Raw genomic sequence first — 55,902 nt, forward strand, 5'->3', positions numbered from 1 at the left:
TCGTCCAGGGCGCCGTCTGGAACATCGACTCCTTCGACCAGTGGGGCGTCGAACTCGGCAAGGTCCTCGCCAAACGCGTCGAACCCGCCCTCACCGAGGGTGCCGACGTCCCCGGCCTGGACGAGTCGTCGAAGGCGCTCGTCGCCACCTACCGGGAGCTGCGCGGCCGGAAGTGACCGCGCGGAAACGATGAAGGGTGCCCCCGGCGGGGGGCACCCTTCTGTGCGTCGTACGAGCCGTGCGACCCGTCAGGGAGAAGCCGGCGGGTACAGCGACCGCGGCAGCTGCGAGGCCGCCGCCGAGTCCAGCAGCCACAGCGTCCGGGAGCGCCCCTGCGCGCCCGCGGCCGGGGCCTGTATCTCGCCCGCGCCCGACAGGGCCATCGCGGCGGCGTTCGCCTTGTCCTCGCCGGCCGCCAGCAGCCACACCTCGCGGGCCGAACGGATCGCGGGCAGGGTGAGGGTGATCCGGGTGGGCGGCGGCTTGGGCGCACCGTGCACGCCGACCACCGTCCGCTCGGTCTCCCGCACCGCGGGCAGCTCCGGGAAGAGCGACGCCACGTGCGTGTCCGGGCCGACGCCCAGCATCAGCACGTCGAATGCCGGTACGGCACCGTGGTTCTCCGGGGCCGCGGCCCGCGCCAGCTCCTCCGCGTAGCCTGCCGCCGCAGCGTCCGCGTCGTTCCCGTACGGACCGTCGGACGCGGGCATGGCGTGCACGCGCTCCGGGTCCAGCGGCACGGAGTCCAGGAGGGCCTCGCGCGCCTGGGTGATGTTGCGGTCCGGGTCGCCCTCGGGCAGGAACCGCTCGTCGCCCCACCACAGGTCGAGGTGGGCCCAGTCGATCGCGTCCCGGGCGGGCGCGGTGGCCAGCGCGGCCAGCAGGCCGTTGCCGTTGCGCCCGCCGGTGAGGACGACCGAGGCGGAGCCGCGCGAGGCCTGGGCGTCCACGATCTTCGTGATCAGCCGGGCCGCGGCGGCCTGCGCCATCAGCTCCTTGTCACGGTGGACGACCAGCTGCGGAGTGCTCACTTGGTGGCCGCCTTCCTCGACGCGGCCTTCTTCACCGCCGTCTTCCTGGCCGGAGCCTCGGCCGCCGCCTTCTCGGCCGGCTCGGGGGAGGACGCCCCGGGCGCCGTCTCCTCAGGGGCCGACTCCGCGGCCGTCTCCGGCTCCTTCACCGGTTCCGGCTCCGTCTCCGCCTCGGGAGCGGGCGCCGCCGACGCCTTCCCGGCGGCCCGCACCGGGGACTCGACCTCGGGGTTGACCCCGGCGGCGGGCCCGGCGGCCCGTCCACCGGCGAGCCGCTCCACGCCGTACCGCAGCGCGGACGCGTACGTGTCGTCCGGGTCGAGGCGCCGCAGCTCCTCGGCGATCAGCTCGGACGTCTCACGGCGCTTGAGGGCGACCGCCCGGTCGGGCTGGCCCTCGATCGACAGCGTCGCGAGGGAGCCGTCCGCGCGGTTCAGCGTGATCGGGCCGCGCGAGGTGGTCAGCCGTACGGAGGTCAGTCCGGGACCGGCGGACCACGTACGCTGCACCGGCACGTCCAGCCGGTCCGCGAGCCACATGGCGAGCAGCTCGCAGCTCGGGTTGTGCTCCTCGCCCTCGACCTCGACCGCCTCCACCTCGCAGGTGACCTGGTCCAGGGCCGCCGCCAGCATCGAACGCCAGGGCGTGATGCGGGTCCACGACAGGTCCGTGTCACCGGGGGTGTAGGTCTCGGCGCGGGCGGTGAGCTCGCGCACCGGGTGCTCGGCGGCGTACGTGTCGGTGACCCGGCGCTGGCCGAGGGCACCGAGCGGGTCCTTCGCCGGGTCGAGCGGCGCGTCCACCGGCCACCAGACGACCACGGGGGCGTCGGGCAGCAGCAGCGGCAGCACCACCGACTGGGCGTGGTCGGACACCTCGCCGTACAGCCGCAGCAGGACCGTCTCGCCGGTGCCCGCGTCGGCGCCCACGCGGATCTCCGCGTCCAGCCGGGACTGCGTGCGCTCCCGGGAGGACCGGGAGACCCGCTTGATCACCACGAGCGTGCGCGAGGGGTGCTCGCGCGAGGCGTCCTCGGCGGCCTTGAGGGCGTCGTAGGCGTTCTCCTCGTCGGTGACGATGACAAGGGTGAGCACCATGCCGACGGCGGGCGTGCCGATGGCACGACGGCCCTGGACCAGCGCCTTGTTGACCTTGCCGGCCGTGGTGTCCGTGAGGTCGATCTTCATGGCCGGCGCCAGCTCCGTCCGTCTCGTTCGAGCATTTCGTCCGCCTCGGCGGGGCCCCACGTGCCCGCCGGGTACTGGGCGGGTCTGCCGTGCTTGTCCCAGTACTCCTCGATCGGGTCGAGGATCTTCCAGGACAGCTCGACCTCCTCGGTGCGCGGGAAGAGGTTCGAGTCGCCGAGCAGGACGTCGAGGATGAGCCGCTCGTACGCCTCCGGGCTGGACTCCGTGAACGACTCGCCGTACGCGAAGTCCATGGAGACGTCCCGGATCTCCATCGAGGTGCCGGGCACCTTGGAGCCGAACCGGACCGTGACGCCCTCGTCGGGCTGGACCCGGATGACGATGGCGTTGGAGCCGAGCTCCTCGGTGGCCGTCGTGTCGAAGGGCGAGTGCGGGGCGCGCTGGAAGACCACCGCGATCTCCGTCACCCGGCGGCCGAGCCGCTTGCCGGTGCGCAGGTAGAAGGGGACGCCCGCCCAGCGGCGGTTGTCGATCTCCACCTTGATCGCGGCGTAGGTGTCGGTCTTCGACGCCTGGTCGATGCCCTCTTCCTCCAGGTAGCCGATGACCTTGGCACCGCCCTGCCAGCCGGCCGCGTACTGCGCGGCGACGGTGTCCCGGCCCAGGTCCTTGGGCAGCCTGACGGCCTCCAGGACCTTGGTCTTCTCGGCGGCGAGGGCGTCCGCGTCGAAGGAGGAGGGCTCCTCCATGGCCGTGAGGGCCAGGAGCTGGAGGAGGTGGTTCTGGATCACGTCACGGGCGGCGCCGATGCCGTCGTAGTAGCCGGCGCGGCCGCCGATGCCGATGTCCTCGGCCATCGTGATCTGGACGTGGTCCACGTACGACCGGTTCCATATCGGCTCGAACATCTGGTTGGCGAAGCGCAGCGCCAGGATGTTCTGGACGGTCTCCTTGCCCAGGTAGTGGTCGATGCGGAAGACCTGGTCCGGGGCGAAGACCTCGTGCACGAGGCCGTTCAGCTCCTCGGCCGACCTCAGGTCGTGGCCGAAGGGCTTCTCGATGACGGCGCGGCGCCAGGACTCCGGGGTCTGGTCGGCCAGGCCGTGCTTCTTCAGCTGCTGGATGACCACCGGGAACGCGGACGGCGGCACGGACAGGTAGAAGGCGAAGTTGCCGCCCGTGCCCTGCTTCTCGTCCAGGTCCTGGATGGTGTCGCGGAGCCGGACGAACGCGTCGTCGTCGTCGAAGGTGCCCTGGACGAACCGCATGCCCTGGACCAGCTGCTGCCAGACCTCCTCGCGGAACGGGGTGCGCGCGTGCTCCTTGACGGCGTCGTGGACCTCCTGCGCGAAGTCCTCGTCCTCCCACTCGCGGCGGGCGAAGCCGACGAGCGAGAAGCCCGGCGGCAGCAGTCCGCGGTTGGCGAGGTCGTACACGGCAGGCATGAGCTTCTTACGTGACAGGTCGCCAGTGACGCCGAAGATGACCAGGCCCGACGGCCCCGCGATACGCGGGAGCCGTCGGTCCGCGGCGTCACGCAGCGGATTGCTGCTCGACAAGGTTCTCAGCCCTCCGAGGGAGCGAGGCGCTCAAGCTCCGCCTGGGTCGACGAGAGCAGGTCGTTCCAGGAGGCCTCGAACTTCTCGACGCCCTCCTTCTCCAGCAGGTCGACGACCTCGTCGTACGAGATGCCGATCTTCTCAAGCGCGTCCAGGTCGGCACGGGCCTGCTCGTAGGTGCCGGCGATGGTGTTGCCGCGGATCTCGCCGCTCTCCTCGGTGGCGAAGAGGGTGGCCTCCGGCATGGTGTTCACCGTGTTCGGCGCGACCAGCTCGTCGACGTAGAGCGTCTTCTTGTACGCGGGGTCCTTCACACCGGTGGAGGCCCACAGCGGACGCTGCTTGTTGGCGCCCGCCTTCTCCAGCGCCTGCCAGCGGTCGGAGGAGAAGACCTCCTCGTACGCCTGGTAGGCGAGGCGCGCGTTGGCGAGACCGGCCTTGCCGCGCAGGGCCTTGGCCTCGTCGGTGCCCTGGGCGTCGATCCGCTTGTCGATCTCGGTGTCCACGCGGGAAACGAAGAAGGACGCCACGGAGTGGATCCCGGAGAGGTCCAGGCCGCGCTCCTTGGCCTTCTCCAGGCCCTCCAGGAACGCCTCCATCACCTTGCGGTAGCGGTCCAGCGAGAAGATCAGCGTCACGTTGACGCTGATGCCCAGGCCGATGACCTCGGCGATCGCCGGAAGACCCGCCTCGGTGGCCGGGATCTTGATGAGCGTGTTGGGGCGGTCCACCAGCCAGGCGAGCTGCTTGGCCTCGGCGACGGTCGCCTTGGTGTCGTGCGCCAGACGCGGGTCGACCTCGATGGAGACCCGGCCGTCCTGGCCGTTCGTCGAGTCGAAGAGCGGGCGCATGATGTCGGCGGCGTCGCGGACGTCCGCCGTGGTGATCATGCGAATGGCCTCTTCGACGGTGACCTTGCGGAAGGCCAGGTCGGAGAGCTGCTGGTCGTAACCGTGGCCCTCGGAGATCGCCTTCTGGAAGATCGACGGGTTGGTCGTGACGCCCACGACGTGCTGCTGGTCGATCAGCTCGGCGAGGTTGCCGGACGTGATCCGCTTGCGCGACAGGTCGTCCAGCCAGATCGCCACGCCTTCTTCGGAGAGGCGCTTGAGTGCGTCTGTCATGGAAATTACATCTCCTACGTGTCGTATATGAGCGTCAGCGCTGGGCGGCCGCGAGAGATTCCCGGGCGGCGGCGGCCACGTTGTCGGCGGTGAAACCGAACTCGCGGAACAGCACCTTCGCGTCGGCAGAAGCGCCGAAGTGCTCCAGCGACACGATGCGGCCGGCGTCACCGACGTACTTGTGCCAGGTCAGCGCGATGCCGGCCTCGACCGCGACGCGCGCCTTGACGGACGGCGGCAGAACGCTGTCCCGGTACCCCTGGTCCTGCTCCTCGAACCACTCCACGGACGGCATGGAGACCACGCGCGTGGGCACGCCGTCGGCCTGGAGCTGCTCGCGCGCCTCGACGGCGAGCTGCACCTCGGAACCGGTGGCGATGAGCACGACCTGCGGCTCGCCGCCTTCGGCCTCGAACAGCACGTAACCGCCGCGCGCGGCGTTCTCGTTGGGCTCGTAGGTCGGCAGGCCCTGGCGGGACAGCGCCAGGCCGTGCGGGGCGCCCTTGCCGAACTCCTTGGTCCAGCGCTTGAGGATCTCGCGCCAGGCGATGGCGGTCTCGTTGGCGTCGGCCGGGCGGACCACGTTCAGGCCCGGGATGGCGCGCAGCGAGGCGAGGTGCTCGACCGGCTGGTGGGTCGGGCCGTCCTCGCCGAGGCCGATGGAGTCGTGCGTCCACACGTACGTCACCGGCAGGTGCATCAGGGCGGACAGCCGGACGGCGTTGCGCATGTAGTCGGAGAACACCAGGAAGGTGCCGCCGTAGATGCGGGTGTTGCCGTGCAGCGCGATGCCGTTCATGGCGGCGGCCATGGCGTGCTCGCGGATGCCGAAGTGGACCGTACGGCCGTACGGGTCCGCCTCCGGCAGCGGGTTGCCCTCCGGCAGGAAGGAGCTCGTCTTGTCGATCGTGGTGTTGTTGGAGCCGGCCAGGTCGGCCGAGCCGCCCCACAGCTCCGGGATCACCGCGCCGAGCGCCTGGAGGACCTTGCCGGACGCGGCGCGGGTGGCGACGCCCTTGCCAGCCTCGAAGACCGGAAGCTTCTCCTCCCAGCCCGCGGGCAGCTCGCCCTTGGCGATCCGGTCGAACTCGGCGGCGCGCTCCGGGCTGGCCTCACGCCACTCCTGCACCTTCTTGTCCCACGCGGCGCGCTCCTCACGGCCGCGCTCGGCCAGGGCACGGGTGTGGGCGATGACCTCGTCGGCGACCTCGAAGTGCTTCTCCGGGTCGAAGCCGAGCACGCGCTTGGTGGCCGCGACCTCGTCCTCGCCCAGCGCCGAGCCGTGCGCGGCCTCGGTGTTCTGCGCGTTCGGGGCGGGCCAGGCGATGATCGTGCGCATCGCGATGAAGGACGGGCGGTCCGTCACCGCCTTGGCGGCCTCGATCGCCTGGTACAGGGCGTGGACGTCGATGTCGCCGCTCTCGGCGGGCTCGACGCGCTGGACGTGCCAGCCGTACGCCTCGTACCGCTTGATCGTGTCCTCGGAGATCGCGGTCTCCGTGTCACCCTCGATCGAGATGTGGTTGTCGTCCCACAGCATGATCAGGTTGCCGAGCTTCTGGTGCCCGGCCAGCGAGGACGCCTCGGCGGAGATGCCCTCCTGGAGGCAGCCGTCACCGGCGATCACGAAGACGTGGTGGTCGAAGGGGGACTCGCCCTGAGGGGTCTCCGGGTCGAACAGACCGCGCTCGTAGCGGGCGGCCATCGCCATGCCCACCGCGTTGGCGACACCCTGGCCCAGCGGGCCGGTGGTGGTCTCGACGCCCTTGGTGTGCCCGTACTCCGGGTGACCCGGCGTCTTCGAGCCGTGGGTGCGGAAGGCCTGCAGGTCCTCCAGCTCCAGACCGAAACCGCCCAGGTACAGCTGGACGTAGAGGGTCAGGGAGGAGTGGCCCGCGGACAGCACGAACCGGTCACGGCCGGTCCAGTCCGGGTCGGCCGGGTCGTGCCGCATCACCTTCTGGAACAGGGTGTATGCGGCGGGCGCGAGGCTCATCGCCGTACCCGGATGGCCGTTGCCCACCTTCTGTACGGCATCGGCGGCCAGGACACGAGCGGTGTCGACGGCACGCTGGTCCAGCTCGGTCCACGTGAGGTCTGAAGTGGTCGGCTTGGTGCTCACCCTGAGTCAGGGCTCCTCTCCACAGGTTGAATGCCGGTGTTCTCGGCGGCACCGGCCGATGTTGAGCCTACCCCCGCCGGAACGTGCATCTTTTCGAGTCAATCCAGACTTCATCCCAAGCTGCCGTGACTGTCCTCCATACGCCTCCCGAACAGGCGCTTCCGTATGCCGGAGCCCGGAATACCGCATTCGACTTCTGAATACGCATCCGGTCGCCGAGCCGCTCAATCGAGTGCTCGAACGAGCGGGATGCGGCTCGTCGCGCACACTGTCTCCGGCACCGGATTCGGCACCGCATTCACCACCGGACATGTCACCGCATTCGTCCCCGCTGCGCCCTTCGCGCGGCACCTCCCAACACGACCCCACCCCTCTGAAGGGCTCGCTCTGGGCAACGTCTACAGTGGCGTGGTACGCGCGAGCCTTTACCGGGAGTTCACAACCGGGGCTCGCTGGGAGTCTCTGTCAGGGGTGTGCGTGACGGCCGTCGAATCCCGTCCACCGGGTGCGCTTGGGGCTAGCAGCACTGGCAACCGGGGCCAGCGGCCGTTCGGGGCCCGCGTCATGGCCTTCGTGGCCCTCACCAAGCCGCGGATCATCGAGCTTCTGCTGATCACCACCGTTCCGGTGATGTTCCTGGCGGAACAAGGTGTCCCGGATCTGTGGCTGGTGCTCAATACATGCATCGGCGGATACCTCTCCGCGGGCGGCGCCAACGCGCTCAACATGTACATCGACCGGGACATCGACGCGCTGATGGAACGCACCGCGCGGCGGCCGCTCGTCACCGGCATGGTCAGCCCGCGCGAGGGCCTGGTCTTCGGCCTCACCCTCGCGGTGGTCTCCACCCTCTGGTTCGGCCTGCTCGTCAACTGGCTGTCCGCGTGGCTCTCGCTCGGCGCGCTCCTCTTCTACGTGGTCGTCTACACGATGATCCTCAAGCGGCGCACCGCGCAGAACATCGTGTGGGGCGGCATCGCGGGCTGCATGCCGGTGCTGATCGGCTGGTCCTCCGTCACCGACTCGATGTCGTGGGCCGCCGTCATCCTCTTCCTGGTCATCTTCTTCTGGACGCCGCCGCACTACTGGCCGCTGTCGATGAAGGTGAAGGACGACTACGCGCGCGTGGGCGTGCCGATGCTCCCGGTCATCGCCGGCAACAAGGCGGTGGCCCGCCAGATCGTCGTCTACAGCTGGGTGATGGTGGCCGTCTCGCTGCTGCTGCAGCCCCTCGGCTACACGGGCTGGTTCTACACCGCGGTCGCGCTGGCGGCGGGCGGCTGGTGGCTGTGGGAGGCGCACGCGCTGCAGAGCCGCGCCAAGGGCGGCGTCACGGGCGGCAAGCTCAAGGAGATGCGCCTGTTCCACTGGTCCATCACGTACGTGTCGCTGCTCTTCGTGGCGGTGGCGGTGGATCCGTTCCTGCGCTGAACCCCGGTCCGAGACGGGCGGGGTGCGTGGTGAAAGCCACGCACCCCGCCCGTCTTCATGGGCCGTACCCGTGGGTAGCATCCTGCCCATGGCAGACACCCAGCAGGTCGACGAGACCACCGACGCGGCCCCGGACGCCAAGGCCGGGCGCAGGGCGGCCAGGCTCGCCAAGCAGATCTCCGCGTTCGCGAAGGCGCACGGCGGGGCCGAGGGGCATGTCGAGTACCTCGGGGAGCGCGGCGCCCGCATCGTGCTCGTCGGCGGGGACGGCGAGTGGGGCGACCTCGCGGCCCCCGCCCACGCGCTCGCCGAGGAGGCCGTGCGCAGGGCCGGGATCACCGTGCACGAGACCTTCGACGGCGACTTCGCGGCCCGGCTGCGCACCGGCCCCTACGAGTGGTCGCGGATGGCGGGCATCCAGGTGGGCGGTCCCCGCAACGGCTGACGGCCGGCGGCCGACGGCTGTCGGTCGTGCGTACGGCGCAGGGGACAGCAACACCTGGTGCCGGTTCACCCGTTAGGACGTGTGGAGACACGGTCCAGTCGCGGGAGAGCCCGGATGATCGAAACGCCGTCCCTGGTGGACCAGTACTGCCACGGAGTGCTGCGCACGGAGCTGGGCCTCGGCACCTTCGAGGCCCAGCTGACCCGCAGCGAGGGTCCGCCCGCGCCCGGAACCACCTTCTTCGACACCCAGACCGGCTTCGCGGTGCGCCGCTGGTGCCCGCCCCTGCTCGGCCTGGAACCGCACTGCCCGCCCGCCCGGTATCTCGCCCGCCGTCGCGAGCTGGGCGTTCCGGAGGCCGGCCGCAGACTGCTGCGCGGCAGCGGCATCACGGCCTACCTCGTCGACACCGGGCTGCCCGGCGACGTCACGGGCCCCCGCGAGCTGGCCGCCGCGGGCGCGGCCGAGGCCCACGAGATCGTCCGCCTGGAGCTCCTCGCCGAGCAGGTCGCCGACACCTCCGGCACGGTCGGTTCCTTCCTCGCCAACCTCGCCGAGGCGGTGCACGGCGCGGCCGTGCACGCGGTCGCCTTCACCTCGGTGGCGGGCGTACGGCACGGCCTGGCGCTCGCGCCCGAGCCGCCCGGGGCCGGGGAGGTGCGGGGCGCCGCCGGGCGCTGGCTCGCGGACCGGCCGGTCGGCGGCACGCTCACGGACCCGGTGCTGCTCCGCCAGCTGCTGTGGATCGCCGTGGCCTCGGGCCGGCCCCTCCAGCTCCACGCGGGCCTGGGCGAGCCCGGCCTGCGCGTGGACCGTACGGACCCGGTCCTGCTCACCGACTTCGCGCGGGCCACGGCGGGGCTCGGCACCGATCTGGTGCTGCTGCACGGCTACCCGTACCACCGGCACGCGGCCCACCTCGCCGGGGTCTTCCCGCACGTGTACGCCGATCTGGGCGCTGGGCTCGGCCGTACGGGAGCCCGGGCGTCCGCCGTCCTCGCCGAAGTTCTGGAACTGGCCCCCTTCGGCAAGCTGATCTTCTCCAGCGGCGCCCGGAACCTGCCCGAGCTGCACGTGGTGGGCGCGCGGCTGTTCCGGGAGGCGCTGGCGCGGGTGCTGGGGACCTGGGTCGCCGACGGTGCGTGGTCGCTGACGGACGCGCAGCGGGTGGCCGGGCTGATCGCCTCGGAGAACGCGCGGCGGGTGTACGGGCTGAAATGAGAGGGCCCCCGCGCGCGGGGGCCCTCGGAGACTCAGGGGTGCTTCACGCGCGCGTGACGACCTTCTCCGCCGCGGGCTCGGTCGGGACCGGCGTGGTCTCCGGCCGCTCGCGCAGTGACAGCAGCACCATCAGGGTGGCGATCCACACCAGGCAGGAGCCGAGCATGTGGGCGCCGACCAGGATCTCGGGGAGATCGGTGAAGTACTGGACGTAGCCGATGACGCCCTGGGCGAGCAGGACGAGGAACAGATCCCGGGTCCGTGCCAGCGGGGCCCTCGGGGCGTCGACCGCCTTGAGGACGAACCACAGGGCGAACGTCAGCGTCACCACGATCCAGGCGAGGACGGCGTGCAGCTTGCTGACCGCCTCCCAGTCCACCGGCATGCGGGGCACGTCGCTGGAGTCGCCGGCGTGCGGACCGGCGCCCGTGACGACGGTGCCGACCGCGATCAGCAGGACGGTCGCCACGACCAGGACCCAGACGAGCTGCTGCACCGCCTTGCCGACCAGCGGGCGCGGCGCGCCGCTGCCCTCGCGGGTGCGCTGCCACATCAGGGTGGCCACGGCGATGAGCGCGGTGGAGAGCAGGAAGTGCGCGGCGACCGTGTACGGGTTCAGGCCGACGAGGACGACGATGCCGCCCAGGATCGCGTTGCCCATCACGACCCAGAACTGCGCCCAGCCGAGCCGTGTCAGGTCGCGCCGCCACGGCTTCTGCGAGCGCGCGGCGATGATCGCCCAGCCGACGGCGGCGCACAGGACGTACGTGAGCAGGCGGTTGCCGAACTCGATGGCGCCGTGCAGGCCCATCTCGCTGGTGCTGGTGAGCGAGTCCTCGGTGCACTTCGGCCAGGTGGGGCAGCCGAGCCCGGAGCCGGTGAGCCGCACGGCGCCGCCGGTGACCACGATGACCACCGACATGACGAGCGCGGTGAGGGCCGCGCGCCGGACCGTCTCCGGAGTGGGGGTCCAGCGTGCGGCGATGTGGGCGAGGGGGTTGCGGAGGGCAGCCGTCGCGTCGGTGCGAGTCTCGTTTGGCACGGGCACCATGGTAGGCGCACGCTTGTGCACGGATTCACGAGGGGGCCGGGTCCCGGCCACTTCCGCGGCCGGGCCGGGGCGGCTACTCCCAGCGGAAGAACCGGGCCGCCGCGCCGAGCCCGAGGACCGCCCACACGGCGAGGATCCCGAGGTCGACCCACGGCACCCCGGCGCCGTGCTGGAGGACGTCCCGCAGCCCCTCCGACAGGGCCGAGATCGGCAGCAGTCCGAGCACGGCCTGCGCGGCGTCCGGGAACCTGTCCAGCGGCACGATCACCCCGCCGCCCACGAGCAGCAGCAGGAAGACCAGGTTCGCGGCGGCCAGCGTGGCCTCCGCCTTCAGGGTGCCCGCCATCAGCAGGCCGAGCCCGGAGAACGCGGCCGTGCCGAGGACCAGCAGGAGGAGGACGGCGAAGGGGTTGCCGTGCGGGGACCAGCCGAGGGCGAAGGCGATCACCGTGACGAGGACGACCTGGAGGATCTCCGTGACCAGCACGGATATCGTCTTCGCGGTCATCAGGCCCCAGCGGGGCAGCGGCGAGGCGGCGAGGCGCTTGAGGACGCCGTAGCGGCGCTCGAAGCCCGTGGCGATCGCCTGGCCCGTGAACGCCGTCGACATCACCGCGAGCGCGAGGACGCCCGGGGCGAGGAAGTCCACGGCCCTGTCCTCGCCCGTGTCCACGATGTCCACCGTGCCGAAGAGCACCAGCAGCAGCGTCGGGATGACGACGGTGAGGAGCAGCTGCTCCCCGTTGCGCAGGAGCATCCGCGTCTCCAGCGCCGCCTGTGCCGCGATCATGCGGGGGAGGGGGGCCGCGCCCGGCCGGGGCGTGTACGTGCCGGTCGAGGTCATGAACGCAGCTCCTTGCCGGTGAGCTCCAGGAAGACGTCCTCGAGCGTGTGCCGCTCCACCGCGATCCCGTCCGGCATCACCCCGTGCTGGGCGCACCAGGTGGTGACGGTCGCGAGGAGCTGGGGGTCGATCCTGCCGCTCACCCGGTAGACGCCGGGTGCCGGCTCGGCGGCCGTGCTGTCGGCGGGCAGCGCCTTCAGCAGGGAGCTCACGTCCAGGCCAGGGCGGCCGGTGAAGCGCAGGGTGTTCTCGGCGCCGCCGCGGCACAGTTCCTCGGGCGAGCCCTGGGCGACGACCCGGCCCGCGTCGATGATCGCGACATCGTCGGCGAGCTGCTCGGCCTCGTCCATGTGGTGGGTGGTGAGGAGGACCGACACGCCGTCCGCGCGCAGCTCGCGCACGAGGTCCCAGGTGGCCCGGCGCGCCTGCGGGTCCAGGCCCGCGGTCGGCTCGTCCAGGAAGACCAGCTCCGGCCGGCCCACCACGGCCATCGCGAGGGCGAGCCGCTGCTGCTGGCCGCCGGAGAGGCGGCGGTAGCTCGTGCGGCCGCAGGAGCCGAGGCCGAGCCGTTCGATCAGCGCGTCCACATCCAGTGGGTGCGCGTGGAGTCTCGCCATGTGGCGGAGCATCTCGTCGGCGCGGGCTCCGGAGTAGACGCCGCCGGACTGGAGCATCACGCCGATCCGCGGGCGCAGCTCACGGGCCTGGCGCACCGGGTCGAGACCCAGCACGCGCACCGTGCCGGAGTCCGGTTCCCGGTAGCCCTCGCAGGTCTCGACCGTGGTGGTCTTGCCCGCTCCGTTGGGACCGAGGACGGCGGTGACACCCGCCCGGGCCACCAGGTCGAGGCCGTCCACCGCGGTCTTGCCGCCGTACCGCTTCACCAGGGCCTGTACCTGGACCACGGGCTCACTTCGCATGGGTGCCAAGTCTAGGGACGCGGCGGAGGCGCCGGCCGGGCGGGTGCGGTGACGTCCCCCTCACGGGGGCGGTGCAGGGCCAGCCACGCCTGCGCGTAGGCGACCGCGTCGGCCACCGGGAACAGCCGCGCCTCCGCCGCGCCCACCCGCCCCCGGGCGACCGGCCGGTCCCGTTCGAAGTCGTGTCCCAGCTCGTCGAACCGCTCGGAGGTGATCGACACCTCCGTCACCCGCTGCCAGCCGCCGCCGGGCGCCGGGCGGCCCACCTCGACCAGTGGCGCCGGGAGCCGGTACTCGGCCAGGTGGAAGGCGGTGCACGAGTCGTAACCCGCGCCGAGCAGCAGGACCCGCGCGCCCCGTTCCTCCAGGCGGGCGAGGGGGCTCCGCTCGCCCAGCCGGCAGTCGGGCGCGTGGCCCTTGAGGACCGCCGCGGCGTCCGGTCCGAGCGCGGCGAAGGAGGTCTCGGGGTGGGCGCTGCGCAGGGCGCCCGGCCAGTTCCGCACCGTCTCCGGGACGACGCCGACCCCGCGCGAGGGCGAGACGAGCGGGTCGTACGCGGGCATCGTCGCCCGGATGGTCTCCCACCACTCCTCGGGCACCGGCGGGTCGCCCCACAGCGCCGGGTCGGAGAGGTCGCCGGTCTGCGTGGGGACCACGAGGGTGCCGTCCGGGCCCAGGGCGTCCAGCAGGGCCTGGACGACGGTCACCGGACCGCCGTTCACCCAGCCGAGCGCGCTGAGGGACGAGTGGACCAGGAGGAGCTCACCGGGACGGACGCCGAGCGTGCGCAGGTGCGCGGCGAGTGCGTCACGGGTGACGAGAGGGCCGGTGGGAGGGGATGTCGGCATGTTCACGGAGTCTCCCGGACCGAGCACCGGCGCACCACCGCCTTGATCGAGCGGTGATCGTTTCCGCAGGTCACCTTAGGTATGCCTAAGTGATGTAGCGCACCGTGGGGCGGGCGGGACGCGGCTTGCCCGGTCCTGAAGAATTACGCAACAATGGCGTTGTGAAAAACGTCGGCGAGACCCGGGAGACCCCCGCGGGGGCCCCTCAGGAGGAGTTCGCGACCGGTGAGCGCTCGACGCGCAACCGGGTCGCGCGGTCCATCCTGGACCACGGGCCGTCGACCGTCGCCGAGCTCGCCGGACGCCTCGGACTCACCCAGGCGGCCGTCCGGCGCCACCTCGACGCACTGGTCGCCGACAATGTCGTGCAGCCCCGTGAGCAGCGGGTCTACGGCGCGCGGACGCGCGGCCGGCCGGCCAAGGTGTTCGCCCTGACCGACTGCGGCCGGGACGCCTTCGACCAGTCGTACGACAAGCTCGCCATGGACGCGCTGCGCTGGATCGCCGAGCACGGGGGCGGGGACGAGGCGGTCGTCGCCTTCGCCCGCGCGCGGATCGCCGCCCAGGCGCGCGCGTACCGCGCGGCGATCGAGGGGGCCGCCCCCGAGGAGCGCACGGAAGCCCTGGCCAAGGCCCTGAGCGCGGACGGGTACGCTGCTATGGCGCGCAGCGCGCCGCCCCCGCACCGGGGCGAGCAGCTCTGCCAGCACCACTGCCCGGTCGCCCACGTCGCCGAACAGTTCCCGCAGCTCTGCGAGGCGGAGACCGAGGTCTTCTCCCAGTTGCTCGGGACGCATGTCCAGCGGCTGGCGACGATCGCGCACGGCGACGGTGTCTGCACGACGTTCATCCCCAAGGCGCCGCCGCAGGACGCGGGGGCGCCGCACACCGCCGGGAGGGCCGCGCCGGCCCCCACGGCGCCGAAGACTTCCAAGACCACCCACAACGCATCTGCAAGCACGGCCGGGAGGAACCCCGCATGACTCTCCCCACGGAGACTGCCCACCCTGAGCTCGAGGGCCTGGGCAAGTACGAATACGGCTGGGCCGACTCCGACGTGGCCGGCGCCGCAGCGAAGCGCGGTCTGAGCGAGGCGGTCGTCCGCGACATCTCGGACAAGAAGTCCGAGCCGGAGTGGATGACCAAGCTCCGCCTCAAGGGTCTGAAGCTCTTCGAGAAGAAGCCCATGCCGAACTGGGGCTCCGACCTGTCGGGCATCGACTTCGACAACATCAAGTACTTCGTGCGGTCCACGGAGAAGCAGGCCCAGTCATGGGAGGACCTGCCCGAGGACATCAAGAACACGTACGACAAGCTCGGCATCCCGGAGGCGGAGAAGCAGCGCCTCGTCGCCGGTGTCGCCGCGCAGTACGAGTCCGAGGTCGTCTACCACCAGATCCGCGAGGACCTGGAGGAGCAGGGCGTCATCTTCCTCGACACCGACACCGCGCTGAAGGAGCACCCGGAGCTCTTCAAGGAGTACTTCGGCACGGTCATCCCGGCCGGTGACAACAAGTTCGCCGCGCTGAACACCGCCGTGTGGTCCGGCGGCTCCTTCATCTACGTGCCGAAGAACGTGCACGTGGAGATCCCGCTCCAGGCCTACTTCCGGATCAACACCGAGAACATGGGCCAGTTCGAGCGGACCCTGATCATCGTCGACGAGGGTGCCTACGTGCACTACGTCGAGGGCTGCACCGCGCCGATCTACAAGTCGGACTCGCTGCACTCCGCCGTGGTCGAGATCATCGTCAAGAAGAACGCCCGCTGCCGTTACACGACCATCCAGAACTGGTCGAACAACGTCTACAACCTGGTCACCAAGCGCGCCGTGGCGTACGAGGGCGCGACCATGGAGTGGATCGACGGCAACATCGGCTCCAAGGTGACGATGAAGTACCCGGCCGTCTACCTGATGGGCGAGCACGCCAAGGGCGAGACCCTGTCCATCGCCTTCGCGGGCGAGGGCCAGCACCAGGACGCGGGCGCCAAGATGGTCCACATGGCCCCGAACACCTCCTCGAACATCGTCTCCAAGTCGGTGGCCCGCGGCGGTGGCCGCACCTCCTACCGCGGCCTGATCGAGATCGGTGAGGGCGCCCCCGGCGCCAAGTCGAACGTGCTGTGCGACGCGCTGCTCGTCGACACCATCTCCCGCTCGGACACCTACCCCTACGTGGACGTCCGCGAGGACGACGTGTCCATGGGCCACGAGGCGACCGTCTCCAAGGTCTCCGAGGACCAGCTCTTCTACCTGATGAGCCGCGGCCTCTCCGAGGACGAGGCGATGGCGATGATCGTGCGCGGCTTCGTCGAGCCGATCGCCAAGGAGCTGCCCATGGAGTACGCGCTGGAGCTCAACCGGCTGATCGAGCTGCAGATGGAGGGCGCGGTCGGCTGACGACCGCGGCCCCCTCCAGGCAGCGACGGCCCGCCCCCGGGCAGATGCGGGCGGGCCGCCCGATCACAATTGATCTGACGTAGGAAGAGAGCAGAACGACAGCCATGGCCGAGGCCCAGAATCTTCCGGTGGGGAGCACCACCGCCGGCGCCATCGCGGTAGCGGCGGAGGCCGACTCCACCGTCGCCACGCGCATGAGCGCGCCCCCGTCCTTCGACGTGGCGGACTTCCCGGTCCCGAACGGCCGCGAGGAGGAGTGGCGGTTCACCCCGCTGGAGCGCCTGCGCGGTCTGCACGACGGCACCGCCGTCGCCACCGGTACCGGTGTGAAGGTCGACGTCCAGGCCCCCGAGGGCGTCACCGTCGAGACCGTCGGCCGCGACGACGCGCGGCTCGGCCGGGCGGGCACCCCGGTGGACCGGATCGCCGCCCAGGCGTACTCCGCCTTCGAGCAGGCCTCGGTCGTGACCGTCCCCAAGGAGACCGCGCTCACCGAGCCGATCCGCATCGCCGTGCACGGCGAGGGCGGCACCGCCTTCGGCCACACGGTCGTCGAGCTCGGCGCCTTCGCCGAGGCCGTGGTCGTCATCGACCACACCGGTGACGCCGTGCTCGCCGCCAACGTCGACTACGTCCTCGGTGACGGCGCCAAGCTGACCGTCGTCTCCGTCCAGGACTGGGACGACAAGGCCGTGCACGTCGCCCAGCACAACGCGGTCGTCGGCCGCGACGCCTCCTTCAAGTCGGTCGTCGTGACCTTCGGCGGTGACGTCGTCCGCCTGCACCCGCGCGTGAACTACGCGGGCACCGGCGGCGAGGCCGAGCTGTTCGGCCTGTACTTCACCGACAAGGGCCAGCACCAGGAGCACCGCCTCCTGGTCGACCACAACGAGCCCCACTGCAAGTCGAACGTCGTCTACAAGGGCGCGCTCCAGGGCGACGACGCGCACGCCGTGTGGATCGGCGACGTCCTCATCGAGGCCAGGGCCGAGGGCACCGACACCTACGAGATGAACCGCAACCTCGTCCTCACGGACGGCGCGCGGGTCGACTCGGTGCCGAACCTGGAGATCGAGACCGGCGAGATCGTCGGCGCCGGCCACGCGTCCGCCACCGGCCGCTTCGACGACGAGCAGCTGTTCTACCTGATGGCCCGCGGCATCCCGGAGTACGAGGCGCGCCGCCTGGTGGTCCGCGGCTTCTTCGCCGAGCTGGTCCAGCAGATCGGTGTCGCGGACATCGAGGAGCGCCTGCTCGCGAAGATCGACGAGGAGCTGGAGGCTTCGGTCGCATGACCGCATTCGTACGCGCGTGCGCGGTGAGCGAGCTGGAGGAGGACACCCCCAAGCGGGTGGAACTCGACGGCACGCCGGTCGCGGTCGTCCGTACCGAGGGCGAGGTGTTCGCGATCAACGACATCTGCTCGCACGCGAACGTCTCGCTCTCCGAGGGCGAGGTGGACAACTGCCAGATCGAGTGCTGGCTGCACGGCTCCGCCTTCGACCTCCGCACCGGCAAGCCGTCCGGCCTTCCCGCGACGCGCCCCGTCCCCGTATACCCCGTAAAGATCGAAGGGGACGACGTGCTCGTCTCCCTCACCCAGGAGTCCTGAGGCACCCATGGCTACGCTTGAAATCCGAGACCTGCACGTCACCGTCGAGGCCGACAACGCCACGAAGGAGATCCTCAAGGGCGTCGACCTCACCGTGAAGCAGGGCGAGACGCACGCCATCATGGGCCCCAACGGCTCGGGCAAGTCGACCCTCGCCTACTCCCTCGCGGGTCACCCGAAGTACACGATCACCGGCGGCACCGTCACCCTCGACGGCGAGGACGTCATCGAGATGTCCGTCGACGAGCGCGCCCGCGCCGGCCTGTTCCTCGCCATGCAGTACCCGGTCGAGGTCCCCGGCGTCTCGGTCTCCAACTTCCTGCGCACCTCCGCCACCGCCATCCGCGGCGAGGCCCCCAAGCTGCGCACCTGGGTGAAGGAGGTCAAGGAGGCCATGGAGCGCCTCAACATGGACCCCTCCTTCGCCGAGCGCAACGTGAACGAGGGCTTCTCCGGCGGTGAGAAGAAGCGCCACGAGATCCTCCAGCTGGAGCTGCTCAAGCCGAAGGTCGCGATCCTCGACGAGACCGACTCCGGCCTGGACGTCGACGCGCTCCGCGTGGTCTCCGAGGGCGTCAACCGCGTCCGCGAGACGGGCGAGGTCGGCACCCTGCTGATCACCCACTACACGCGCATCCTGCGCTACATCAAGCCCGACCACGTCCACGTGTTCGCAGGCGGCAAGATCGTCGAGTCCGGCGGTGCCGAGCTGGCGGACAAGCTGGAGAACGAGGGCTACGAGGCGTACACGAAGGGCGGCGCATCCGCGTGACACAGCTGCCGGGCCTCCTCGACACCGAGGCGATCCGCAAGGACTTCCCGATCCTCGACCGCGTCCTGCACGACGGCAAGAAGCTCGTGTACCTCGACAACGCCGCGACCTCGCAGACCCCGCGCCAGGTCATCGACGTCCTCGACGAGTACTACGAGCAGCACAACGCCAACGTCCACCGTGGCGTGCACGTGCTGGCCGAGGAGGCCACGGCGCTGTACGAGGGTGCGCGGGACAAGGTCGCCGCGTTCGTCAACGCACCCAGCCGCGACGAGGTGATCTTCACCAAGAACGCCTCGGAGTCCCTCAACCTCGTGGCCAACATGCTCGGCTGGGCCGACGAGCCCTACCGGGTCGACCACGAGACCGAGATCGTCATCACGGAGATGGAGCACCACTCCAACATCGTCCCGTGGCAGCTGCTGTCGCAGCGCACGGGCGCGAAGCTGAAGTGGTTCGGCCTCACCGACGACGGCCGCCTGGACCTCTCGAACATCGACGAGGTCATCACGGAGAAGACGAAGATCGTCTCCTTTGTGCTGGTGTCGAACATCCTGGGCACCCACAACCCCGTCGAGGCGATAGTGCGCCGGGCGCAGGAGGTCGGGGCCCTGGTCCTGATCGACGCCTCGCAGGCCGCGCCGCACATGCCGCTGGACGTCCAGGCCCTCCAGGCCGACTTCGTGGCCTTCACCGGCCACAAGATGTGCGGCCCGACCGGCATCGGGGTGCTCTGGGGCCGCCAGGAGCTGCTGGAGGACCTGCCTCCGTTCCTGGGTGGCGGCGAGATGATCGAGACGGTGTCGATGCACTCCTCGACGTACGCCCCGGCGCCCCACAAGTTCGAGGCGGGCACCCCGCCGATCGCCCAGGCGGTCGGGCTCGGCGCGGCGATCGACTACCTGTCGTCCATCGGCATGGACAAGATCCTCGCCCATGAGAACGCCCTCACCGAGTACGCGGTGAAGCGGTTGACCGAGGTCCCCGACCTGCGCATCATCGGTCCCGCCACGGCCGAGGACCGCGGTGCGGCGATCTCCTTCACGCTCGGCGACATCCACCCGCACGACGTGGGCCAGGTCCTCGACGAGCAGGGCATCGCGGTGCGTGTCGGTCATCACTGTGCCCGGCCCGTCTGCCTCCGCTACGGAATTCCTGCGACCACGCGGGCGTCGTTCTATCTGTACTCCACGCCCGCCGAGATCGACGCACTGGTCGAGGGGCTGGAGCACGTACGGAACTTCTTCGGCTGAGGGGCGTGCTGAAACGGTGAAGCTGGATTCGATGTACCAGGACGTCATCCTGGACCATTACAAGAACCCGCACGGGCGGGGCTTGCGGGATGGCGACGCCGAGGTGCACCACGTGAACCCGACCTGCGGCGACGAGATCACCCTGCGTGTGAAGTACGACGGCACGACGATCAGTGACGTCTCGTACGAGGGCCAGGGCTGCTCCATCAGCCAGGCCTCGGCCTCCGTGCTGAACGAGCTCCTCGTCGGCAAGGAGCTGTCCGACGCGCAAAAGATCCAGGAGACCTTCCTGGAGCTGATGCAGTCGAAGGGCAGGCTGGAGCCCGACGACGCGATGGAGGAGGTCCTGGAGGACGCGGTCGCGTTCGCCGGGGTCTCCAAGTACCCGGCCCGGGTGAAGTGCGCCCTGCTGAGCTGGATGGCCTGGAAGGACGCGACGGCCCAGGCCCTGGGCGGAGCCGACGCCGACGCCGAGAGGAAGAGCGCATGACCGAGACCGCCGAGAAGATGAAGCCGGCCTCCGAGGAGGAGCTCCGCGAGGCCCTGATGGACGTCGTCGACCCCGAGCTGGGCATCGACGTCGTCAATCTCGGCCTGATCTACGGCATCCACGTCGACGACGCGAACATCGCGACCGTCGACATGACCCTGACGTCGGCGGCCTGCCCGCTGACGGACGTGATCGAGGACCAGGCGAAGTCCGCCACGGACGGCCTGGTCAGCGAGTTGCGGATCAACTGGGTCTGGATGCCGCCGTGGGGCCCCGACAAGATCACGGACGACGGCCGCGAGCAGCTCCGGGCGCTCGGGTTCAACGTCTGAGGCACAGTGCCACGAAGGGCGGCACCCCGTCGGGGGCGCCGCCCTTCGGCGTGCGGAAGACCCGATGCGTACGGCCGTACACAACGCCGCGTACGCTCCTCCGCATGACCTACCTGCTGCTCTTCGGGGCCATCGCCGCCGAAGTCATCGCGACGACCTCCATGAAGTTCAGCGAGGGCTTCAGCAAGCTGTGGCCCTCGGTGCTGACCGCCGTCGGGTACGTGGTCTCCTTCTACCTGCTCGCCCAGGCCCTGAAGAGCATGTCGATCGGCACGGCCTACGCGATCTGGTCCGGGGTCGGCACGGCGACGGTCGCGGTCATCGGGCTGCTCGCCTTCGGGGAGGCGCTGACCGCCGCGAAGGTCGCCGGCATCGCGCTGATCATCATCGGAGTGGTGGTGCTGAACCTCGGGGGCGCGCACTGATGCCCCGCCGCTACGATCCCGGGCGCCGTGAACGGCTGGTCGACGCGGCCGTCCGGGGCGTGGCCGAGAAGGGGGCGCCGGGCTGAGCCACCGCACCGTGGCCGCCGCGGCGGACGTGCCGCTCGGCTCGACGACGTACCACTTCGAGACCCTCGACGACCTCCTGGCCGCCGCGTTCCGCCGGGCCGGCGAGAACTTCCTCGGCGTGATCGCCGCCGACGGTTCCCTCACGGAGGGCACCTCCGACCTCGCCGTCCATCTCGCCCGGCTGACGGGGGAGTGGCTCGCGGGCGGCCGTGCGGGGCTGGAGACGGAGTACGAGCTGTGTCTCGCCGCGCTGCGCCGCCCCGCGCTCCGGCCCGTCGCCGCCGAGTGGACCGCCCGGCTCACGGACCTGCTCGCCCGCCGCACGGACCCCGTCACCGCACGCGCCGTGGCCGCCCTGCTCGACGGCGTCTGCCGGCAGGTGCCGCTGACGGACACGGCGTACGACGAGGAGTGCACGCGGCGGACGCCGACGCGGCTGCTTGCCTGATCACACCGCGTGCCGTCGGCGAGGGACCGGCCCGCGAGACGGCCGCGCACGAGTTCGCCCGAAGGCCCCCCGGCCGGTTAGGTTGCCCTCATGACCGACACGACTTCTCCTCGCACCACCGGCGCCGCGGCCGCCGGCCTCGCCACGATCGCCGCCGACGGCACCGTCCTCGACACCTGGTTCCCCGCCCCCGAGCTCACCGGTGAGCCCGGTCCCTCCGGCACCGAGCGGCTGTCCGCCGAGCGGGCCGTCGAGCTGCTCGGCGAGGGCGCGGCCAAGGCGATCGGCCCGGACGCCCGCCGGGGCGTCGAGGTGGTCGCGGTCCGCACGGTCATCGCCTCGCTGGACGAGAAGCCGGTCGACGCGCACGACGTCTACCTGCGCCTCCACCTGCTCTCGCACCGCCTGGTCAAGCCGCACGGGCAGAGCCTCGACGGCATCTTCGGCCACCTCGCCAACGTCGCCTGGACCTCGCTCGGCCCGGTCGCCGTCGACGACCTGGAGAAGGTCCGCCTCAACGCCCGCGCCGAGGGCCTGCACCTGCAGGTGACCTCGGTCGACAAGTTCCCGCGGATGACGGACTACGTGGCCCCCAAGGGCGTGCGCATCGCCGACGCGGACCGGGTCCGCCTCGGCGCCCACCTCGCCGAGGGCACCACGGTCATGCACGAGGGCTTCGTCAACTTCAACGCGGGCACGCTCGGCACCTCGATGGTCGAGGGCCGCATCTCCGCGGGCGTCGTCATCGGCGACGGCTCGGACATCGGCGGCGGCGCCTCCACCATGGGCACCCTGTCCGGCGGCGGCAACGTCGTCATCTCCATCGGCGAGCGCTGCCTGATCGGCGCCGAGGCGGGCGTCGGCATCGGGCTCGGCGACGAATGCGTGGTCGAGGCCGGTCTGTACATCACCGCCGGCACCCGGGTCACGATGCCCGACGGCCAGATCGTCAAGGCCCGCGAGCTCTCCGGCGCCTCGAACATCCTCTTCCGCCGCAACTCGGTCACCGGCGCCGTCGAGGCCCGCCCGAACAACGCGGTGTGGGGCGGGCTGAACGAGGTCCTGCACAGCCACAACTGACCCTCGCGTCCGTCCGCCGGACCCCGTCGTTCACCGCGCGCCCACCAGCTCCCCGGATGCCTCCAGCAGCCCGTCGGCCGTCTCCCGGCCGCGGGGAGGAGCGGTGGGCGTACCGGGCCGGACGGCAGGCCGAGGCGGGCGAGCAGTGCCTTCACCGTGACGGTGCCGGGGAGGCCGGCGGCCATGACCGCCTCGATCAGGGGGACGGCGCGCGGCTGGAGCCGGGCGGCGCCGTCCGTGTCGCCGGAGTCGAAGGCGTCCACGGTCGCCCGGAAATGCCGGGGGCCGCGTTCGCCACCGTGCTGACGTATCCGGCTCCGCCGATCGCGTACAGCGCGAGGACGTACTCGTCGCAGTCCGTCTAGTACGCCAGTTCCGTGGCGGCCAGTACCTTCTGGGTGCCGAGCAGGTCGTACGCGCGGTCCTTCACCGCCACGATCCGCGGGTGCTCCGCGAGCCGGAGCACGGTGTCCGCTCGATGCGGGTGCCCGGGCGGCCGGGGGTGCCGTACAGGACGACGGGCAGTGCGCGGTGCCGGCGGCCCCCACGCCCGTCGTCCCGGACAGCACCAGACCGTCGCAGCCCCCGTCCACCAGCCGGCGGCGAGCCGTTGCGCGCCGTCGAGGTCCAGCGCCCCCGAGGCGGTGAGGGAAGTGATCATCGCGTAGCGGGCGCGGCCGAAAGGAGCGGGACGGCGAGTCGTCATGGGGAGTAGTGTCGACGCAACCACCGTGAAGCACTACTTGAACCTACTGCGCGATACCGGTCGGATTCACTGTACGAACAGCAGTGGTCCCCGGTCACGGGAGGCGTCATGAGGCTCGGCAAGGCACTCGCCACCGGAAGCGCGGAGGAACGGGCCCCGTTCCGGCGGGAGCGGCGGGAGACCCCGCCCCGCGAGCGGCGACCGCCCCGTACGGCCGAGGGAGCGCCGGACGCGGCGGCCGAAGAGGTACCGGTCGCGCGATGAGGCTGCGGCTCCCCGAGGAACGTCCGGCGGAGCCGCCGACCGGATACAAGATCGCCCACCCGGTGCTGTCCCAGGACGGCACCCGGGCCGGCTTCACCGGGGTCTCCCTGGGCGGCGCGCTGCCGTACACCGTGCTCGACGAGGCGCGGTGTCTCTACGGACGGCGGCACCGCGCGCCCGCGCGGCTCTGCGGCTGCGGCTTCCACTGCCTGCACGACCGGTCGGCGGCCGAGGGCCTGCTGTGCACCGCCGAGCACCGCGCGGCCGTCCTGCTGGAGGTCACCGTCCTCGGCGCCTACATCCGCTTCGAGCGCGGCTACCGCCATGCCCGCCAGCGGGTGCGCACCGCGACCCTCACCCCGTGCGCGTGCGGCGCGGCGGCCGTGGCCCTCGCCGACGCGGGCTGGGGGCGCCCGGGCTGGCGCGCGCTGGCCGGTACCTGTGCGGCCTGCGCCGAGGGCCGTCCGGCGGCGTCCCCGGCGGCCTTCGCGCGACTGGCCGGGAACGGGCTGAGGGTGCTGACCGGGGCGAGGACGCAACTGCCGGGCGCCGGCGGGCCGCTCGACGGGCCGGCGCCACCGGACGGGCTCGGGGTGCCCGGGCTCATTGCCGAGACCGCGCTGCTCCAGGCCCGGCTCGACCGGCTCCAGGCCCAGCTCGCACGGCTCGGCGAGGACGGCTCCCGCAGGCCGCCGCGGGCAGCGCCCCCACAGGGGTAGCGCGTGCGCGGCCGGGTACCCGAGTGACCCCACTGAGAGGAGGCGGGACACCGTGACCGGGACTTTGGACAGCAGGCCGGTACGGCCGACGGCGGACGGACAGCGCGCCGCACGGCCGGCGGCGGAGGGGCACCACAGCGTCGGCGAACTGGTCGGGCAGGCCACCGAGCAGCTCTCCCTGCTCGTACGGCAGGAGATCGCCCTGGCCAAGGAGGAGCTGACGGAGAAGGGCAAGCGCGCGGGCCGGGGCGGCGGACTGCTCGGTGGCGCCGGTGCCGTCGCCTATGTCGGACTGATGGCCGCCGCGGGCACCGGGGTCGCCGCACTCTCGCTGGTGCTGGCCGTCTGGGCGGCCGCGCTCATCGTGACGGGCGTGCTGTTCGTCGTCGCGGGTGTGCTCGCGATGATGGGCCGGGCCCAGTTGCGCCGGGCCACGCCGCCCATGCCCGAGCGGACCATCGACAGCGTCAAGGCCGATGTCGAGGAGATCAAGGAAAGGGCGCACCGATGACCAGTACCTCCAGTACTCCCCCCTCGGCGGCCCGGCAGGGGCACGAGGGGGCCAAGGGCCCCGACGAGCTGCGGCAGCAGATCGCGGAGACCCGGGCACGGCTCGGCGACACGGTCGAGGAACTCGCCGCCAAGGCCGACGTCAAGGCGCGCGCCCAGGCGCAGATGGCGGACCTCAAGGGCGCGGCCTCGCACGCCGCCCGTTCGGTGCGGGAACGCGTGCCGGTGGCCGCGGTGGCGGGTGGCGTGGGCGTGGCGGTCGTCGTGGCGGTGGGCGTCTACCTGTGGCGCCGCCACTGAGACCCGGGCCGGGGCGGCCGCGCCCGGTGGACGAGGACCACGGTGCCGTGGGGGCGCCGTGGTCCTTCCGGCGTACGGGGCGGGCGCGGGACCGGACTTGACCTCAAGTTTGGTCGAGGTCGGAGGGTGGTGGGCGCGGGCGCGGGGCACTGACGGCCCGCGCCGAGACCCACCGCACCCACGGAGGCTGCCATGACCCGGCGTACCGCCGAGCTGCCCGACCCGACCGGAGACAGTGACGCCGCGACGGTCCCCTTCTTCAGCACCTGGCGCGTGGGCACTCCCGAGCGGCAGCGCGAGGCGGTGGAGGCGATCGCCGCCACCTGGCTGACCGCGCCCTGGCCCGCCGACGGCCTGCTCGGCTACCACGTCCACACCGGGCACGACGGCACGACGCTGCTGCACCACTCCCGCTGGGCGCGGGAGCAGGACTACGAGGACTTCGTGCGGACGGGCGGGCGTCAGGAGCGCGTCGACGCGATCGACGTCGCCGTGCCGGGCATCGAGCGCGTGGGCCTGCACCGCTACCGCCACTACCGCAGCCACGGGCGCGCCCGCGACGACACGCGCACGGCCGGCCTCGTGGTCACCGTCCGCGTGGACTTCGAGCCGGAGGCGGCCGGGCGGCGGGCCGAGTGGGCCGACCTCGTCCTGGACGCCCTCGCCGGGAACGCGGACGGCGACCGCGGCCTCGTCTCCGCCCACTTCCACCTCAGCCAGGACGGCACCCACGTCCTGAACTACGCCGAGTGGGAGAGCGGGGAGGCGTACGACGAGGCCCTCGCCGACGGAACGCCCACCCCCGAGTGGCGGCGGGTGCGGGCGTTCCCCGGGCTGAAGGGGAGCACGGGCGGCCGGTACACGCACGCGCTCGGCCTCGTGCCCGAGTGACCCCGGACGGGCGGACGGGCGGACCCTACGGGCGGAACCGCAGCACCTGCGGGTCGTGGTCGCTGATCTGGTCGTGGAACTCCGAGTTGATGTGCACGCTGTCGTAACTCCAGCCCCACGACCACCGGACCGACGGGCTGACCAGGATCTGGTCCAGGACCTGGGCGTTGCCCTGATAGGCGTAGGTGTACCGCTCGTTCCTCGGCAGCGACCTGATGGCCGACCAGAGGGCGCCGTCCTTCTCCAGCAGCTGGGTGGTGCGGGAGAACTCGTAGTCGTTGATGTCGCCGAGGACGACCACGTCCGCGTCCCGCTGCGCCTTGAGGATCTCCTTGACGAAGGTGTTGACCACGGTCGCCTGGAGGTGGCGCTGCGTCTCCGAGCTGCGGGCCGGCGGCTGGTACTGGGAGTGCAGCGCCTGGTCGCCGCCCTTGGACGCGAAGTGGTTCGCGACCACGAAGACCGTCTCGCCGCGGAAGACGAACTCGCCGACGAGCGGCTTGCGGCTGTTCCTCCAGGCGGCGTTCGCCGGGTCGATCCGGCCGGGGGAGGCGGTCAGGCGCGCCTTGCCTCGCACCTTCGTGACGCCGACGGCCGTGGTGGCGTCGCCGCCCGCGCGGTCGGTGAAGGAGACCCGCTCGGGGTCGAAGAGGAACACCTGGCGGATGTTGCCGCCGGGCTCGCCGCCGTCCGCCTTGTCCTCGGGGGAGATCGAACGCCACTCGTACGCCGGGCCGCCCGCGGCCTCGATCGCCTCGACGAGCTTCCCGACGGTCCGGTCGGCGTCGACCACGCCGCTGTCCGTCGCCCCGTCGTCGTCCTGGATCTCCTCCAGGGCCACGATGTCGGGCGACCGCAGGTTGTTCACGATCGCGGCGGCGTGGGCCGCGAAGGTGTCGTCGGACGGGTCCAGGTTCTCGACGTTGTACGTCGCCACCGCGAGCTCGCCGCGCGTCTGCTCGCGGGTGGTCTCGCGCTCCAGGCCGCCCGGCTCCAGCTTGCCGAGCCGGTTCGCGACCAGCGTGTAACCGCCGTACTGGGAGTAGTCCAGCGGGCCCGCGGTGGTGCCCTTGAGGACGTCGCCCACGTTCGCGTCCGGGAAGTCGGCCGCCGCGCCCAGCGACTGGATCTGGAGCCGGCCGGTGTTCTGGTCCTCGTAGGAGCCGTAGACGGTGGCGCCCCGCAGGCTGCGGTTCTCCCACGGCTTCACCGTGGCCCACAGCTCGGTGTACGGGTCGGTGGCGGTGACCACGCGCACGTCGGCCGCCTTGACGTTCATGCCCTCCAGGGACTCGTAGAAGTCCAGGGCGTACTCCTTCGGCCGCAGGGCGAGGCCGTTCACCGAGCCGCCGGCCGCCGGGTCGCCCTGCGGCGCGTACGTGCCCGGGACCGACCGCGCGTCGACGGCCTTCGCGGCCGGGACCGGGTTGCCGCCGGAGAGGACCGTCACCGTCGGCCGGCTGATCTGGGTGACGGACTGGTTCCCGGAGGACGTGCCGCCCGGTACGTATTCGGTCACCGTGCCGGAGACGGTGACCGAGTCGCCCACCGCGACGGCGGGCGTGGAACCGGTGAAGACGAAGACGCCCTCGCTGGTGGCCGGGTCGTCGTCCGGCCGGGTGTCCTGGAACCAGAAGCCCCGGGAGGACCCGTAGGTCCGCACGCCCGTGACGACGCCCGGCACGTCGGTGACCTGCTGCCCGGCGAGCGGGGATATGCGGGTGCCGCCCTGGATGTCGTGGATGCGCACGGAGCCGGTCCGGGTGGCGGCGTCGGCCTGCGCGGGCGCGGTGACCACCACGGTGGACACCGCGGAACAGACGGCGGCGACGGTCAGCGCGCCGAGGCGTGCGGTGTGCTTGCTGGGCAACGAGGTATCCCTTCGGGAACGTGCGGGGACGCCGGGGCGAGGGTGGAGCGGAGCGGGGCCCACAGCGGGCGCGACCGGTGGGCCGGTGACGACGTACCGGGAAACCCTCGGACAACTGCGCGGAAATCGTTCCTCGGTTCCCCCGGACTTCTACGCGCGTCAATGTCCAGCCTGCCCCCGTCACTTGTCAAGGTTTCAGCCAGGTACCGCCCCTGAGGAGGCGATGAACCGGGCGGCATGGGTGGAAATCCGTCTAGGCTGAGCCGCTGCCCGATCGCACGCCGCGTCCGTCCTGTTCACGCGCCGTGCCCGCCCCCCGCCCCGAGGAGAAACCAGCCGATGCCAGACAGCTCTCCCCTGCCGCCGGTGCGGCTCCCCTCCGAAGCCGAGCTGGCGCGGGACGCACTCGCCACGCCGCTGCTCTCCCGTGCCGCGCGGCTGGCCCGCTGGGCCGGTCCGGACACCCGCGTCGGCGCCGGGGGCGAACTCGTCGAGGAACAACTGCGCGATGCCGCCGAGCAGTTGGGGCTCACGGGGGAGGACGCGGAGGCCCTCGCGAGCGAGGCCTGGCGGGTGGCCGTCGACACCGGGCTCGTGGAGGTCGTGGACGAGGCGGAGGGCACCGTCGCCGCGGGCGCCGACCTGCGCACCCTCACCTCCGGCGGCCCGCAGGACGTCCTGGGCGTCTGGCTCGCCGCGCTGGAGACCGTCCTGGCGGACGCGACCGTGCCCGACCTGGACGACCTCGTGGACGCCCTGGACGGCGGCGGCACGCTCGACCTGTCGCAGCTCGACTGGGATCCCGAGGCGGAGGCGCGGTTCCTCGACGGGGTGCTCGGCAACCTCTACCTGCTCACCGTCGGCGAGGACGGACCGGGGGACCGTCCGGTGCCGCTCCCGGCCCTCGCCGCGTCCATGATCGTGCCGGACGGCATGGGGGAGCCCACCGACGACGTACTGGAACAGGTGTCGGACGCGATGATGCGGCTCGACGACCAGTTCCGGCTGCTGGAGCCGGCCGGGCTCGTCGCGTACCGGCCCGTGGACGAGGCGCTGATGGCGGACGCCGACGGCACCGCGGAGGGGGCGGCCGAGCCGTTCGACGACACCGACGTCACCCGCTACGGCATGGTGCGGCTCACCCCGCTCGGCCTGTTCGGCGTGCGCGCCCGGCTGCTGGAGGCGGGCGCCGCGGCCCCCGCCGTGGGCGAGCTCGCGGACAAGGGCGCCGACGCGCTCCTCGACGGCACCGCCGGCTTCCCGCAGGCGGCGGCGCAGGCCGAGACGGAACAGTGGCTCGCCCGCCGCGCGCCCCTCGACGCGGCGCGCGAACTGCTGGCGGCGGCGCGCGGGTCGGACGCCGGGGCGCCGCTGCGCCGGCTGCGCTGCCAGCAGGCGCTGACACTGGTCGGCCCGGAGGCCGAGCCCGCGCTGCGCGAGGTCCTCGACGACGCGGAACTGGGCGGCCTCGCCCGCGTGTGGCTGACCGAGCACGGCGCCCCCGACGTCCCCGCGCCGTCCGAGGCGATGGTGTTCTGGCTGACCGTCGACACGGTGGCCGCCCAGCTGGCGGCCGAGGGCAACTCCGCCGAGCTCCAGGCGCTGGTGGAGGGCCTCGCCCGGCAGCACAGCGGCTTCTTCGGCGCGGCCTGGCGGGTGGACCATCCGGCCACCGCGGACGTCCTGGAGGCCATGGGGCGGCTGCACCCCGACAAGAAGGTGGCCAAGGAGGCGCGCAAGGCCGCGTTCAAGGCGCGGTCGCAGCGGGGCGGGTGAGGGCCGTGCGGTGAGGTGCGGTCGGGCGCGGTGAGGGCGGCGCGGTGGGAGCGGCTGGGCGGAAGGAGGGCGAGCGCGAGGGCGGGAACGGGGTCGGCGACGGGTTGGGGCAGCGGAAACCCCGGTGCCGCTCCGTGTTCAGCAGCCGTTCAGGCGGAGGAGTGACGGTATGGCCGCACCACTGGGCCCATCGCCCACCACGGTTCCCACTCCACCGCCACGGGAGACACCATGACGCTCACCCGCAGGGACTTCGCCGGACGATCCGCGCTCACCGGCGCCGGCGTCGCGCTCGCCGGGAGCGTCGCCTCTCTCGCCACCGCTCCGCACGGCCTCGCGTCCACCGACGCCGGGAGCGCGGGGGAGGAGCGGCGGACGGAGGGGTACGGCGGAGCCGGGTACGGGCCCCTCGTCCCCGACCCGGACGGCATCCTCGCGCTGCCCGCCGGATTCTCGTACCGCGTCCTCACGTACAGCGGCCGGACCCGGCTGGAGTCCGGCGAGTTCACGCCCTCGCACCACGACGGCACCGCCGCCTTCCCCGGACCGCGCGGCACCACCCTCCTCGTCAACAACCACGAACTGAAGGGCCCCCGCGACGGCTGGGCCCACCCGGTGCCGCTCGCCGAGGGGCTCGTCTACGACCCGGCCGCGTCCGGCGGCTGCACGGTGGTCGAGATACGCCCGGACGGGCAGGTCGCCGAGTGGGTGGGCCTCGCGGGGACCTCCACCAACTGCGCGGGCGGCGTCACCCCGTGGGGCACCTGGCTGACCTGCGAGGAGAACGCCGACCGGGCCGGTGAGAACGGCATGACGAAGGACCACGGCTACGTCTTCGAGGTCGACCCCGCCGACCGGCGCGCGGGCCGCGACCCGAAGCCCCTGAAGTTCCTCGGCCGTTACGAGCACGAGGCCGTCGTCGTCGACCCGCGGCGCGGCCACGCCTACCTCACCGAGGACGCCGACGGACCCAACGGCCTCTTCTACCGCTGGACCCCGCCGAAGGGCTTCGTCCACGGCCCCGGCCGCCTCCGTGCCCTCGCCGACGACGCGGGCGTCCTCCAGGCACCCGTCTGCTACGACTCCGGCGGCCGGTACGTCGACGACCTCTCCCGCGCGACGAAGGCCGGCACGGTGTACGGGGTCGACTGGGTGGACGTGCCCGACCGCGACGCCCGGACGGTGGAGGTGCGCGAGCAGTTCGGCCCCGGCGAGGTCACCCGCGCCCGCAAGCTGGAGGGCATGTGGTGGGGCGACGGCGGCGCGTACCTCGTCTCCTCGTACGCCCGCGAGGAGAGCCCCGGACCCGCGCACGACGGCCAGGTCTGGTTCTACGACCCGAGGCACCGCACCCTCACCCTGAAGGTCCTCCTCGGCGCGGGCGGCGCCTTCGACGGCCCCGACAGCATCACCGTCTCCCCGTACGGCGGCCTCGTCATAGCCGAGGACGGCGACGGACTCCAGCACCTCCTCGGCACCACGGACAGCGGCCGCACGTACCCGGTCGCCCGCAACGAGCTGAACATCGGCACGGCCGACGAGCCGGAGTACGGCGAGTTCACGGGCGTCACGTTCGCACCGGACGGGAGGACGCTGTACGCGAACATCCAGGAGCCGGGGATCATGCTGGCGATCACGGGGCCGTGGAGGCGGCAGCGGCACTGACCCCGTGACCTGCCTTCCCGCGCGAGCGGGCGGGCCTACAGCGCCTGGGCCGCCGGCTTCACCATGCCCCGGACCGTGCGGGACTTGACGAAGTCGCCCATCGCGGTCATGTCCCACTCGCCGGAGAACTGGCGGATCAGCTTGGCCATCATCACGCCGGTCTGCGGCTGGGCGTTGGTCAGGTCGAAGCGGGCCAGTTCCTCGCCGGTCGCGGCGTCGATCAGCCGGCAGTAGGCCTTGGCGACCTCGGTGAACTTCTGGCCGGAGAAGGAGTTGACCGTGAAGACCAGGCCGGTGACCTCCTGCGGGAGACGGCCCAGGTCGACGACGATCACCTCGTCGTCCCCGCCGCCCTCGCCGGTCAGGTTGTCGCCGGAGTGCTTGATCGCGCCGTTCAGGATCGAGAGCTTGCCGAAGTAGCAGCTGTCGATGTGGTTGCGCTGCGGGCCGTACGCGATGACCGAGGCGTCCAGGTCGATGTCCTTGCCCCGGTACGCGGGCTCCCAGCCGAGGCCCATCTTGACCTGGGCCATCAGCGGGCGGCCGCCCTTGACCAGGGAGACCGTCTGGTTCTTCTGGAGGCTGACGCGGCCCTTGTCGAGGTTGATCTTGCCGGCGCCGGGCGGGGGCGTGGCGGGAGCCGAAGGCGCGGCCGGGGCCGCCGTGACGGCCGGGGCGACGGGAGCGGCGGCCGGGGCGGGGGCGGCGGCCGGGGCGGGCGCGGGCTCCTCCACCGTCACGCCGAAGTCGGTGGCGATGCCCGCCAGACCGTCGGCGTAGCCCTGGCCGACCGCGCGGGCCTTCCACGCGCCGTTGCGCCGGTAGATCTCCACGACGACGAGCGCCGTCTCGGTGCCGAGCTGCGGCGGGGTGAAGGTGGCGAGCACCGAGCCGCTGTCCGCGTCGCGGAGGGTGGCGGTCGGTTCGACGCCCTGGAAGGTCTGGCCCGCCGCGTCCGGGCTCGCGGTGATGACGATCTTCTCGATGCCCTGCGGGACGCCCGCCGTGTCCACCGTGACGGAGTCCGGGGTGGTCCCGCCGCCCGAGCGGTACGTCACGCCCGGGCCCGTGGGCTGGTTGTAGAAGATGAAGTCGTCGTCCGAGCGCACCTTGCCGTCGGCGGTGAGCAGCAGGCCCGATACGTCGAGCCGCACGGGCGCGGCGACGTCCACCGCCACCCGGGCGGTTGCGAGGGGGATGTTCGAGCCGGGGGTCATAGCTGTCATGCCTGGTGAACGACCGGGCCCGCTGTGCCGTTCCCTTACCCTGCCGCCGATCGGGCGTCGTCCGGCCTCCTGACGTGGTGGCGGCCGATCGGGAGCATCAGCGGCTTGCCCGAGACGGGGTCCTCGATGACGCGGCTGTCGAGGCCGAACACCGTGCGGACGGTGTCCTCCGTCAGCACCTCGTCGGGCGTGCCCGCCGCGTGCAGCCGTCCCCCGGCGAGGGCGATGAGGTGGTCGGCGTACCGGGCGGCGAGGTTGAGGTCGTGCAGGACCATGACGACGGTGGTGCCGCGCGAGCGGTTGAGGTCGGTCAGCAGGTCCAGCACCTCGACCTGGTGGCTGGCGTCGAGGTAGGTGGTGGGTTCGTCGAGCAGCAGCAGGTCGGTCTGCTGGGCGAGCGCCATGGCGATCCACACCCGCTGGCGCTGGCCGCCGGAGAGCTCGTCCACGGCGCGGTCGGCGAGCGCCGCGGTGTCCGTGGCGTCCAGGGCCGCCGCCACGGCCTCGTCGTCCTCGTCCTTCCAGCGGGTGAAGACGCTCTGGTGGGGATGGCGGCCGCGGCCGACGAGGTCGGCGACGGTGATGCCCTCCGGGGCGATCGGTGCCTGGGGGAGCAGGCCGAGGGTGCGGGCCAGCTCCTTCGCGGGCAGCCGGTGCACCTCCTTGCCGTCCAGCACGACGCGGCCCGCGCGCGGCGCGAGCAGCCGGGACATCGAGCGCAGCAGCGTCGACTTGCCGCAGGCGTTGGCGCCGACGATGGCCGTGACCCGGCCCGGCGGCACGGCCAGGTCCAGGGAGTCGATGACGGTGCGGTCGCCGTAGCCGAGGGTGAGGTGCTCGGCCGCGAGGGAGTGGGTCGTGGTCACAGCGAGCCTCCGGCCCGGTTGGTGCGGATGATCAGGTAGACGAGGTAGGGGGCGCCGAGGACGCCGGTGACGACGCCGACCGGGAAGCGGGTGCCGAGGGCGTACTGGCCGGTGAAGTCGGCGACGAGGACGAGCAGGGAGCCGACGAGTCCGGCGGGGACGAGCAGGGAGGTGCCCGGGCCGACGATCCGGGCCGCGATGGGGCCGGAGAGGAACGCCACGAACGCGATCGGGCCGCAGGCCGAGGTCGCGAAGGCGATCAGGCCGACGGCGGCGACGATCACCGTGATCCGGGTGCGTTCGACGCGGACGCCGAGCGCCGCGGCGGTGTCCTCGCCGAGCTGCAGCGCGGACAGGTTGCGCGACTGCGTCAGGAGGACGGGGGAGAGCACGGCGAGGGCGACGGCGGCGGGGAGGACCTGCTCCCAGGTGGTGCCGTTCAGGCTGCCGGTCAGCCAGCGCATCGCCTCCTGGAAGTCCCACTCGGCGGCCTGCGACATCACGTACTGGATGACGCTGTCCAGCATGGCGGCGATCCCGATGCCGATCAGGATCAGCCGGGTGCCGACGACACCGTCCTTGAAGGCCAGGCCGTACACCAGCAGGGCCACGCCCAGACCGGCCGCGATGGCGAGGACCGACACGGCCGTCTCGCCGAGGGACAGGGTCACGATCGCGATGGCGGCCGCGGCGCTCGCGCCCGAGCTGATGCCGATGACGTCCGGGCTGGCGAGGGGGTTGCGGAGCATCGTCTGGAAGGTGACACCGGCCAGGCCGAAGCTGAACCCGGCGACCACGGCGAGGACCGCGCGCGGCAGCCGCAGCCGGCCGACGGTGAAGGACGCCCCCGGCACCCGCTCACCGAACACGACCCGGACCACGTCGTCGAACGGGTAGGTGGTCTGCCCGAACATCAGGGACACGACGAAACCGGCGGCGACGAGGACGGCCAGCGTCAGGACGACCAGGCGCCGCCGGGACGCGCGGCGGACCCGGCCGCGCCGGACGGCCGGCACCGTCGGGGAGGCGGCCTCCCCGGCCGGGGGCCGGGTGACGACGGGGGCACTCACAGGGCACGCACCTTCTGCCTGCGGACGATGTAGATGAAGAACGGGGCGCCGATCAGCGCCGTCACGATGCCCACGTCGACCTCCGCGGGCCGCGCCACCACCCGTCCGATCACGTCGGCGGCGGTCAGCAGCGAGCCGCCGAGCAGCGCCGAGAACGGCAGCAGCCAGCGGTGGTCCACCCCGATCAGCAGCCGGCAGGCGTGCGGCACGACGAGGCCGACGAAGCCGATCGGCCCGGCGATCGCGGTCGAGGCGCCGCACAGGATCACGGAGCCGAGCGCGGCCGTGGCCCGTACGACGGCGACGCGCTCCCCGAGTCCGGCGGCGAGCTCGTCGCCCAGCGCGAGGGAGTTGAGCGCCCGTGCCGACAGCAGGCAGATGACGAAGCCCACCGCGAGGAAGGGCAGCACCTGCCCGATGCGGTCGAAGGATGCACCGCCCACGCCGCCGATCTGCCAGAGCTTGAAGCTCCCGGTGACGTCGTTGCGCGGCAGGATCACGGCGGTGACGAGCGAGGCGAACGCCGCCGAGGTGGCGGCACCGGCGAGCGCGAGCTTGAGGGGAGTGGCGCCACCGCGTCCGAGTGAGCCGACCGTGTGCACGAACACGGCCGAGACCGCGGCCCCGAGCATCGCGGTCCAGATGTACCCGGTCGCCGAGGTGAGCCCGAAGAACGCGACGGCGACGACGACGGCGAGCGACGCGCCCATGTTGACGCCGAGGACGCCCGGGTCGGCCAGCGGGTTGCGGGTCACGCCCTGCATGACGGCGCCGGCCAGCCCGAGCGCCCCGCCGACCAGCACCGCGAGCACCGTACGGGGGATGCGCTTGGCGGCTGCCGCCTGTTCCAGGGTGCCGTCCGCGCCGCCGAGCGCCGCCCACACGTCGGACCAGGCGACGCTGCGCGAACCGAAGGCGACCGACGCGATCATGACCGCGGCCAGCACCGCGACGGCGACGAGCAGCCACAGGGTCCGGACACGGGCCGGACGCCGCACCACGGCGGCGTCCGGCACTGCTGAGGTTCCCGCGGTCGTCACTTGACCTTGTCCGCGGCCTCGGCGAGCGCGGCGACGTAGTCCTCCAGCACGTAACTGATCGCCAGAGGTGTCGGGTTCGCCGCGGTCGCCACGGGGCCGGAGCCGGACAGGAAGGCCGTGGAGCCGCGCTCGATGGCGGGGAGCTTCGACAGCAGGGCGTCGTCCTCGAGCGTCTTGACGAGCTCGGCGTCGCCGTACCCGGTGATGATGTCGACGTCGTTGAACACGTCGATCTGCTCGGCGCTCTGCGTCCCGGAGAACTTGTCCGAGCCCTCGGAGATCTTCTTGATGCTGTCCGGGATCCTCAGCCCGAGGTCCTCGAAGAACAGCGTGCGGGTGTCGTGCGCGGTGTAGAAGCCGACCTGGCTGACGTCACCGGGGTCGACGTGCGTCATGAACATCGCCGACTTGCCCTTGAGCTGCGGGTACTTCGCGGCGGTCGCCTCGATGTCGCCCTCGAGGTCGCTGATCAGCTTCTCGCCCTCGTCGGCGAGCCCGATCGCCTTGCTGTTCACCCGGATGATCTCGCGCCACGGCGTCGCCCAGGCGGCGTCCGGGTAGGCCACGACGGGGGCGATCTCGCTCAGGGTGTCGTAGTCCTGCTGGGTCAGGCCCGAGTACGCGGCCAGGATGACGTCCGGCCTCGTGTCGGCCACGGCCTCGAAGTCGATGCCGTCGGTCTCGTCGAAGAGGACGGGCGTGTCCGCCTTCAGCTCCTTCAGCCGCTCCTCGGTCCAGGGCAGCACCCCGTCGCCGTCGTCGTCGCCCCAGGTTGCCTTGGCCATGCCGACCGGGACGACGCCGAGGGCGAGGGGCACCTCGTCGTTGGCCCAGTTCACGGTGGCGACGCGCTCGGGCTTGGCCTCGATGGTGGTCGTGCCGAGGGCGTGCTCGATCGTCATGGGGAAGGCCGCGCCGGAACCGCTCGCCTTCGACTCGTCGGCGGCGGCCGTGTCGTCGGCGGTGTCGGACCCGCCGCCGCAGGCGGCGAGCCCCAGCATGGCCACCGCTGCCACGGCGAGCGACCGAAGACGGTATGAACGCATTTTTCGTACTCCACTGTCCGGGGGCAGGGGTGCCGTCCTCGCACGCCTGGATCCGGGAATGCCGTCGTGGAGCGGTGCACCGCACTGAGGCGAGCTACTTAGGTAAGGCTTGCCTTCGAGGGACTTTAAGCGAGCGTGATCGGTGTCGCAATCGATTCTTTGAGACAGTGGATGTCGAGATCGGGACACCGGTGCCGACACCGGTGCCGACACCGGTGCCGACACCGGTGCCGCCTCAAGAGGCGCGGAACATCCCGGGAGTGAGCCCCGTGGTCCGCCGGAACGCCACGCCGAAGGCGCTCGCCGACCGGTAGCCGACCTGTTCCGCGACGGTCTCGACGTCATCGCCCCGGGAGAGCAGCGCGACCGCGTGCTGCGCGCGGACCGCGGCGATCCAGCGCGCGAAGCTGGTGCCCGTCTCGGCGTTGAAGGCACGGGTGATCGTGCGGGCGCTGACGCCGAGCGCCGACGCCCAGTCCGTCAGCGTCCGCTGGTCCCCGGGGTTCTCGCGCACCGCCTCGGCGATCGGGCGCAGCAGCTCGGACGTGGGCGCGTGCACGAGCAGTTCGCGCGGCGAGGGTTCCAGCACGTCGAGCACCATCGCCTCGGTCGTCGCCCGCGAGGCGGGGGCGAGGCCGGGATCGCCGAGCCGTTCCAGGAGCAGCCGCAGCAGCGGGGTCATCTCGACGGCCACCGGAGTGTCCGGCATCGAGGCCGTGGTGGTGTGGGAGCCGAAGAAGCTGGCGCGCAGCCAGGTGCCGGCGATGGCCGAACCGGAGTGCAGCGTGCCCGCGGGCATCCACAGCCCCAGCGCGGGCGTGACCGTCCACACCCGTGCGCCGACCACGGCGGTGGACGCGCCGCGCTCGTTCCACAGCAGCTCGTGGAACGGGTGGGAGTGGTCGGTCCAGGTGGTGTCCCGGGCGAACACCTCGTCGTACCCGAGGATGGTGAAGGGCGTGTCCACCGCGTCCGGGGCGAGCACGGGGAGCGAGCGGGTCTCGCGGGTCATGGGCGCGCCTCGTGGCCGTGGCCGTGGCCGGGAACGGGAGAAGGGTGGGAGGCGTGCCGCATGCCTCCCACCCTAGGCGTCACGAAGAGGTGCCCGATCCCTACGGGACGACCACGATCTTCCTGCCGACGCCGGACGCGAACTGCTCCAGCGCCTGCGGGTACTGGTCCAGCGGCAGCCGGTCGCTGATGAAGACGTCCGGGTCCAGGACGCCCGTGGCGAAGAGCTCGGCCGCGCGCTCGTAGCTGTGCAGGACGGCCATCGAACCCGTGATGGTGATCTCCTGGTTGTAGATGCGGTACGGGTCGATCTCCACGCGGGTCGCGTAGTCCGCCACGCCGAACTGCAGGAACGTGCCCGCCTTGGCGACGCGGTTCAGGCCGTCCTGGATCGCCTTCGCGTTGCCCGTGGCGTCGATGACCAGGTCCCAGCCCTGCGGGCGGTCCAGCTCGTCGGGGGTCGCCGCCGACGCCGAGACGCCGAGCTGCTTCGCCGTGGCCAGGCGGGCCGGGTTCAGGTCCACCATGTCCACGCTGGCCGCGCCCGTGCGCTTGGCCAGCTCCAGCATCATCAGGCCCATCGTGCCCGAGCCGTAGATCAGCACGTGGGCGCCGAGGCGGGACTGGAGGACGTCGTAGCCGCGGACCGCGCAGGACAGGGGCTCGATCAGGGCGGCGTCCTGGGTGCGGACGTGCTCGGGGAGCTTGACGCAGTTGGCGACGGGGGCGACGGCGTACTGGGCGGCGCCGCCGGCCGTGGTCACCCCGATCGCCGCCCACCGCTCGCACAGGTTGTTGTGGCCCGTGCGGCAGTAGCGGCACTCGTAGCAGTACAGGGAGGGGTCGACGGCCACCCGGTCGCCGACCGCCACCTCGGTGACCTCGGTGCCGACCCCGACCACCTCGCCCGCGAACTCGTGACCCGGGACGATCGGCAGCTTGGGAGCGAACTCGCCCTGCAGGATGTGCAGGTCCGTACCGCACAGACCGCAGGCCGCGACCTCGACGACGACCTGCCGCGGTCCTGGCGTCGGGTCCGGGACCTCGGCGACGACGGCCTTCCCCACGGACTCGATGACGGCGGCCTTCATTTCACGGCTCCCAACGACAGGCCCTGGACCAGCTTGTCCTGGGCGGCGAACCCTGCGGCGAGCACCGGCAGGGAGATGACGAGCGACGCAGCGCACACCTTGGCCAGGAACAGGCCCTGGCTGGTGATGAAGCTGGTCAGGAAGACGGGGGCGGTCTCGGCGACCACACCCGTGAGCACCCGGGCGAACAGCAGTTCGTTCCAGCTGAAGATGAAGCAGATCAGGGCGGTGGCCGCGATGCCCGGTGCCGCGATCGGGGCCACGATGCGGGCCAGGACGGTCGGCAGCTTGGCGCCGTCGAGCTGGGCGGCCTCGATGACCGCGACCGGGACCTCCGCCAGGAAGGACTGCATCATCCAGACGGCGATCGGCAGGTTCATCGAGGTGTAGAGGACGACCAGCAGCCAGATGTTGTCCAGCAGCCCCGTGTTCTTGGCGAAGAGGTAGAGCGGCAGCAGACCCGCCACCGCCGGCAGCATCTTCGTGGAGAGGAAGAAGAACAGGACGTCGGTCCACTTCTTCACCGGCCGGATCGACAGCGCGTACGCCGCCGGGAGGGCGAGGACGAGGACGAGGAGCGTCGACGTCAGGGACGCGACCGTCGAGTTGATCAGGGCCGGCCAGGGGCTGGCGCCGCCGCCCGCGCCGAAGAACTCGCGGTAGCCGTCCAGGGTGAGGGCGGCCGTGAAGGACGGCGGGTTGGTCGCCGCGTCGGCCTCCGAGTGGAACGACGTCAGCGCCATCCAGGCGATCGGCAGGAAGAACAGCAGGCCGACCACCCAGGCGAGGACGCCGAGGCCGGCGCCTTTCAGACGCTTGCTGCGGGCGCCGGGAGGGTCGGAGACAGGGGCGGGAGTACGGACCGCGGTGGCGCTCATCAGCGCGACACCTCCTCGCGGAACAGGGACGAGACCACGCGCAGCGCGAACGTCGCGATGATGAGCGAGCCGATGACGACGAGGACGCCCGCGGCGGAGGCGAGGCCGTTCTCGTGGGCCTGGTAGAAGGTCTGGTAGACGGTGTACGGCAGGTTCGCCGTGCCGAGGCCGCCCGAGGTGAGGGTGAAGACGGCGTCGAAGTTCTGCACGATGTAGATCGAGCCGAGCAGGGCGCCGAGCTCCAGGTAGCGGCGCAGGTGGGGCAGCGTGAGGTGGCGGAAGATCTGCCAGTCGCTCGCGCCGTCCACGCGGGCCGCCTCGATCTGCTGGTGGTCACGGCTCTGCAGGCCCGCCAGCAGGATCAGCATCATGAACGGGGTCCACTGCCAGATCAGCGAGGCCTCCACCGCCATCAGCGGCATCTCGGAGATCCAGTCGGGCTGCGGGCCGCCCACATAGCTGAGCAGGCCGTTGAACAGGCCGTACTCCGGGTTGAAGAGCACGTGCTTCCACAGCAGCGCCGCGGCGACCGGGACCACCAGGAAGGGGGCGATCAGCAGGGTGCGGACGATGCCGCGGCCCTTGAACTTTCGGTCGAGCAGCAGGGCGAGGAGCAGGCCGAGGACCAGGCTGACCAGGACGACCGTGACGGTGAGCAGGATCGTCGTCCAGACCGAGTTGCGCAGGTCGGAGTCGCCGAGGACCTCCGCGTAGTTGGCCAGGCCGGCGAATTCGCGGGCGTCCGGGTAGAGCGAGTTCCAGTCGAACAGGGAGATCACCAGCGTGGCCACGAACGGCAGCTGGGTCACGACGATCAGGAAGACCAGGGCGGGCAGCAGCGGGGCCCGGGTGGCCCAGGCGCGCAGCTTGTTGTTCTGGTCCGGCTGCTTGCCCGGGGCGGCGGCGCGTTCGGTGGCGGCCGGGGGTGTCGTAATGGCGGTCATCAGCGTCCCTCGTAGTCCTCGGAGATCTGCTCGGCCAGTTCCTGGGCCTTCTTCAGGGCCGAGTCGACGGACTGGCGGCCGGCGATGGCCGCGCTGATCTCCTGCGAGACCTCGGTGCCGAGATCGGTGAACTCGGGGATGCCGACGAACTGGATGCCGGGCGCGGGCCGCGGCTGCACGCCGGGGTCGGTGGGCCGGGCCTGCTCGATGGCCTCGCGGGTCATCTCCTGGAAGGAGGCGGCCTCCGCGATGTAGTCGGGGTTCTCGTAGGTCGAGGCCCGCTTGCCCGCCGGGACGTTGGACCAGCCGATCTGGTCGCCGACCAGCTGCTCGTACTCCTTGCTGGACGCCCAGGAGACGAACTCCCACGCCTTGTCGGTGTTGCGGGAGGCGTTCTGGATGCCCCACGCCCAGGTGTAGAGCCAGCCGGAGGACTCGGTCTTCTCGACCGGTGCGGGCGCGTACCCGAGCTTGCCCTTGACGGGTGAGCCGTCCGCCTCGAGCTGGCCGGCCGCGGAGGTGGCGTCGTACCACATGGCGGTCTTGCCCTGGGTCATGTTGTTCAGGCACTCGGCGAAGCCGGACTGGGCGGCGCCGGACTGGCCGTGCGAGCGGACCAGGTCCACGTAGAACTTGGCCGCCTTCTCGAACTCGGGGGAGTCCAGGCGGGCGTTCCAGTCCTCGTCGAACCAGGTGCCGCCCATGGTGTTCACGACCGTGGTGAGGGGCGCCATCGACTCGCCCCAGCCGGGCAGACCGCGCAGGCAGATGCCCTTCATGTCGTTCTCCGCGTCGTCGATGCGCGCGGCGAAGTCGGCGACCTGCTCCCAGGTGGGCTTCTCGGGCATGGTGAGGCCGAGCTTCTCGAAGATGTCCTTGCGGTACATCAGGAAGGACGACTCGCCGTAGAACGGCTGCCCGTACAGCTTGCCGTCGTCGCCGGTGAGCGACTGGCGCATCGGCTCGAGGATGTCCTCCTGGTCGAAGGCGGTGTCCTCGGCGACGTAACCGTCCATCTCGTGCAGCCAGCCGTTGCGGGCGTAGATGGGGATCTCGTAGTTGCTCAGGGTGGCGACGTCGTACTGGCCGGCCTGGTTGGCGAAGTCCTGGCTGATCCGGTCGCGGACGTCGTTCTCCGGCAGGACGGTGAAGTTCACCGTGATGCCGGTCTCCTTGGTGAAGTGGTCGCGGGTGAGCTTCTGCAACTCCACCATCTGGGGGTTGTTCACCATCAGGACGTTGAGTGAGTCGCCGCCGGAACCCGCCCCGCCTGCTCCGGTCCAGCAGCCGGAGAGCAGGGGGGCGAGCAGCGTCCCTGCGGCGGCCACGGCTATCGCGCGTGGCCTCCGCCGGCTCGGGATTGGCATGGATCGCTCCTGGACTTATGGGGATGTAAGGGGTGTTACCGGGCCGGGGTGGTCCCGGGACGCGGGTGGATCTCTTGGTGCGGTGGGGGGTGGAGTCCGGGTGTGGACCGCGGGCGCGGCGGGTCGGGTCAGACCCGGATGACCTGCGGGCCGAGCAGTGAGTAGCGGTGGGCCTCGGAGGCGGGCAGCAGCGTGCTCGTGACGATCGTCTCCAGGTCGCCGATGTCGGCGAAGCGGCAGAAGCTGACCGCTCCGAACTTGGTGTGCGCCCCGACCAGGACGGTGCGCCGGGCGGCACGGATCGCCTGGGCCTTGACCTCGCTGACGGCCGGGTCGGGGGTGGTGAGGCCGTGGTCGCGGGTGATGCCGTTGGCGCCGATGAAGGCCAGGTCGAGGACGAAACCGGCGAGCATTTTTGTCGTCCAGTGGTCGACGGTGGCGAGGGTGCCGGGGCGGACCCGGCCGCCGAGCAGCAGCACGGTGGTGTTGCCGGCCTCGGCGAGGGCGCCCGCGGTGGCGAGGGAGGCGGTGACCACGGTGAGCGGCCGGTCCCGGGGCAGGGCCTCGGCGATGAGCTGTGGGGTGAAGCCCTCGTCGACGAAGACGGTCTCGGCGTCGCCGATCAGTTCGGCCGCGGCGGCCGCGATCCGGCGCTTCTCGGGCACGTGGTCGGTGGCGCGGAAGGCGAGCGTGGTCTCGAAGCCGGCGCTCTCCACGGGGTAGGCCCCGCCATGGGTGCGGCGGACGAGACCGTGGTCCTCCAGGACGCGCAGATCGCGCCGTACGGTCTCCTTGGCGACGCCCAGGTCGGCGGCGAGCGCGCTGACGTCGACGGAGCCGGAGCGGCGGGCGGCCGTGACGATGGCACGCTGACGTTCTTCCGCACTCATGGCCGACACCGCTCTCCCTTGAACTGTGTGTCCGTGTTCCTTGCCCGTTCGGGCCCGGTGAAACCCTCGGGGAGAAGTTCTACCGGCGGTACGCGTCGCTGACCAGGTCTGTTGCACATCCGATGATGCCCGTGTGTGCCCGTTTCGATGATCGGGCGCCCGTGGCGGACCTGGGGGGAGAGTGGGAACGGGCAGCTCGGGTGCCCGAACACGGCAGCGGGCGGGCCCGTTCCGGGCCCGCCCGCTCATGTCACGCGTGTGTCAAGAGTGTCAGTACGGCCAGATCGGGGGGTCGTTGACGAAGTGGCCGCCGAGGTTCGCGTGCGCCGGATCGTCCGGGTCGAGCTCGCCCTGTTCCGCGACGAGTTTCGCGGCGTACGGCTCGGAGTCGTCCCGCGGCTCGTAGCCGAGCGCGCGGGCCGTCGAAAGGTCCCACCACAGACGGGTGTTGGCGGAGGAGCCGTACACCACCGTGTGCCCCACGCCCTCGGCGGTCAGCGCCGCGTGGAAGAGGCGGGCGCCGTCGGCCGGGCTCATCCACACCGACAGCATGCGGACGCTGGTGGGCTCGGGGAAGCAGGAGCCGATGCGCACCGAGACCGTCTCCATGCCGTGCTTGTCCCAGTAGAGCTGGGCCAGGTCCTCGCCGAAGGACTTGGACAGGCCGTAGAAGGTGTCGGGGCGGCGCGGGGTGTCGATCGGGATCAGCGGGTCGTCCCCCTGCGGGCGGGGGGTGAAGCCGACCGCGTGGTTGGAGGAGGCGAACACGACGCGCCGCACGCCCTCCTCGCGGGCCGCCTCGTACAGGTTGTAGGTGCCCTCGATGTTGGCGCGGAGGATCTTCTCGAAGGGGGCTTCCAGCGAGATGCCCGCGAGGTGGATGATCGCGTCGACGCCGCGGACGGCCTCGCGCAGGGCCTCCCGGTCGGCGAGGTCCGCGACGATCGCGTCGGGCTCGCCGTCGATCGGGCGCAGGTCGAGCAGGCGCAGCTCGTAGCCGTACCCGGGGAGCAGCCCCCGCATCAGGGTGCCGAGTCCGCCGGCGGCGCCGGTGAGCAGAACGGTGCGGGGAGCGGGCATCCTCGGGTCTCCTTGGGGCGGCCGGCCGGGGCAGGACCTGATGTGCGCAAGTGTGTCCAGCGTTCACGGACATGGACTCCGTGGCTTAGTTAAGGATCTGCTGTCCGGTGCGTCAAGAGCCGTGCGGGAACGGAGTCGTCGGCGGGGCCGGACACTGGCGCACACTCCCGGGGCATGTTTACCTACATGAACTCAGCCCTGGAGCCCGGGTCGAGGACCGTGTCGAGGAGGAGATGTGAAGGCGTCGGCGTTCGTCTACCCCTGGGACGTCAACGGGGATCCCGGAGCCGGGGAGTTCATCGCCGGACTGGGGGTGCGGCAGGCGACGCTCGCCTCCGCCTACCACTCCACACGCGCGCTGACCCCCCGTCACCCGCGGCACCGGATCGTCACGGCCGAGCACGCCGCCGTGCTGTACCCGCCGGGGGAGGACCGGTGGGCGGGACGGCGGCTGCGCCCGTACCCCGCCGGCGACTGGGCGCCCGGCGACGCGTACGGGCAGGCCGCGGCGGCCCTGGCGGACGCCGGTCTGGAGGTGCACACCTGGGTGGTGCTCGCGCACAGCTCCCGCCTGGGCGCCGAGCACCCGGACACCTCCGTGGTGAACGCGTACGGCGACCGCTACCCGTGGGCGCCCTGCATCGCGCGGCAGGAGACCCGCCAGTACCTGGTGGACCTGGCCGTCGAGGCGGCGGTGCGGCCGGGAGCCGCCGGCACGGAGCTGGAGTCGCTCGGCTGGTACGGGCTCGCCCACCTGCACGCCCACGACAAGACCGGCGGCGTGGCGCTCGGGGAGGCCGGGCAGTACCTGATGTCGCTGTGCTTCTGCGGGACCTGCCGGGAGGGGTACGCCGGGGTGGGGCTCGACCCGGACGAACTGGCGGCGGCCGTGCGGGAGGCGCTGGAGCCGCTGTGGCGGGCGGAGGTCCCCGACGGCGGCTGGCCGGTGGCCGAGAAGCTGCTCGGCACCGAGCGGGCGGCGCTCACGCGCGCGTGGCGCGACGGGACGGCGCGCCTCCTCCAGGAGGACACGGTCATGGCGGTACGGGCCGCCGCGCCCGAGGGCTTCCAGGTACTGCTGCACGCGGACCCCGTGCCGTACCACTGCGGCGCCAACGCGGGCGTGGACGCCGGGCACGTCCTCGGCGTGGCGGACGGCGTGGTCGTGCCCTGCACGGGCGGCCCCGGCCTGCTGACACCGTTCGCCGAGCGGGCCCGGGAGAACACCGTGCTGGCCGCGAACCTCACCGTCGTGTCGGGCATGGGCGGCAGCCCGGCCACCCTGACGACGGACGCGGCCCGCGCGGCGGACCTCGGAGCGACCGAACTGCGCCTCTACCACGCCGGCCTGGCATCGGACGGCGACCTCGCGGCGGTACGGGAGGCGCTGACCGGGCTCGGCCAGGCCGTTTCTGACGGCTCTTGAGACCGTCCCCGGACGGTTGCGGGCGGGCCCGATGAGTCAGCCGACGCCTCGCGAGCCGTCTCTCGTAGTGCCACCCGGCCGGATGATGTCCGGCCAAGAGCCGTCAGAAGCGCCCTAGGCGCGCAGGAGCCGGACCGGCGGCAGCAGGCACATCGAGCCCGCGGTCACCAGCAGGACGGCCGTGTCGGCGCGGTCGACGAGTGCCGCGCCCGCGGCCAGGCCGAGGGTGTCCGGTGGGTACATCAGGGTGGCCGCCGTGGCGGCGGTCCGGCCGAGGAGCGGGTGGAGCCGCCGAGCCCGAGGACGGTCGTCACCGCGTCCTCGAACGCCTCCTGGGTGAGGATCTCCGACAGCCTCCGGTCCCGGCGCACCAGCTCCACGATCCGCATCCCGCTCGCGGCGGCCATCCGGTCGTGCCCGGAGTCCGCCGGGTGTCTCCCGCTGCACGGACGTCGGCGCGGCGATCAGCGCGCACGGCAGCCCCGCGCCGATCGCCGCGCCGCACACCAGCGCCACCGCGTCGTGCGGGACCGCGCGCAGCGCCACGGCGCCCGCGAACAGCGTGATGCCGTACGCGGCGAAGCGGCGCTCCCCGAGCCGGCGCAGCAGCGGGCCCGCGGCCAGCCCGGCCGCCACCGATCCGGCGCCCTGGACGGTGTATAGCACGCCCGCGTACGCGGGGGCGCGGTCCAGCCGGTCGACCACCGCGTGGACCAGCGCCCCGTTGACGCCCGCGCACAGCATCGTCATGCCCGCCGACAGCACCAGGAGGCGCGGCCGGGGCGCGCCCACACCTGGCGGGCGCCCTCGGCGGCGCGCGTCCGCCAGGTCCCCCCGGGCCGTACGGGAGCGGGCTCCCGTACCCCGCAGCAGGGTCAGCAGCGCCGCCGCGGCGGCGAGCGTGACCGCGGTCAGCAGGGCCACCCGCGCTCCGCCGTACGCCGCGTACAGGCCCGCGCCCGCCAGGGGCGCCAGCAGCTTCGTGCCCTCGTTCGCCGTCGTCCGCAGGCCGTTGTAGTCGCCCAGCAGGGCGGGGCCGACGACCGAGGGCAGCAGGGCCGCCTCCGCCGCGTCCTGGACGACGCCCACGGCGCCGTACACCAGCAGCGCCGCGAGCAGCAGCCCGACGCCGTCCGGTGAGTCCACGGCGAGCAGGGCGAGGACGACGGCCGCGAGGCCCAGGTTCGCCGCGATCAGCAGCGGGCGGCGGCGCGTCCGGTCCGCGAGGGTGCCGAGCAGGGGGCCGGCGAGGGTCGGCGCCCACAGGGCGAACGTGCAGAGGGCGGCCAGCGCGTCCGAACCCGTGAGGTCCTTGGTCCAGGTGCCCGCCACCAGTCCGAGGGCGGACGCGCCGAAGCCCGACACCACAACTGAGATCAGGTGGAGCCGCGCGTTCCGTTCCCCGATGGCGCGCGTCAATGTCCAGGTCATGGTGCTGATCGTGGTGCTGAGGCCCCGGTGCGGACATCGGGAGGATGCCTTGGGCGGGTGACGAGCCCGGGGATACCGGGGAGTCGGAGCCGAGTCGGCCCGGAGGCGTCGTGCGTCGGCCGTCGCGGACAGGTCACCCGCACTTCTTTTGTGAGAAGCATTGACGAAACAAGGGGCCGCTTCTAACTTCGTCGCGTCGTACTCCGTACGTCATATATGAGACGCGATACGCGAGATCAGATACGCGAGCCCGTCCGGGTGCCGTCGTGGCCTCGTGCGGTTCCCGTGACTCCCGAGAGGCCCGTATGACCTCCGTGCCCATGCCGATCCCCTCCAGGACGCAGTACGTCCTGGAAGGGATCAAACACCGCATCCTCACCGGGCAGCTCACCCCGGGGCAGGCCCTGGTCGAGACCGAGCTGGCCGCGCAGTTCGGGGTGTCCAAGACCCCCGTGCGCGAGGCGCTCAAGACCCTGGCCGGCACCGGACTCGTCGTGATGAGCCAGTACAAGGGCGTCACGGTGCGCATGGTGGACGCGGACATGGCGCGCGAGGTCTACGACGTACGGCTGCTCCTCGAACCGGAGGCCCTGCGGCGGGCCGTACGCCGCGGCGCCTCCCTGGAGGCGGCCCGGGACGCACTCGCCCGCTCCGACCGCGCGGCCGACACCGCCGAGAGATCCCTGGCCAACCGCGAGTTCCACCGAGCGCTGTACCTGAGCTGCGGCAACCCGCTGCTCGGCCGGATGCTCGACGAGGTCCGCGACCAGGCGGCGCTGGTCTCCGCGGTCGCCTGGGCCGCGGACCCCTCCTGGGAGCGGGAGGCCGCCGAGCACCGCGAGATCCTGCGGCTCGCGCTGGACGCCGACGCCGACGGAGCCGCCGCCGCCCTGCACGCGCACATCGCGTCGTTCGTCCATCGGGCCTTTCCGGAGGTCCGGGAAGAGGAAGGTCATCAATGAGCAGCGTGACGTTCGAGACCGGGCGGACGGCCCTGGCCGACGTGGTGGCGATCCCGGTGACCCCGTTCGCCGAGGACGGCAGCGTCGACCGGGACGTGTACCGGACCCTGCTGCGTCGGCTGCTCGACGGCGGCATCACCACCGTCACGCCCAACGGCAACACGGGCGAGTTCTACGCGCTGACCCCCGAGGAGCGCCGCCTCGTCACCGAACTGACGATCGAGGAGGCCGGCGGCCGGGCCGTCGTCCTCGTCGGCGTCGGGCACGACGTCCCCACCGCGGTCGCCTCCGCGCGGCACGCCCGGGACGCCGGCGCCCAGATGGTGATGGTCCACCAGCCCGTCCACCCCTACGTCGCCGACGGCGGCTGGGTCGACTACCACCGGGCCGTCGCCGAGGCCGTGCCCGAGCTGGGCGTCGTGCCCTACGTCCGCAACGCCTCGCTGCCGGGCGGCCGCCTCGCCGAACTCGCCGACGCCTGCCCCAACGTCATCGGCGTGAAGTACGCCGTCCCGGACGCCGCCCGCTTCGCCGGGTTCGCCCGCGACGCCGGGCTGGACCGGTTCGTGTGGGTGGCCGGGCTGGCGGAGCCGTACGCGCCCTCGTACTTCTCGGCGGGCGCCACCGGCTTCACCTCGGGGCTCGTGAACGTCGCCCCCTCCGTCTCGCTGAACATGATTGAAGCGCTTCGGTCCGGTGACTACCCGGGCGCCATGAAGGTCTGGGAGCAGATCCGCCGCTTCGAGGAACTGCGCGCCGCCAACGGCTCCGCCAACAACGTCACCGTGGTCAAGGAGGCCCTCGCCTCCCTCGGGCTGTGCCGCCGCGACGTCCGCGCGCCGAGCAAGCCGCTGCCCGAGGAAGAGCGCGCCGCGGTCGCCGCGATCGCCGCCGGGTGGTCGCTGTGACGGGGGCCGCGAACAAGCCGGAGAGGGCTCCGGAGGAGCTCCGCAGCCACCAGTGGTACGGCACGGACGGGCTGCGCTCCTTCAGCCACCGCGCCCGCACCCGCCAGCTCGGCTACCTGCCCGAGGAGCACCTGGGCAAGCCGGTCATCGCGATCCTCAACACCTGGTCGGACATCAACCCCTGCCACGTCCACCTGCGCGACCGGGCGCAGGCGGTCAAGCGCGGGGTGTGGCAGGCGGGCGGCTTCCCGCTGGAGTTCCCGGTCTCCACGCTCTCCGAGACCTTCCAGAAGCCGACCCCGATGCTCTACCGCAACATGCTCGCGATGGAGACCGAGGAGCTGCTGCGCAGCTACCCCGTGGACGGCGCCGTGCTGATGGGCGGCTGCGACAAGTCCACGCCCGCGCTGCTCATGGGCGCCGCCTCCGTCGACCTGCCGGCCGTGTTCGTGCCCGCCGGGCCGATGCTGCCGGGGCACTGGCGCAAGGAGGTCCTCGGCTCCGGCACCGACATGTGGAAGTACTGGGACGACAAGCGCGCCGGGCTGATCGGCGACTGCGAGATGGCCGAACTGGAGAGCGGGCTCGCCCGGTCGCCCGGCCACTGCATGACCATGGGCACGGCGTCCACGCTCACCGCCGCCGCCGAGGCGCTCGGGGTGACCGTGCCGGGCGCGTCCAGCATCCCGGCCGTGGACTCCGGGCACGACCGGATGGCCGCCGCGAGCGGGATGCGGATCGTGGAGCTGGTGCGCCGGGACCGGAGGCTGTCGGAGATCCTCACCCAGGAGGCGTTCGAGGACGCGGTGACGACCGTCCTCGGGCTCGGCGGCTCCACCAACGCCGTCATCCACCTGATCGCCATGGCGGGCCGGGCGGGCCGGCGGCTCACGCTCGACGACTTCGACCGCATCGCCCGCACCGTGCCGGTGCTGGCCAACGTCCGGCCGGGCGGCCAGAAGTACCTGATGGAGGACTTCCACTTCGCGGGCGGCCTCCCCGGGTTCCTCTCCCGCATCACCGACCTGCTCCACCTGGACCGGCCGACCGTCTCGTACGACACGATGCGCGAGCAGCTCCAGGGCGCGCTCGTGCACGACGACGACGTGATCCGCACCCGGGAGAACCCGGTAGCGAGCGAGGGCGGGGTCGCCGTGCTGCGCGGCAACCTCTGCCCGGACGGCGCGGTCATCAAGCACATCGCCGCCGAGCCGCACCTGCTGAAGCACACCGGGCGCGCGGTCGTCTTCGACGACTACAGGACCATGCAGCGGACCATCAACGACCCGTCGCTCAACATCACCGCCGACACCGTGCTCGTGCTGCGGGGCTCCGGCCCCAGGGGCGGTCCGGGCATGCCCGAGTACGGGATGCTGCCCATCCCCGACCACCTGCTGAAGCAGGGCGTACGGGACATGGTGCGGATCTCCGACGCCCGGATGAGCGGTACGAGTTACGGCGCGTGCGTGCTGCACGTGGCGCCCGAGAGCCACGTCGGCGGGCCGCTCGCGCTGGTGCGCACGGGGGACAGCATCACCCTGGACGTCGAGGCGCGCACCCTGCACCTGAACGTGGACGACGAGGAGCTGGAGCGGCGCAGGGCCGCCTGGACGCCGCCGCCCCAGCGGTACGAGCGGGGCTACGGCGCGCTCTACGACGAACAGATCACCCAGGCGGACACCGGCTGCGACTTCGCCTTCCTGGCCCGTCCCGGCAAGGTGCCCGACCCGTACGCGGGATGACCGCACCGGGGCCGTCCCCGATGCGGCGGCGGCCCCGTACACCCTCCGTGAAAGCGCTTACTGCCCGTCACGCCCGCAGAACCACCGCCCGTACGACCCGACTCAGCACCCGGGCCCCCGGCTCGACCCGCACCCCGCACCCCGAGAACGGAGAACAGTCATGGCACAAGCCGCAGCCGTGGCGAAGAAGCCCGCGCCACCCCGGCGGCGCCGCGGGTCGGCCACGCCGCGCAGGCTCCCGTACCTGCTGATCGCGCCGGCGGCCCTGCTGATGCTCGGCTTCATCGCCTACCCCGTCATCAGCGTCTTCTACTACAGCCTGCAGGACTACAACCCGACCAAGCCGTGGCGGAACGGCTTCGCGGGCCTCGACAACTTCGTCCACGCCTTCACCGAGGACCCGCTGTTCTGGGACACCCTCGTGTTCAGCGCCAAGTGGGTCGTCGTCGAGGTCGGCCTGCAGCTGATGTTCGGCCTGGCGCTGGCGCTGATCGTCAACCAGACCTTCGTGGGCCGGGCCATCGGCCGCGCGCTGGTCTTCTCGCCCTGGGCCGTCTCCGGCGTGCTCACCTCCGCGATCTGGGTGCTGCTCTACAACTCCCAGACCGGCATCACCCGCTACCTCGCGGACCTGGGCATCGGCGAGTACGGCACGAGCTGGCTGTCGGACACCTCGACCGTCTTCTCGGCCGTGGTCGTCGCCGACCTGTGGCGCGGTGTCCCCTTCTTCGCGATCCTCATCCTCGCCGACCTCCAGTCCGTCTCGAAGGACCTGTACGAGGCCGCCGAGGTCGACGGCGCCAGCCGCGTCCAGCAGTTCCTCCACATCACGCTGCCGCACCTGAAGGACGCGATCATCCTGTCCACGCTGCTGCGCGCGGTGTGGGAGTTCAACAACGTCGACCTGCTCTACACCCTCACCGGCGGCGGACCCGCGGGGGAGACGACGACACTCCCGCTGTACGTCGCCAACACGAGCGTCGACGCCCACAACTTCGGCTACGCCTCCGCCCTGACGACCGTGGCCTTCGTGATCCTGCTCTTCTTCTCGATCGTCTATCTGCGGCTCAGCAAGTTCGGAGGCGACAACAAGTGACCACCAACGCCGTCGAGACCCGTCCGGTCGCTCCCGCCCCCGCCGCGGACGAGCCGCCGCGGCGGCCGAAGAAGGCCCAGCGCGCCTGGGACGAGGTGCCGCGCTGGCAGATCTACCTGCCGCTCTCGATCTACCTGGTCTTCACCCTCGTCCCCTTCTACTGGATCCTGCTGTTCGCGCTGCGCCCGGCCGGCTCCACCTCGCTCGTGCCCTGGCCGATGACGTTCGAGCACTTCGAGAAGGTGTGGACGGAACGTTCCTTCGGCACCTACTTCGAGAACAGCGTGTACGTCGGCATCGCCACCCTGGTGATGACCACGCTCGTCGCCCTCGCCGGCGGGTACGCCCTCGCCCGCTTCGACTTCAAGATCAAACGCGGGTTCATGCTGGCGCTGCTCTGCTCGCAGTTCGTGCCGGGCGCGCTGCTGCTGGTCCCGCTGTTCCAGATCTTCGCCGAGCTCAGCATGATCAACTCGTTGGGCAGCGTCATCATCGCCGAGACGGTCTTCCAGCTCCCGCTGTCGATGATCCTGATCAGCAACTTCATCAAGAACGTGCCGTACTCCCTGGAGGAGGCGGCCTGGGTGGACGGCTGCAGCCGGTTCAGGGCCTTCGTCACGATCGTGCTGCCGCTGCTGCGGCCCGGTCTGATCGCCGTCGGCTCGTTCGCCTTCGTGCACTCCTGGAACCACTTCCTGTTCGCGCTGATGTTCCTCAGCAACCAGGAGAAGCAGACCATCCCGGTCGGCCTGAACACCCTGCTCAGCGCCGACAGCGTCGACCTGGGCGCCCTCGCCGCGGGCGGCATCATCGCCGCCGTCCCCGTCGTGGTCGTGTTCGCCTTCATCCAGAAGTGGCTGATCACGGGCTTCAGCGCCGGGGCGGTGAAGGGATGAGAGCCGTCAGACTCCTCGCCGTGGCCGGAGTGCTGGGCCTCGTGCTCGGCACCCCGGCCGGGGCGGACACCCGTGACCCCGCCACCGACGCCGTTCCGGCCGGCGCCCGCGACATCGGCCGCGAGACGCTCGCCGCCGACGACGGGTGGGCGGCGGCCGACGGTGGCACCACGGGGGGTTCCACCGCCGACGACGCCCACGTCTTCACCGTGCGCACCCGCGCCGAACTGGTCCGCGCCCTCGACGGGGGCAGCGACACCCCGAAGATCATCAAGGTCGCGGGCACCATCGACGCCAACACCTCCGACTCCGGCCGCCGGCTCGACTGCGACGACTACGCGACCGACGGCTACGACCTGCGGAAGTACCTCGCCGCGTACGACCCGCGCACCTGGGGCGCCGCCAAGCCGAGCGGGGCCCAGGAGGAGGCCCGGCAGGCGTCGGCCGCGCGCCAGGCCGAGCGGGTCGAGCTGGCCGTCGGGTCGAACACCACGATCGTCGGCCTCGGCGGCAAGGCCGTCCTCAAGGGCGCCAGCCTCCAGGTCGAGGACGCGGACAACGTGATCGTCCGCAACCTCGAACTCCGCGACGCCTACGACTGCTTCCCCGTCTGGCAGCCGAACACGGGCGGCCTCGGCGACTGGAAGAGCGCGTACGACAACATCTGGCTGCGCGGCGCCACTCACGTATGGATCGACCACGTCACCCTCTCCGACAAGGGCCACCCGGACGAGGACGAGCCCACGTACTTCGGCCGCAACTACCTCCGCCACGACGGCCTGCTGGACATCACCAACGCCTCCGACCTGGTCACCGTCTCCTGGAGCCGGTTCACCGACCACGACAAGGCGATGCTCATCGGCAACGGCGACACCGCCACCGGAGACCGCGGCAAGCTGCGGGTCACCCTGCACCACAACGAGTTCGCGGGCGTCGTGCAGCGCGCGCCCCGCGTCCGCTTCGGGCAGGTGCACCTCTACAACAACCGGTACGTCGTCCCCGAGGACGCCCACGACTACCGCTACTCGCTCGGCGTCTCCACCGAGTCCGCCGTGTACGCCGAGAACAACGCCTTCCACACCCCGGGCCACGTCGAGGTCGCCGACCTGGTGAAGAGCTGGAACGGCACGGCCCTGCACCAGACGGGCACGCTCTTCAACGGCTACCCGGTGGACCTGCTGGCCATCCACAACGCGTACAACTCCGGCAGCGAGCGCGACCTGACGGCCGACGTCGGCTGGACGCCCGTGCTGCACGGCGAGATCGACAGCGCCCGGCGGGCGGACCGCGAGGTCGCCCGGGACGCGGGCGCCGGGAGGCTCCGATGACCCCGTACACCACCCCGCTGCCCGTGGTCCTCGCGGGCGCCCGCGGGCACGGCCGCTGGCACCTGGCGAACATCCGCCGCCTGAAGGACGCGGGCCTCGTACGGCTCGCCGGGATCTGCGAGCTGACGCCGCTGACCGCCGAGGAGCTCGGCGACGGCCTCGGCACCCCCGAGCAGTCCTCCGACCTCGGCGCCCTGCTCGACGCGACCGGCGCCGCGGTCGCCGTGATCTGCACCCCGATCCCCACCCACACCGACCTCGCGCTGACCGCCGCCGGACGGGGCGTGCACCTGCTGCTGGAGAAGCCGCCCGCGCCGTCGTACGCGGAGTTCCGGCGGATGGCGGACGGTGTCGCGGCGGCCGGGGTCGCCTGCCAGATCGGCTTCCAGTCGCTGGGCTCGCACGCCGTGCCCGCGATCCGGCGGATGCTCGCCGAAGGAGTGATCGGCGAGGTCACCGGGGTCGGCGGCGCCGGGGCGTGGGCCCGCGACGAGGCGTACTTCCGGCGGGCGCCCTGGGCGGGCCGGCGCCGCATGGACGGCGTCGACGTGATCGACGGGGCGCTGACCAACCCCCTCGCGCACGCCGTCGCCACCGCCCTCGCGCTCGACGGGTCGGTGCGCGCCGAGGACGTCGCCGGCATCGAGACCGAACTGCTGCACGCCAACGCCATCGAGTCCGACGACACCTCCTGCGTACGGATCACCACGGCGGCCGGCGGCCGGATCACCGTCGCCGCCACCCTGTGCGCCGAGCACCCCGGCGAGCCGTACGTCGTCGTGCACGGCACCAGCGGCCGGATCACCTTCTTCTACAAGCAGGACCGGGTCCTGGTGCAGCGCGCCGGCCACGGCCCCGAGGAGAGCGAGTACGGCCGCACCGACCTGCTGGAGAACCTCGTGGAGCACCTCACCGGGGGCGGCGAGCTGCTGGTCCCGCCCGCCGCGACCGGCGCCTTCATGCGGGTCGTGGAGGCGGTCCGGCAGGCCCCCGACCCGGCCGCGCTGCCGGAGGATGCCTGGCGGTACGAGCCGGGGGACGGGCCGGGGCAGGCCCGCCGCGTCGTCCCCGGCGTCGACGCCCTGGTCGCCGGGGCCGCCGACACCCTCGCCCTCTACTCCGAACTGGGCGCCGCCTGGGCGCCGTCGAGGAAGGTGAGCACCGGATGACCGCCGACGAACCGATCGTCCTGCGGGTCGCGGGCCGCCCGGTCGGCCGCTACACCACCCGGCCCGACCTGCCGCCCACGTCCTCCCCGCGCCCCTACCTGCACCCGGTCACCACCCTGGCGGGCACCGTCGTCACCGAGCTGGCGCCCGCCGACCACCCGCACCACCTCGGCGTCGGTGTCGCCGTTCCCGACGTCGAGGGGCACAACTTCTGGGGCGGGCGCACCTTCGTCCGCGGCCGGGGCCCGACCGAGCTCGACAACCACGGCACCCAGCGGCACACCGCCTTCCAGCTGTGCGACCCGGACGGCTTCGTGGAGGAGCTGCGCTGGGCGGTGGCGGGCGGCGAGCTGCTGCGGGAGCGCCGCACGGTCGCGGCCACCGAACTCACGGGCACCGCCTGGGCGCTGGACTTCACCTTCTCCCTCACCAACATCACCCAGGACCCGCTGACCATCGGCAGCCCGGCCACCAACGGGCGCCCCGGCGCCGCGTACGGCGGCTTCTTCTGGCGCGCCCGCAAGGAGGACACCGTGCCGCGCGTGTTCACCCCCGGCCGCGAGGGCGAGCCGGTCGTCCACGGCACCCGCGCCGACTGGATCGCCCTGGCGGGCTCGGACTGGACCCTCGTCTTCTCCGGTGCCACCGACGAGACCCGCGAGGACCCGTGGTTCGTGCGGGCCGGGGAGTACCCGGGTGTCGGCTCGTCCCTCGCGCACGACGAGCGGCCGGCGATCGAGCCGGGCGACACCCTCGTACGGCGGATCGTGACCGTCGTCGCCGACGGCGTCCTCGAACGGGACGAGGCGGCGTCGCTGGTGCGGAAGGCGGTGAACCCGTGAGCACCGCAGCAACGGCCGGGGCGGCCGCCTTCAGCGCCGACCTGGGCGACGGCACGTACCGCAATCCGATCCTGGACGCCGACTGGTCCGACCCGGACGTCGTCCGCGTCGGCGACGACTTCTACCTCACGGCGTCCAGTTTCGGCCGTGTCCCGGGACTCCCGCTCCTGCACTCGCGCGACCTGGTCAACTGGACGCTCGTGGGACACGCCCTGGACCGTCTGCAGCCCGCGGCCGAGTTCCGCGTC

The 55,902-nt window shown here is 72.0% G+C and carries 53 protein-coding genes and 4 pseudogenes (1 of these 57 only partly in view); 32 read left to right on the top strand and 25 right to left on the bottom strand.

The annotated features are described in order from the left end of the window. Nucleotides 1–176, top strand: a 176-nt coding sequence (locus IEZ04_RS27705) for a phosphoglucose isomerase-related protein (protein WP_506004866.1), incomplete at its 5' end; no start/stop codon positions are given. 72 nt (nt 177–248) lie between these two features. Here the strand turns inward: IEZ04_RS27705 and pgl are convergent. From pgl to tkt, 5 genes are read right to left on the bottom strand one after another with little or no spacing between them, the layout of a single operon-like run. Further along, nucleotides 249–1,031 carry a 6-phosphogluconolactonase gene (gene pgl, locus IEZ04_RS27710; protein ID WP_189219713.1) on the bottom strand — a complete coding sequence of 261 codons (783 nt, stop codon included), beginning with the start codon at nt 1,029–1,031 and terminating at the stop codon, nt 249–251. Then, nucleotides 1,028–2,218 (bottom strand): glucose-6-phosphate dehydrogenase assembly protein OpcA, encoded by a 1,191-nt coding sequence (gene opcA / locus IEZ04_RS27715; protein WP_189219714.1) that lies wholly within the window; start codon nt 2,216–2,218, stop codon nt 1,028–1,030. The genes pgl and opcA overlap by 4 nt, the downstream gene beginning before the upstream one ends. Beyond that, nucleotides 2,215–3,738 (bottom strand): glucose-6-phosphate dehydrogenase, encoded by a 1,524-nt coding sequence (zwf, locus tag IEZ04_RS27720; RefSeq protein WP_189219715.1) that lies wholly within the window; start codon nt 3,736–3,738, stop codon nt 2,215–2,217. Before zwf ends, opcA begins: the two co-directional genes overlap by 4 nt. 5 nt (nt 3,739–3,743) lie before the next feature. Continuing rightward, nucleotides 3,744–4,862 (bottom strand): transaldolase, encoded by a 1,119-nt coding sequence (gene tal, locus IEZ04_RS27725; protein WP_189219716.1) that lies wholly within the window; start codon nt 4,860–4,862, stop codon nt 3,744–3,746. Nucleotides 4,863–4,896: 34 nt separating this feature from the next. Beyond that, a complete protein-coding gene (tkt, locus tag IEZ04_RS27730) occupies nt 4,897–6,984 on the bottom strand; it encodes a transketolase (protein ID WP_189219717.1) in 2,088 nt (695 codons plus the stop codon). A 477-nt stretch (nt 6,985–7,461) separates the two neighbouring features. Between tkt and IEZ04_RS27735 the strand changes: the two genes are divergently transcribed. The 3 genes from IEZ04_RS27735 (at nt 7,462) to IEZ04_RS27745 (ending at nt 10,081) form a co-directional block, all read left to right on the top strand. Continuing rightward, nucleotides 7,462–8,415: a heme o synthase gene (locus IEZ04_RS27735; protein ID WP_189219718.1), complete on the top strand. Its 954-nt coding sequence runs from the start codon at nt 7,462–7,464 to the stop codon at nt 8,413–8,415. Nucleotides 8,416–8,503: 88 nt separating this feature from the next. Next, nucleotides 8,504–8,860: a hypothetical protein gene (locus IEZ04_RS27740; protein ID WP_189219719.1), complete on the top strand. Its 357-nt coding sequence runs from the start codon at nt 8,504–8,506 to the stop codon at nt 8,858–8,860. A gap of 114 nt (nt 8,861–8,974) precedes the next feature. Then, nucleotides 8,975–10,081, top strand: coding sequence for an amidohydrolase family protein (locus IEZ04_RS27745; RefSeq protein ID WP_189219720.1), 1,107 nt, complete (start codon nt 8,975–8,977; stop codon nt 10,079–10,081). Between the two features lie 43 nt (nt 10,082–10,124). On the opposite strand, the gene IEZ04_RS27750 is transcribed toward IEZ04_RS27745, so the two are convergent. From IEZ04_RS27750 to IEZ04_RS27765, 4 genes are all read right to left on the bottom strand, one after another. Beyond that, complete coding sequence (locus IEZ04_RS27750; RefSeq protein WP_189219721.1) at nt 10,125–11,132, bottom strand: COX15/CtaA family protein; 1,008 nt, start codon at nt 11,130–11,132, stop codon at nt 10,125–10,127. Between the two features lie 73 nt (nt 11,133–11,205). Then, a complete protein-coding gene (locus IEZ04_RS27755) occupies nt 11,206–11,976 on the bottom strand; it encodes an ABC transporter permease (protein ID WP_189219722.1) in 771 nt (256 codons plus the stop codon). Next, the gene (locus IEZ04_RS27760) at nt 11,973–12,896 is read right to left on the bottom strand and encodes an ABC transporter ATP-binding protein (protein ID WP_189219723.1); all 924 of its coding nucleotides are present in this window, start codon (nt 12,894–12,896) and stop codon (nt 11,973–11,975) included. The genes IEZ04_RS27755 and IEZ04_RS27760 overlap by 4 nt, the downstream gene beginning before the upstream one ends. Nucleotides 12,897–12,907: 11 nt before the next feature. After that, complete coding sequence (locus IEZ04_RS27765; protein WP_189219724.1) at nt 12,908–13,744, bottom strand: AAC(3) family N-acetyltransferase; 837 nt, start codon at nt 13,742–13,744, stop codon at nt 12,908–12,910. 161 nt (nt 13,745–13,905) lie between these two features. Here IEZ04_RS27765 and IEZ04_RS27770 point away from each other — a divergent pair, with 161 nt between their 5' ends. The 11 genes and pseudogenes from IEZ04_RS27770 (at nt 13,906) to dapD (ending at nt 22,644) form a co-directional block, all read left to right on the top strand. Then, on the top strand, nt 13,906–14,727 hold the full coding sequence (locus IEZ04_RS27770) for a helix-turn-helix transcriptional regulator (RefSeq protein ID WP_189219725.1): 822 nt from the start codon (nt 13,906–13,908) through the stop codon (nt 14,725–14,727). After that, nucleotides 14,724–16,145, top strand: coding sequence for a Fe-S cluster assembly protein SufB (gene sufB, locus IEZ04_RS27775; RefSeq protein WP_189219726.1), 1,422 nt, complete (start codon nt 14,724–14,726; stop codon nt 16,143–16,145). Before IEZ04_RS27770 ends, sufB begins: the two co-directional genes overlap by 4 nt. A 104-nt stretch (nt 16,146–16,249) precedes the next feature. Then, nucleotides 16,250–17,440: a Fe-S cluster assembly protein SufD gene (gene sufD / locus IEZ04_RS27780; RefSeq protein WP_189219727.1), complete on the top strand. Its 1,191-nt coding sequence runs from the start codon at nt 16,250–16,252 to the stop codon at nt 17,438–17,440. Next, a complete protein-coding gene (locus tag IEZ04_RS27785; RefSeq protein ID WP_189219728.1) occupies nt 17,437–17,757 on the top strand; it encodes a non-heme iron oxygenase ferredoxin subunit in 321 nt (106 codons plus the stop codon). Before sufD ends, IEZ04_RS27785 begins: the two co-directional genes overlap by 4 nt. A gap of 7 nt (nt 17,758–17,764) precedes the next feature. Beyond that, nucleotides 17,765–18,529 carry a Fe-S cluster assembly ATPase SufC gene (gene sufC, locus IEZ04_RS27790; RefSeq protein ID WP_189219729.1) on the top strand — a complete coding sequence of 255 codons (765 nt, stop codon included), beginning with the start codon at nt 17,765–17,767 and terminating at the stop codon, nt 18,527–18,529. Continuing rightward, nucleotides 18,526–19,782, top strand: a complete 1,257-nt coding sequence (locus tag IEZ04_RS27795) for a cysteine desulfurase (RefSeq protein WP_189219730.1) — start codon at nt 18,526–18,528, stop codon at nt 19,780–19,782. The genes sufC and IEZ04_RS27795 overlap by 4 nt, the downstream gene beginning before the upstream one ends. A gap of 16 nt (nt 19,783–19,798) precedes the next feature. Beyond that, entirely contained in the window at nt 19,799–20,272 is a 474-nt protein-coding gene (gene sufU / locus IEZ04_RS27800) for a Fe-S cluster assembly sulfur transfer protein SufU (RefSeq protein WP_189219731.1), read from the top strand. Then, nucleotides 20,269–20,604 (top strand): metal-sulfur cluster assembly factor, encoded by a 336-nt coding sequence (locus tag IEZ04_RS27805; RefSeq protein WP_189219732.1) that lies wholly within the window; start codon nt 20,269–20,271, stop codon nt 20,602–20,604. The genes sufU and IEZ04_RS27805 overlap by 4 nt, the downstream gene beginning before the upstream one ends. Nucleotides 20,605–20,708: 104 nt before the next feature. Next, a complete protein-coding gene (locus IEZ04_RS27810) occupies nt 20,709–21,029 on the top strand; it encodes a DMT family transporter (protein WP_189219733.1) in 321 nt (106 codons plus the stop codon). After that, nucleotides 21,029–21,564: pseudogene (locus tag IEZ04_RS27815) on the top strand (TetR/AcrR family transcriptional regulator). The gene IEZ04_RS27810 and the pseudogene IEZ04_RS27815 overlap by 1 nt, the downstream one beginning before the upstream one ends. Nucleotides 21,565–21,654: 90 nt before the next feature. Continuing rightward, nucleotides 21,655–22,644, top strand: a complete 990-nt coding sequence (dapD, locus tag IEZ04_RS27820) for a 2,3,4,5-tetrahydropyridine-2,6-dicarboxylate N-succinyltransferase (protein ID WP_189219734.1) — start codon at nt 21,655–21,657, stop codon at nt 22,642–22,644. Between the two features lie 30 nt (nt 22,645–22,674). Here the strand turns inward: dapD and IEZ04_RS27825 are convergent. Beyond that, nucleotides 22,675–23,350: pseudogene (locus IEZ04_RS27825) on the bottom strand (dihydrodipicolinate synthase family protein). 108 nt (nt 23,351–23,458) lie between these two features. On the opposite strand from IEZ04_RS27825, the gene IEZ04_RS27830 reads away from it, so the two are divergent. The 5 genes from IEZ04_RS27830 (at nt 23,459) to IEZ04_RS27850 (ending at nt 26,034) form a co-directional block, all read left to right on the top strand. Continuing rightward, complete coding sequence (locus tag IEZ04_RS27830; RefSeq protein WP_189219735.1) at nt 23,459–23,614, top strand: hypothetical protein; 156 nt, start codon at nt 23,459–23,461, stop codon at nt 23,612–23,614. Then, nucleotides 23,611–24,333, top strand: coding sequence for a hypothetical protein (locus IEZ04_RS27835; protein ID WP_189219736.1), 723 nt, complete (start codon nt 23,611–23,613; stop codon nt 24,331–24,333). Before IEZ04_RS27830 ends, IEZ04_RS27835 begins: the two co-directional genes overlap by 4 nt. Nucleotides 24,334–24,385: 52 nt before the next feature. Then, complete coding sequence (locus IEZ04_RS27840; protein ID WP_189219737.1) at nt 24,386–24,844, top strand: phage holin family protein; 459 nt, start codon at nt 24,386–24,388, stop codon at nt 24,842–24,844. Then, nucleotides 24,841–25,143 (top strand): DUF3618 domain-containing protein, encoded by a 303-nt coding sequence (locus IEZ04_RS27845; protein WP_189219738.1) that lies wholly within the window; start codon nt 24,841–24,843, stop codon nt 25,141–25,143. Before IEZ04_RS27840 ends, IEZ04_RS27845 begins: the two co-directional genes overlap by 4 nt. 192 nt (nt 25,144–25,335) lie before the next feature. Next, entirely contained in the window at nt 25,336–26,034 is a 699-nt protein-coding gene (locus IEZ04_RS27850) for an antibiotic biosynthesis monooxygenase (RefSeq protein ID WP_189219739.1), read from the top strand. A gap of 25 nt (nt 26,035–26,059) precedes the next feature. Here IEZ04_RS27850 and IEZ04_RS27855 read toward each other — a convergent pair whose 3' ends face one another. After that, complete coding sequence (locus IEZ04_RS27855) at nt 26,060–27,904, bottom strand: DUF8508 domain-containing protein (RefSeq protein ID WP_189219740.1); 1,845 nt, start codon at nt 27,902–27,904, stop codon at nt 26,060–26,062. A gap of 339 nt (nt 27,905–28,243) precedes the next feature. On the opposite strand from IEZ04_RS27855, the gene IEZ04_RS27860 reads away from it, so the two are divergent. Together IEZ04_RS27860 and IEZ04_RS27865 are read left to right on the top strand one after the other, a co-directional pair. Then, on the top strand, nt 28,244–29,680 hold the full coding sequence (locus tag IEZ04_RS27860; RefSeq protein WP_189219741.1) for a hypothetical protein: 1,437 nt from the start codon (nt 28,244–28,246) through the stop codon (nt 29,678–29,680). A 231-nt stretch (nt 29,681–29,911) separates the two neighbouring features. Then, the gene (locus IEZ04_RS27865; RefSeq protein WP_189219742.1) at nt 29,912–31,345 is read left to right on the top strand and encodes an alkaline phosphatase PhoX; all 1,434 of its coding nucleotides are present in this window, start codon (nt 29,912–29,914) and stop codon (nt 31,343–31,345) included. Nucleotides 31,346–31,380: 35 nt separating this feature from the next. Here IEZ04_RS27865 and IEZ04_RS27870 read toward each other — a convergent pair whose 3' ends face one another. From IEZ04_RS27870 to IEZ04_RS27925, 12 genes are all read right to left on the bottom strand, one after another. Continuing rightward, nucleotides 31,381–32,562, bottom strand: coding sequence for a TerD family protein (locus IEZ04_RS27870; protein ID WP_189219855.1), 1,182 nt, complete (start codon nt 32,560–32,562; stop codon nt 31,381–31,383). A gap of 44 nt (nt 32,563–32,606) precedes the next feature. Then, entirely contained in the window at nt 32,607–33,437 is an 831-nt protein-coding gene (locus IEZ04_RS27875) for an ABC transporter ATP-binding protein (protein WP_189219743.1), read from the bottom strand. Further along, nucleotides 33,434–34,507 (bottom strand): FecCD family ABC transporter permease, encoded by a 1,074-nt coding sequence (locus IEZ04_RS27880; RefSeq protein ID WP_189219744.1) that lies wholly within the window; start codon nt 34,505–34,507, stop codon nt 33,434–33,436. Before IEZ04_RS27880 ends, IEZ04_RS27875 begins: the two co-directional genes overlap by 4 nt. Then, entirely contained in the window at nt 34,504–35,547 is a 1,044-nt protein-coding gene (locus IEZ04_RS27885) for a FecCD family ABC transporter permease (protein WP_189219745.1), read from the bottom strand. The genes IEZ04_RS27880 and IEZ04_RS27885 overlap by 4 nt, the downstream gene beginning before the upstream one ends. After that, entirely contained in the window at nt 35,544–36,593 is a 1,050-nt protein-coding gene (locus IEZ04_RS27890; RefSeq protein ID WP_189219746.1) for an iron-siderophore ABC transporter substrate-binding protein, read from the bottom strand. Before IEZ04_RS27890 ends, IEZ04_RS27885 begins: the two co-directional genes overlap by 4 nt. 235 nt (nt 36,594–36,828) lie before the next feature. After that, nucleotides 36,829–37,605 carry a helix-turn-helix transcriptional regulator gene (locus tag IEZ04_RS27895; RefSeq protein ID WP_189219747.1) on the bottom strand — a complete coding sequence of 259 codons (777 nt, stop codon included), beginning with the start codon at nt 37,603–37,605 and terminating at the stop codon, nt 36,829–36,831. Between the two features lie 100 nt (nt 37,606–37,705). Continuing rightward, entirely contained in the window at nt 37,706–38,695 is a 990-nt protein-coding gene (locus IEZ04_RS27900) for a zinc-dependent alcohol dehydrogenase family protein (protein WP_189219748.1), read from the bottom strand. Beyond that, complete coding sequence (locus tag IEZ04_RS27905) at nt 38,692–39,573, bottom strand: carbohydrate ABC transporter permease (RefSeq protein ID WP_189219749.1); 882 nt, start codon at nt 39,571–39,573, stop codon at nt 38,692–38,694. Before IEZ04_RS27905 ends, IEZ04_RS27900 begins: the two co-directional genes overlap by 4 nt. Continuing rightward, nucleotides 39,573–40,517: a carbohydrate ABC transporter permease gene (locus IEZ04_RS27910; protein WP_189219750.1), complete on the bottom strand. Its 945-nt coding sequence runs from the start codon at nt 40,515–40,517 to the stop codon at nt 39,573–39,575. The genes IEZ04_RS27905 and IEZ04_RS27910 overlap by 1 nt, the downstream gene beginning before the upstream one ends. Continuing rightward, entirely contained in the window at nt 40,517–41,884 is a 1,368-nt protein-coding gene (locus IEZ04_RS27915; RefSeq protein ID WP_189219751.1) for an ABC transporter substrate-binding protein, read from the bottom strand. Before IEZ04_RS27915 ends, IEZ04_RS27910 begins: the two co-directional genes overlap by 1 nt. 128 nt (nt 41,885–42,012) lie before the next feature. Further along, nucleotides 42,013–42,783, bottom strand: coding sequence for a DeoR/GlpR family DNA-binding transcription regulator (locus tag IEZ04_RS27920; protein WP_189219752.1), 771 nt, complete (start codon nt 42,781–42,783; stop codon nt 42,013–42,015). Nucleotides 42,784–43,044: 261 nt separating this feature from the next. Further along, nucleotides 43,045–43,854 (bottom strand): NAD-dependent epimerase/dehydratase family protein, encoded by an 810-nt coding sequence (locus IEZ04_RS27925; RefSeq protein WP_189219753.1) that lies wholly within the window; start codon nt 43,852–43,854, stop codon nt 43,045–43,047. A gap of 235 nt (nt 43,855–44,089) precedes the next feature. Between IEZ04_RS27925 and IEZ04_RS27930 the strand changes: the two genes are divergently transcribed. After that, nucleotides 44,090–45,280 (top strand): hypothetical protein, encoded by a 1,191-nt coding sequence (locus IEZ04_RS27930; RefSeq protein ID WP_189219754.1) that lies wholly within the window; start codon nt 44,090–44,092, stop codon nt 45,278–45,280. Nucleotides 45,281–45,555: 275 nt separating this feature from the next. Here IEZ04_RS27930 and IEZ04_RS27935 read toward each other — a convergent pair. Both IEZ04_RS27935 and IEZ04_RS36055 read right to left on the bottom strand, forming a co-directional pair. Beyond that, nucleotides 45,556–45,705: pseudogene (locus tag IEZ04_RS27935) on the bottom strand (dihydroxy-acid dehydratase domain-containing protein); the annotation flags it as partial. Nucleotides 45,706–45,757: 52 nt separating this feature from the next. Further along, nucleotides 45,758–46,711 (bottom strand): annotated as a pseudogene (locus tag IEZ04_RS36055) (MFS transporter); the annotation flags it as partial. Between the two features lie 305 nt (nt 46,712–47,016). Between IEZ04_RS36055 and IEZ04_RS27945 the strand changes: the two are divergent. The 9 genes from IEZ04_RS27945 to IEZ04_RS27985 form a co-directional block, all read left to right on the top strand. Continuing rightward, nucleotides 47,017–47,673 carry a GntR family transcriptional regulator gene (locus IEZ04_RS27945; protein WP_189219755.1) on the top strand — a complete coding sequence of 219 codons (657 nt, stop codon included), beginning with the start codon at nt 47,017–47,019 and terminating at the stop codon, nt 47,671–47,673. Next, complete coding sequence (locus IEZ04_RS27950; protein ID WP_189219756.1) at nt 47,670–48,581, top strand: dihydrodipicolinate synthase family protein; 912 nt, start codon at nt 47,670–47,672, stop codon at nt 48,579–48,581. The genes IEZ04_RS27945 and IEZ04_RS27950 overlap by 4 nt, the downstream gene beginning before the upstream one ends. Next, a complete protein-coding gene (araD, locus tag IEZ04_RS27955; RefSeq protein ID WP_189219757.1) occupies nt 48,578–50,323 on the top strand; it encodes an L-arabinonate dehydratase in 1,746 nt (581 codons plus the stop codon). The genes IEZ04_RS27950 and araD overlap by 4 nt, the downstream gene beginning before the upstream one ends. A gap of 160 nt (nt 50,324–50,483) precedes the next feature. Next, nucleotides 50,484–51,419 (top strand): carbohydrate ABC transporter permease, encoded by a 936-nt coding sequence (locus IEZ04_RS27960; protein ID WP_189219758.1) that lies wholly within the window; start codon nt 50,484–50,486, stop codon nt 51,417–51,419. Continuing rightward, nucleotides 51,416–52,315, top strand: coding sequence for a carbohydrate ABC transporter permease (locus tag IEZ04_RS27965; RefSeq protein ID WP_189219759.1), 900 nt, complete (start codon nt 51,416–51,418; stop codon nt 52,313–52,315). Before IEZ04_RS27960 ends, IEZ04_RS27965 begins: the two co-directional genes overlap by 4 nt. Beyond that, nucleotides 52,312–53,643, top strand: coding sequence for a pectate lyase family protein (locus tag IEZ04_RS27970; RefSeq protein ID WP_189219760.1), 1,332 nt, complete (start codon nt 52,312–52,314; stop codon nt 53,641–53,643). The genes IEZ04_RS27965 and IEZ04_RS27970 overlap by 4 nt, the downstream gene beginning before the upstream one ends. Continuing rightward, a complete protein-coding gene (locus IEZ04_RS27975) occupies nt 53,640–54,812 on the top strand; it encodes a Gfo/Idh/MocA family protein (RefSeq protein ID WP_189219761.1) in 1,173 nt (390 codons plus the stop codon). The genes IEZ04_RS27970 and IEZ04_RS27975 overlap by 4 nt, the downstream gene beginning before the upstream one ends. After that, nucleotides 54,809–55,654, top strand: coding sequence for a DUF6807 domain-containing protein (locus IEZ04_RS27980; RefSeq protein ID WP_189219762.1), 846 nt, complete (start codon nt 54,809–54,811; stop codon nt 55,652–55,654). Before IEZ04_RS27975 ends, IEZ04_RS27980 begins: the two co-directional genes overlap by 4 nt. Next, a protein-coding gene (locus tag IEZ04_RS27985; RefSeq protein ID WP_229821314.1) for a glycoside hydrolase family 43 protein crosses the window boundary here: on the top strand, nt 55,651–55,902 show its 5' portion. 1,314 nt of this gene lie beyond the right edge of the window; the window shows 252 of its 1,566 coding nt (coding positions 1–252); it begins with the start codon at nt 55,651–55,653; its stop codon lies beyond the right edge, outside the window. The genes IEZ04_RS27980 and IEZ04_RS27985 overlap by 4 nt, the downstream gene beginning before the upstream one ends.

Origin of the sequence: Streptomyces ruber (assembly GCF_014648075.1) — a bacterium.
Taxonomy (GTDB): Bacteria; Actinomycetota; Actinomycetes; order Streptomycetales; family Streptomycetaceae; genus Streptomyces; species Streptomyces ruber.

Bases quoted from the DNA above. Each gene is read 5' to 3' on its own strand.
- IEZ04_RS27765 (WP_189219724.1), bottom strand. From the start codon at position 13,744: ATGCCGACATCCCCTCCCACCGGCCCTCTCGTCACCCGTGACGCACTC.
- IEZ04_RS27785 (WP_189219728.1), top strand. From the start codon at position 17,437: ATGACCGCATTCGTACGCGCGTGCGCGGTGAGCGAGCTGGAGGAGGAC.
- IEZ04_RS27890 (WP_189219746.1), bottom strand. From the start codon at position 36,593: ATGCGTTCATACCGTCTTCGGTCGCTCGCCGTGGCAGCGGTGGCCATG.
- IEZ04_RS27755 (WP_189219722.1), bottom strand. From the start codon at position 11,976: ATGACCTCGACCGGCACGTACACGCCCCGGCCGGGCGCGGCCCCCCTC.
- IEZ04_RS27745 (WP_189219720.1), top strand. From the start codon at position 8,975: ATGATCGAAACGCCGTCCCTGGTGGACCAGTACTGCCACGGAGTGCTG.
- IEZ04_RS27980 (WP_189219762.1), top strand. From the start codon at position 54,809: ATGACCGCCGACGAACCGATCGTCCTGCGGGTCGCGGGCCGCCCGGTC.
- IEZ04_RS27865 (WP_189219742.1), top strand. From the start codon at position 29,912: ATGACGCTCACCCGCAGGGACTTCGCCGGACGATCCGCGCTCACCGGC.
- sufD (WP_189219727.1), top strand. From the start codon at position 16,250: ATGGCCGAGGCCCAGAATCTTCCGGTGGGGAGCACCACCGCCGGCGCC.
- IEZ04_RS27810 (WP_189219733.1), top strand. From the start codon at position 20,709: ATGACCTACCTGCTGCTCTTCGGGGCCATCGCCGCCGAAGTCATCGCG.
- sufB (WP_189219726.1), top strand. From the start codon at position 14,724: ATGACTCTCCCCACGGAGACTGCCCACCCTGAGCTCGAGGGCCTGGGC.
- sufC (WP_189219729.1), top strand. From the start codon at position 17,765: ATGGCTACGCTTGAAATCCGAGACCTGCACGTCACCGTCGAGGCCGAC.
- IEZ04_RS27975 (WP_189219761.1), top strand. From the start codon at position 53,640: ATGACCCCGTACACCACCCCGCTGCCCGTGGTCCTCGCGGGCGCCCGC.
- dapD (WP_189219734.1), top strand. From the start codon at position 21,655: ATGACCGACACGACTTCTCCTCGCACCACCGGCGCCGCGGCCGCCGGC.
- IEZ04_RS27835 (WP_189219736.1), top strand. From the start codon at position 23,611: ATGAGGCTGCGGCTCCCCGAGGAACGTCCGGCGGAGCCGCCGACCGGA.
- IEZ04_RS27945 (WP_189219755.1), top strand. From the start codon at position 47,017: ATGACCTCCGTGCCCATGCCGATCCCCTCCAGGACGCAGTACGTCCTG.
- IEZ04_RS27960 (WP_189219758.1), top strand. From the start codon at position 50,484: ATGGCACAAGCCGCAGCCGTGGCGAAGAAGCCCGCGCCACCCCGGCGG.
- IEZ04_RS27830 (WP_189219735.1), top strand. From the start codon at position 23,459: ATGAGGCTCGGCAAGGCACTCGCCACCGGAAGCGCGGAGGAACGGGCC.
- IEZ04_RS27895 (WP_189219747.1), bottom strand. From the start codon at position 37,605: ATGACCCGCGAGACCCGCTCGCTCCCCGTGCTCGCCCCGGACGCGGTG.
- IEZ04_RS27925 (WP_189219753.1), bottom strand. From the start codon at position 43,854: ATGCCCGCTCCCCGCACCGTTCTGCTCACCGGCGCCGCCGGCGGACTC.
- IEZ04_RS27845 (WP_189219738.1), top strand. From the start codon at position 24,841: ATGACCAGTACCTCCAGTACTCCCCCCTCGGCGGCCCGGCAGGGGCAC.
- IEZ04_RS27740 (WP_189219719.1), top strand. From the start codon at position 8,504: ATGGCAGACACCCAGCAGGTCGACGAGACCACCGACGCGGCCCCGGAC.
- IEZ04_RS27905 (WP_189219749.1), bottom strand. From the start codon at position 39,573: ATGAGCGCCACCGCGGTCCGTACTCCCGCCCCTGTCTCCGACCCTCCC.
- IEZ04_RS27900 (WP_189219748.1), bottom strand. From the start codon at position 38,695: ATGAAGGCCGCCGTCATCGAGTCCGTGGGGAAGGCCGTCGTCGCCGAG.
- IEZ04_RS27805 (WP_189219732.1), top strand. From the start codon at position 20,269: ATGACCGAGACCGCCGAGAAGATGAAGCCGGCCTCCGAGGAGGAGCTC.
- IEZ04_RS27950 (WP_189219756.1), top strand. From the start codon at position 47,670: ATGAGCAGCGTGACGTTCGAGACCGGGCGGACGGCCCTGGCCGACGTG.
- IEZ04_RS27870 (WP_189219855.1), bottom strand. From the start codon at position 32,562: ATGACCCCCGGCTCGAACATCCCCCTCGCAACCGCCCGGGTGGCGGTG.
- tal (WP_189219716.1), bottom strand. From the start codon at position 4,862: ATGACAGACGCACTCAAGCGCCTCTCCGAAGAAGGCGTGGCGATCTGG.
- IEZ04_RS27915 (WP_189219751.1), bottom strand. From the start codon at position 41,884: ATGCCAATCCCGAGCCGGCGGAGGCCACGCGCGATAGCCGTGGCCGCC.
- IEZ04_RS27760 (WP_189219723.1), bottom strand. From the start codon at position 12,896: ATGCGAAGTGAGCCCGTGGTCCAGGTACAGGCCCTGGTGAAGCGGTAC.
- IEZ04_RS27860 (WP_189219741.1), top strand. From the start codon at position 28,244: ATGCCAGACAGCTCTCCCCTGCCGCCGGTGCGGCTCCCCTCCGAAGCC.
- opcA (WP_189219714.1), bottom strand. From the start codon at position 2,218: ATGAAGATCGACCTCACGGACACCACGGCCGGCAAGGTCAACAAGGCG.
- IEZ04_RS27910 (WP_189219750.1), bottom strand. From the start codon at position 40,517: ATGACCGCCATTACGACACCCCCGGCCGCCACCGAACGCGCCGCCGCC.
- IEZ04_RS27750 (WP_189219721.1), bottom strand. From the start codon at position 11,132: ATGGTGCCCGTGCCAAACGAGACTCGCACCGACGCGACGGCTGCCCTC.
- IEZ04_RS27970 (WP_189219760.1), top strand. From the start codon at position 52,312: ATGAGAGCCGTCAGACTCCTCGCCGTGGCCGGAGTGCTGGGCCTCGTG.
- IEZ04_RS27850 (WP_189219739.1), top strand. From the start codon at position 25,336: ATGACCCGGCGTACCGCCGAGCTGCCCGACCCGACCGGAGACAGTGAC.